Annotated in this window: 58 protein-coding genes, 1 pseudogene and 1 riboswitch (1 of these 60 cut by a window edge); of the genes and pseudogenes, 26 read left to right on the top strand and 33 right to left on the bottom strand. The window is 64.8% G+C overall.

The genetic code is table 11. From position 1 onward, the window contains the following. The 3 genes from thrS to AC5RWA_RS18970 all read right to left on the bottom strand — a co-directional run. Positions 1-1,716: the 5' portion of a threonine--tRNA ligase gene (gene thrS / locus AC5RWA_RS18980; RefSeq protein WP_494058671.1), read on the bottom strand. The gene continues 294 nt to the left of window position 1, outside the view; only the first 1,716 of its 2,010 coding nucleotides appear in the window; its start codon is at positions 1,714-1,716; its stop codon lies off the left edge, out of view. A 116-nt stretch (positions 1,717-1,832) separates the two neighbouring features. After that, entirely contained in the window at positions 1,833-5,321 is a 3,489-nt protein-coding gene (locus tag AC5RWA_RS18975; RefSeq protein ID WP_494058670.1) for a DNA polymerase III subunit alpha, read from the bottom strand. Further along, positions 5,318-5,656, bottom strand: a complete 339-nt coding sequence (locus tag AC5RWA_RS18970; RefSeq protein ID WP_275729983.1) for a DUF6504 family protein — start codon at positions 5,654-5,656, stop codon at positions 5,318-5,320. The genes AC5RWA_RS18975 and AC5RWA_RS18970 overlap by 4 nt, the downstream gene beginning before the upstream one ends. 170 nt (positions 5,657-5,826) lie before the next feature. Here AC5RWA_RS18970 and AC5RWA_RS18965 point away from each other — a divergent pair, with 170 nt between their 5' ends. Next, the gene (locus AC5RWA_RS18965; protein WP_079596242.1) at positions 5,827-6,216 is read left to right on the top strand and encodes a hypothetical protein; all 390 of its coding nucleotides are present in this window, start codon (positions 5,827-5,829) and stop codon (positions 6,214-6,216) included. 26 nt (positions 6,217-6,242) lie between these two features. Here AC5RWA_RS18965 and AC5RWA_RS18960 read toward each other — a convergent pair whose 3' ends face one another. Then, positions 6,243-6,563, bottom strand: coding sequence for a chorismate mutase (locus tag AC5RWA_RS18960; RefSeq protein WP_079596243.1), 321 nt, complete (start codon positions 6,561-6,563; stop codon positions 6,243-6,245). A 19-nt stretch (positions 6,564-6,582) separates the two neighbouring features. Here AC5RWA_RS18960 and AC5RWA_RS18955 point away from each other — a divergent pair, with 19 nt between their 5' ends. Further along, entirely contained in the window at positions 6,583-7,005 is a 423-nt protein-coding gene (locus AC5RWA_RS18955) for a VOC family protein (protein ID WP_494058669.1), read from the top strand. A 43-nt stretch (positions 7,006-7,048) separates the two neighbouring features. Here AC5RWA_RS18955 and AC5RWA_RS18950 read toward each other — a convergent pair whose 3' ends face one another. After that, positions 7,049-7,792, bottom strand: a complete 744-nt coding sequence (locus AC5RWA_RS18950) for an SOS response-associated peptidase (RefSeq protein ID WP_395929743.1) — start codon at positions 7,790-7,792, stop codon at positions 7,049-7,051. A 147-nt stretch (positions 7,793-7,939) separates the two neighbouring features. Here AC5RWA_RS18950 and AC5RWA_RS18945 point away from each other — a divergent pair, with 147 nt between their 5' ends. Further along, positions 7,940-8,197, top strand: a complete 258-nt coding sequence (locus tag AC5RWA_RS18945; protein WP_079596246.1) for a mycoredoxin — start codon at positions 7,940-7,942, stop codon at positions 8,195-8,197. Between the two features lie 36 nt (positions 8,198-8,233). Here the strand turns inward: AC5RWA_RS18945 and AC5RWA_RS18940 are convergent, their stop codons facing one another. The 4 genes from AC5RWA_RS18940 to AC5RWA_RS18925 all read right to left on the bottom strand — a co-directional run bounded on the left by AC5RWA_RS18940 (position 8,234) and on the right by AC5RWA_RS18925 (position 12,340). Further along, a complete protein-coding gene (locus AC5RWA_RS18940; RefSeq protein WP_494058668.1) occupies positions 8,234-8,983 on the bottom strand; it encodes a lipoate--protein ligase family protein in 750 nt (249 codons plus the stop codon). Positions 8,984-9,188: 205 nt separating this feature from the next. Next, on the bottom strand, positions 9,189-10,901 hold the full coding sequence (locus AC5RWA_RS18935) for an ABC1 kinase family protein (RefSeq protein ID WP_494058667.1): 1,713 nt from the start codon (positions 10,899-10,901) through the stop codon (positions 9,189-9,191). Positions 10,902-10,906: 5 nt separating this feature from the next. Then, a complete protein-coding gene (locus tag AC5RWA_RS18930) occupies positions 10,907-11,449 on the bottom strand; it encodes a PadR family transcriptional regulator (RefSeq protein WP_275729996.1) in 543 nt (180 codons plus the stop codon). Between the two features lie 87 nt (positions 11,450-11,536). Next, positions 11,537-12,340, bottom strand: a complete 804-nt coding sequence (locus AC5RWA_RS18925; protein ID WP_494058666.1) for a thioesterase family protein — start codon at positions 12,338-12,340, stop codon at positions 11,537-11,539. A 159-nt stretch (positions 12,341-12,499) separates the two neighbouring features. Here AC5RWA_RS18925 and AC5RWA_RS18920 point away from each other — a divergent pair, with 159 nt between their 5' ends. Next, positions 12,500-13,177, top strand: coding sequence for an endonuclease/exonuclease/phosphatase family protein (locus AC5RWA_RS18920; RefSeq protein ID WP_079596251.1), 678 nt, complete (start codon positions 12,500-12,502; stop codon positions 13,175-13,177). Between the two features lie 10 nt (positions 13,178-13,187). On the opposite strand, the gene AC5RWA_RS18915 is transcribed toward AC5RWA_RS18920, so the two are convergent. Both AC5RWA_RS18915 and AC5RWA_RS18910 read right to left on the bottom strand, forming a co-directional pair. Next, complete coding sequence (locus tag AC5RWA_RS18915; protein WP_275730007.1) at positions 13,188-13,694, bottom strand: NUDIX domain-containing protein; 507 nt, start codon at positions 13,692-13,694, stop codon at positions 13,188-13,190. A 50-nt stretch (positions 13,695-13,744) separates the two neighbouring features. Beyond that, positions 13,745-13,936: a DUF1918 domain-containing protein gene (locus AC5RWA_RS18910; RefSeq protein ID WP_275730002.1), complete on the bottom strand. Its 192-nt coding sequence runs from the start codon at positions 13,934-13,936 to the stop codon at positions 13,745-13,747. A 73-nt stretch (positions 13,937-14,009) separates the two neighbouring features. On the opposite strand from AC5RWA_RS18910, the gene AC5RWA_RS18905 reads away from it, so the two are divergent. Further along, positions 14,010-14,516, top strand: coding sequence for a metallophosphoesterase family protein (locus tag AC5RWA_RS18905; protein ID WP_079596252.1), 507 nt, complete (start codon positions 14,010-14,012; stop codon positions 14,514-14,516). A 90-nt stretch (positions 14,517-14,606) separates the two neighbouring features. After that, positions 14,607-15,500, top strand: a complete 894-nt coding sequence (locus tag AC5RWA_RS18900) for a glucose 1-dehydrogenase (protein ID WP_079596253.1) — start codon at positions 14,607-14,609, stop codon at positions 15,498-15,500. Positions 15,501-15,503: 3 nt separating this feature from the next. Here the strand turns inward: AC5RWA_RS18900 and AC5RWA_RS18895 are convergent, their stop codons facing one another. The 5 genes from AC5RWA_RS18895 to AC5RWA_RS18875 are packed head-to-tail and all read right to left on the bottom strand — an operon-like array spanning position 15,504 to position 18,072. Then, the gene (locus tag AC5RWA_RS18895; protein ID WP_494058665.1) at positions 15,504-15,947 is read right to left on the bottom strand and encodes a DUF1810 domain-containing protein; all 444 of its coding nucleotides are present in this window, start codon (positions 15,945-15,947) and stop codon (positions 15,504-15,506) included. Continuing rightward, positions 15,931-16,500: a DNA alkylation repair protein gene (locus AC5RWA_RS18890; protein WP_494058664.1), complete on the bottom strand. Its 570-nt coding sequence runs from the start codon at positions 16,498-16,500 to the stop codon at positions 15,931-15,933. The genes AC5RWA_RS18895 and AC5RWA_RS18890 overlap by 17 nt, the downstream gene beginning before the upstream one ends. Then, a complete protein-coding gene (locus tag AC5RWA_RS18885; protein WP_079596256.1) occupies positions 16,497-16,853 on the bottom strand; it encodes a TraR/DksA family transcriptional regulator in 357 nt (118 codons plus the stop codon). The genes AC5RWA_RS18890 and AC5RWA_RS18885 overlap by 4 nt, the downstream gene beginning before the upstream one ends. A gap of 35 nt (positions 16,854-16,888) precedes the next feature. After that, positions 16,889-17,530 carry an aggregation-promoting factor C-terminal-like domain-containing protein gene (locus tag AC5RWA_RS18880; protein WP_494058663.1) on the bottom strand — a complete coding sequence of 214 codons (642 nt, stop codon included), beginning with the start codon at positions 17,528-17,530 and terminating at the stop codon, positions 16,889-16,891. Positions 17,531-17,568: 38 nt separating this feature from the next. Continuing rightward, complete coding sequence (locus tag AC5RWA_RS18875; RefSeq protein WP_494058662.1) at positions 17,569-18,072, bottom strand: hypothetical protein; 504 nt, start codon at positions 18,070-18,072, stop codon at positions 17,569-17,571. 150 nt (positions 18,073-18,222) lie between these two features. Between AC5RWA_RS18875 and AC5RWA_RS18870 the strand changes: the two genes are divergently transcribed. Both AC5RWA_RS18870 and AC5RWA_RS18865 read left to right on the top strand, forming a co-directional pair. Then, on the top strand, positions 18,223-19,191 hold the full coding sequence (locus tag AC5RWA_RS18870) for a hypothetical protein (RefSeq protein ID WP_494058661.1): 969 nt from the start codon (positions 18,223-18,225) through the stop codon (positions 19,189-19,191). Between the two features lie 185 nt (positions 19,192-19,376). Beyond that, a riboswitch (cyclic di-AMP (ydaO/yuaA leader) is annotated at positions 19,377-19,546 on the top strand. A 3-nt stretch (positions 19,547-19,549) separates the two neighbouring features. Next, a complete protein-coding gene (locus AC5RWA_RS18865; protein WP_079596258.1) occupies positions 19,550-20,407 on the top strand; it encodes a C40 family peptidase in 858 nt (285 codons plus the stop codon). 88 nt (positions 20,408-20,495) lie between these two features. Here the strand turns inward: AC5RWA_RS18865 and AC5RWA_RS18860 are convergent, their stop codons facing one another. The 6 genes from AC5RWA_RS18860 to AC5RWA_RS18835 form a co-directional block, all read right to left on the bottom strand. Beyond that, complete coding sequence (locus AC5RWA_RS18860; protein ID WP_275726886.1) at positions 20,496-21,971, bottom strand: protein adenylyltransferase SelO; 1,476 nt, start codon at positions 21,969-21,971, stop codon at positions 20,496-20,498. After that, on the bottom strand, positions 21,968-23,425 hold the full coding sequence (locus AC5RWA_RS18855) for an APC family permease (protein WP_494058660.1): 1,458 nt from the start codon (positions 23,423-23,425) through the stop codon (positions 21,968-21,970). The genes AC5RWA_RS18860 and AC5RWA_RS18855 overlap by 4 nt, the downstream gene beginning before the upstream one ends. Further along, the gene (locus AC5RWA_RS18850) at positions 23,422-24,444 is read right to left on the bottom strand and encodes a ribonuclease Z (protein ID WP_494058659.1); all 1,023 of its coding nucleotides are present in this window, start codon (positions 24,442-24,444) and stop codon (positions 23,422-23,424) included. Before AC5RWA_RS18850 ends, AC5RWA_RS18855 begins: the two co-directional genes overlap by 4 nt. A 64-nt stretch (positions 24,445-24,508) precedes the next feature. After that, positions 24,509-24,691, bottom strand: coding sequence for a hypothetical protein (locus AC5RWA_RS18845; RefSeq protein ID WP_275726880.1), 183 nt, complete (start codon positions 24,689-24,691; stop codon positions 24,509-24,511). Between the two features lie 95 nt (positions 24,692-24,786). Beyond that, the gene (locus AC5RWA_RS18840; protein ID WP_079596263.1) at positions 24,787-25,218 is read right to left on the bottom strand and encodes a hypothetical protein; all 432 of its coding nucleotides are present in this window, start codon (positions 25,216-25,218) and stop codon (positions 24,787-24,789) included. A gap of 85 nt (positions 25,219-25,303) precedes the next feature. Continuing rightward, on the bottom strand, positions 25,304-26,281 hold the full coding sequence (locus AC5RWA_RS18835; RefSeq protein WP_494058658.1) for a dienelactone hydrolase family protein: 978 nt from the start codon (positions 26,279-26,281) through the stop codon (positions 25,304-25,306). 166 nt (positions 26,282-26,447) lie between these two features. On the opposite strand from AC5RWA_RS18835, the gene AC5RWA_RS18830 reads away from it, so the two are divergent. The 6 genes and pseudogenes from AC5RWA_RS18830 (at position 26,448) to AC5RWA_RS18805 (ending at position 30,463) form a co-directional block, all read left to right on the top strand. Next, a complete protein-coding gene (locus AC5RWA_RS18830; protein ID WP_494058657.1) occupies positions 26,448-27,650 on the top strand; it encodes a globin domain-containing protein in 1,203 nt (400 codons plus the stop codon). Positions 27,651-27,669: 19 nt separating this feature from the next. Continuing rightward, positions 27,670-28,229, top strand: a pseudogene (locus AC5RWA_RS18825) (SDR family NAD(P)-dependent oxidoreductase). An 82-nt stretch (positions 28,230-28,311) separates the two neighbouring features. Continuing rightward, positions 28,312-28,833, top strand: a complete 522-nt coding sequence (locus AC5RWA_RS18820; protein ID WP_494058656.1) for a DUF2087 domain-containing protein — start codon at positions 28,312-28,314, stop codon at positions 28,831-28,833. 29 nt (positions 28,834-28,862) lie between these two features. Further along, complete coding sequence (locus tag AC5RWA_RS18815; protein WP_079596266.1) at positions 28,863-29,381, top strand: hypothetical protein; 519 nt, start codon at positions 28,863-28,865, stop codon at positions 29,379-29,381. Further along, the gene (locus AC5RWA_RS18810) at positions 29,378-29,572 is read left to right on the top strand and encodes a hypothetical protein (protein ID WP_494058655.1); all 195 of its coding nucleotides are present in this window, start codon (positions 29,378-29,380) and stop codon (positions 29,570-29,572) included. The genes AC5RWA_RS18815 and AC5RWA_RS18810 overlap by 4 nt, the downstream gene beginning before the upstream one ends. A gap of 21 nt (positions 29,573-29,593) precedes the next feature. Then, entirely contained in the window at positions 29,594-30,463 is an 870-nt protein-coding gene (locus AC5RWA_RS18805) for an HNH endonuclease (RefSeq protein ID WP_494058654.1), read from the top strand. Between the two features lie 16 nt (positions 30,464-30,479). Here the strand turns inward: AC5RWA_RS18805 and AC5RWA_RS18800 are convergent, their stop codons facing one another. Beyond that, a complete protein-coding gene (locus AC5RWA_RS18800) occupies positions 30,480-30,752 on the bottom strand; it encodes a hypothetical protein (RefSeq protein WP_079596269.1) in 273 nt (90 codons plus the stop codon). A 286-nt stretch (positions 30,753-31,038) separates the two neighbouring features. Here AC5RWA_RS18800 and AC5RWA_RS18795 point away from each other — a divergent pair, with 286 nt between their 5' ends. The 6 genes from AC5RWA_RS18795 (at position 31,039) to AC5RWA_RS18770 (ending at position 38,868) form a co-directional block, all read left to right on the top strand. Then, entirely contained in the window at positions 31,039-32,904 is a 1,866-nt protein-coding gene (locus tag AC5RWA_RS18795; RefSeq protein WP_494058653.1) for a vWA domain-containing protein, read from the top strand. Positions 32,905-32,980: 76 nt separating this feature from the next. After that, a complete protein-coding gene (locus tag AC5RWA_RS18790) occupies positions 32,981-34,003 on the top strand; it encodes a LacI family DNA-binding transcriptional regulator (RefSeq protein ID WP_494058652.1) in 1,023 nt (340 codons plus the stop codon). A 112-nt stretch (positions 34,004-34,115) separates the two neighbouring features. Then, a complete protein-coding gene (locus tag AC5RWA_RS18785) occupies positions 34,116-35,408 on the top strand; it encodes an ABC transporter substrate-binding protein (protein WP_494058651.1) in 1,293 nt (430 codons plus the stop codon). A gap of 60 nt (positions 35,409-35,468) precedes the next feature. Continuing rightward, a complete protein-coding gene (locus AC5RWA_RS18780) occupies positions 35,469-36,446 on the top strand; it encodes a carbohydrate ABC transporter permease (protein ID WP_494058650.1) in 978 nt (325 codons plus the stop codon). 1 nt (position 36,447) lies between these two features. Beyond that, positions 36,448-37,326: a carbohydrate ABC transporter permease gene (locus AC5RWA_RS18775; RefSeq protein WP_079596273.1), complete on the top strand. Its 879-nt coding sequence runs from the start codon at positions 36,448-36,450 to the stop codon at positions 37,324-37,326. Between the two features lie 6 nt (positions 37,327-37,332). Then, positions 37,333-38,868: a glycoside hydrolase family 32 protein gene (locus AC5RWA_RS18770; RefSeq protein WP_494058649.1), complete on the top strand. Its 1,536-nt coding sequence runs from the start codon at positions 37,333-37,335 to the stop codon at positions 38,866-38,868. 9 nt (positions 38,869-38,877) lie between these two features. Here the strand turns inward: AC5RWA_RS18770 and AC5RWA_RS18765 are convergent, their stop codons facing one another. Next, positions 38,878-40,101, bottom strand: a complete 1,224-nt coding sequence (locus AC5RWA_RS18765; RefSeq protein ID WP_494058648.1) for a hypothetical protein — start codon at positions 40,099-40,101, stop codon at positions 38,878-38,880. A gap of 99 nt (positions 40,102-40,200) precedes the next feature. Here AC5RWA_RS18765 and AC5RWA_RS18760 point away from each other — a divergent pair, with 99 nt between their 5' ends. Genes AC5RWA_RS18760 through AC5RWA_RS18750 form a run of 3 tightly spaced genes read left to right on the top strand, consistent with a single transcriptional unit; the run spans position 40,201 to position 42,232 of the window. After that, complete coding sequence (locus tag AC5RWA_RS18760; RefSeq protein WP_079596276.1) at positions 40,201-40,893, top strand: MSMEG_4193 family putative phosphomutase; 693 nt, start codon at positions 40,201-40,203, stop codon at positions 40,891-40,893. Positions 40,894-40,916: 23 nt separating this feature from the next. Then, positions 40,917-41,465 carry a DUF3090 domain-containing protein gene (locus AC5RWA_RS18755; RefSeq protein WP_494058647.1) on the top strand — a complete coding sequence of 183 codons (549 nt, stop codon included), beginning with the start codon at positions 40,917-40,919 and terminating at the stop codon, positions 41,463-41,465. Continuing rightward, positions 41,465-42,232 carry an SCO1664 family protein gene (locus AC5RWA_RS18750; RefSeq protein WP_494058646.1) on the top strand — a complete coding sequence of 256 codons (768 nt, stop codon included), beginning with the start codon at positions 41,465-41,467 and terminating at the stop codon, positions 42,230-42,232. Before AC5RWA_RS18755 ends, AC5RWA_RS18750 begins: the two co-directional genes overlap by 1 nt. A gap of 110 nt (positions 42,233-42,342) precedes the next feature. Here AC5RWA_RS18750 and AC5RWA_RS18745 read toward each other — a convergent pair whose 3' ends face one another. After that, on the bottom strand, positions 42,343-43,176 hold the full coding sequence (locus AC5RWA_RS18745; RefSeq protein ID WP_494058645.1) for an aldo/keto reductase: 834 nt from the start codon (positions 43,174-43,176) through the stop codon (positions 42,343-42,345). A gap of 418 nt (positions 43,177-43,594) precedes the next feature. Between AC5RWA_RS18745 and AC5RWA_RS18740 the strand changes: the two genes are divergently transcribed. After that, entirely contained in the window at positions 43,595-43,792 is a 198-nt protein-coding gene (locus AC5RWA_RS18740; protein WP_494058644.1) for a zinc transporter permease, read from the top strand. Positions 43,793-44,228: 436 nt separating this feature from the next. Here the strand turns inward: AC5RWA_RS18740 and AC5RWA_RS18735 are convergent, their stop codons facing one another. From AC5RWA_RS18735 to AC5RWA_RS18700, 8 genes are all read right to left on the bottom strand, one after another. Continuing rightward, positions 44,229-45,275: an MsnO8 family LLM class oxidoreductase gene (locus AC5RWA_RS18735; RefSeq protein WP_494058643.1), complete on the bottom strand. Its 1,047-nt coding sequence runs from the start codon at positions 45,273-45,275 to the stop codon at positions 44,229-44,231. Between the two features lie 211 nt (positions 45,276-45,486). After that, a complete protein-coding gene (gene nrdF, locus AC5RWA_RS18730; protein ID WP_050054849.1) occupies positions 45,487-46,461 on the bottom strand; it encodes a class 1b ribonucleoside-diphosphate reductase subunit beta in 975 nt (324 codons plus the stop codon). A 97-nt stretch (positions 46,462-46,558) separates the two neighbouring features. Continuing rightward, positions 46,559-48,679 carry a class 1b ribonucleoside-diphosphate reductase subunit alpha gene (gene nrdE / locus AC5RWA_RS18725; protein ID WP_115525690.1) on the bottom strand — a complete coding sequence of 707 codons (2,121 nt, stop codon included), beginning with the start codon at positions 48,677-48,679 and terminating at the stop codon, positions 46,559-46,561. 20 nt (positions 48,680-48,699) lie between these two features. Beyond that, the gene (gene nrdI, locus AC5RWA_RS18720) at positions 48,700-49,170 is read right to left on the bottom strand and encodes a class Ib ribonucleoside-diphosphate reductase assembly flavoprotein NrdI (protein ID WP_275724938.1); all 471 of its coding nucleotides are present in this window, start codon (positions 49,168-49,170) and stop codon (positions 48,700-48,702) included. Positions 49,171-49,279: 109 nt separating this feature from the next. Continuing rightward, positions 49,280-49,525, bottom strand: coding sequence for a glutaredoxin-like protein NrdH (nrdH, locus tag AC5RWA_RS18715; protein ID WP_066276552.1), 246 nt, complete (start codon positions 49,523-49,525; stop codon positions 49,280-49,282). A gap of 346 nt (positions 49,526-49,871) precedes the next feature. Continuing rightward, the gene (locus AC5RWA_RS18710; RefSeq protein WP_494058642.1) at positions 49,872-51,233 is read right to left on the bottom strand and encodes a class I SAM-dependent methyltransferase; all 1,362 of its coding nucleotides are present in this window, start codon (positions 51,231-51,233) and stop codon (positions 49,872-49,874) included. Beyond that, positions 51,230-51,961 carry a DUF1365 domain-containing protein gene (locus tag AC5RWA_RS18705; RefSeq protein WP_494058641.1) on the bottom strand — a complete coding sequence of 244 codons (732 nt, stop codon included), beginning with the start codon at positions 51,959-51,961 and terminating at the stop codon, positions 51,230-51,232. Before AC5RWA_RS18705 ends, AC5RWA_RS18710 begins: the two co-directional genes overlap by 4 nt. Next, positions 51,958-53,370, bottom strand: coding sequence for an NAD(P)/FAD-dependent oxidoreductase (locus AC5RWA_RS18700; protein WP_494058640.1), 1,413 nt, complete (start codon positions 53,368-53,370; stop codon positions 51,958-51,960). Before AC5RWA_RS18700 ends, AC5RWA_RS18705 begins: the two co-directional genes overlap by 4 nt. A gap of 95 nt (positions 53,371-53,465) precedes the next feature. Here AC5RWA_RS18700 and AC5RWA_RS18695 point away from each other — a divergent pair, with 95 nt between their 5' ends. Together AC5RWA_RS18695 and AC5RWA_RS18690 are read left to right on the top strand one after the other, a co-directional pair. Beyond that, positions 53,466-54,383, top strand: a complete 918-nt coding sequence (locus AC5RWA_RS18695) for a LysR family transcriptional regulator (protein ID WP_079596422.1) — start codon at positions 53,466-53,468, stop codon at positions 54,381-54,383. A 45-nt stretch (positions 54,384-54,428) separates the two neighbouring features. After that, positions 54,429-54,935: a DUF2004 domain-containing protein gene (locus AC5RWA_RS18690; protein WP_079596305.1), complete on the top strand. Its 507-nt coding sequence runs from the start codon at positions 54,429-54,431 to the stop codon at positions 54,933-54,935. Positions 54,936-54,985: the final 50 nt, after the last annotated feature.

The raw sequence follows: 54,985 nt of genomic DNA, 5'->3' as shown, positions 1-54,985 counted from the left end.
GACGGGCGCCAGCCAGGCGGGGAAGGCACCGGCGTAGTGCTCGGTGAGCACGCCCATGAACCGCTCGATGGAGCCGAACAGGGCGCGGTGGATCATGACGGGCCGCTGCCGCGTGCCGTCGGCCGCCTGGAATTCGAGTTCGAAGCGTTCCGGCAGGTTGAAGTCCAGCTGGATGGTGGACATCTGCCAGGTGCGGCCGAGCGCGTCCTTTGCCTGCACGGAGATCTTGGGACCGTAGAAAGCTGCTCCGCCCGGATCGGGGACAAGTTCCAGCCCTGACTCCTGGGCCACCTCGGCGAGGGTCCTGGTGGCTTCCTCCCAGGTGGCGTCGTCGCCGACGTACTTTTCGGGGTCCTTGGTGGAGAGTTCGAGGTAGAAGTCGTTCAGCCCGTAGTCCTTGAGCAGGCCCAGTACGAAGTTCAGCGTCTTGGTGAGCTCGTCCTTCATCTGTTCGCGGGTGCAGTAGATGTGGGCGTCGTCCTGTGTCATGCCGCGCACCCGGGTGAGGCCGTGCACCACGCCGGACTTTTCGTACCGGTAGACGGACCCGAACTCGAACAGTCGCAGCGGAAGCTCGCGGTAGGAGCGCCCGCGGGACCTGAAGATCAGGTTGTGCATGGGGCAGTTCATCGGCTTCAGGTAGTAGTCCTGCGCCGGCTTGCGGATGGTGCCGTCGGCATTGAGTTCCTCGTCGACGCGCATCGCGGGGAACATGCCCTCCTTGTACCAGTCAAGGTGGCCGGAAACCTCGTACAGGTGGCCCTTGGTGATGTGGGGGGTGTAGACGAACTCGTAGCCGGCTTCGACGTGGCGCTGGCGCGAGTAGTCCTCCATCTCCTTGCGGATGATGCCGCCCTTGGGGTGGAACACAGGCAGGCCGGAACCCAGCTCGTCAGGGAACGAGAACAGGTCCAGTTCGGAGCCGAGCTTGCGGTGGTCGCGGCGTTCGGCCTCGGCGATCCGCTCCTGGTAGGCCTTGAGGGCATCCTTGGTGGGCCACGCCGTGCCGTAGATCCGCTGCAGCTGCTGGTTCTTCTGGTGGCCCAGCCAGTATGCGGAGGATGAACGGGTCAGGGCGAAGGCGTTCGAGATGAGCTTGGTGTTGGGCAGGTGGGGGCCGCGGCAGAGGTCGCACCAGACGGTGGTGCCTTCCTTGCGTTCCACATTGTCGTAAATGGTGATGTCGCCTGCGCCGACCTCGACGTTGACGCCTTCGCCGGCTTCGGCGGCCTCGTTCTTCTTGCCCAGCAGCTCGAGCTTGTAGGGCTCGTTCTTCATGGCCTCGCGGGCTTCGTCCTCGTTGACCACGCGGCGGACGAACTTCTGGTTCTGATTGATGATTTTCTGCATCATCTTTTCGAGGGTCTTGAGGTCCTCGGGGGTGAAGGGCTCCGCGACGTCAAAGTCGAAGTAGAAGCCGTCCGTGATGTAAGGCCCGATTCCGAGCTTGGCGTCCGGGCGCAGCTGCTGGACGGCCTGGGCCATGACGTGGGCGGTGGAGTGGCGGAGCACGTTCAGCCCGTCGGGGGAATCGATGGTGACGCCTTCGACGTCGGCGCCCTCCGGAAGTTCCTGGTCCAGGTCCTTCAGCTCGCCGTTAACGCGGGCCACAACAACGTCGCGGCGCTCAAAGAAGAGTTCCGCACCGGTTGTCCCGGTAGTCACCTTGGTCTCTTCGCCATCGACGAGAAGGGTGATCTGCTGGGCATCTGACACGGGTGTCTCCTATTCAAAGTTAAGGCTTCATAGCTTGTGGCGTACGGGGACCACAGCCAGCCATCGTCAATGCTATCGGTTCAACTGAGGGCCGACCAACGCGGCGCACGGCATGCTCAGCCGTTAAATCCCGTGATGGCGAGGCTCCTGCTGATCCCGTCCAGGGGGTGGGGCACATCCTGCCCGGGCGTGGAGGGGTCCGGAAACGGCAGGGTTTCGGTCCTGCTCAGGTCCCAGGCCATGCTGGCGCTCAGGCTGATCCCCCGGGGGCCCGTCCGGCGCGTGGTGCCCCGGATCAACAGCAGCCGGGTGCCAAACAGGAGCATGCCGGCTTTTTCCTGCGCTTCGTGGAAAAACACCGAATCGATGCATCCGGTTCCGTCGTCGATGCTGATGAAGACAACCCTCCTGCCGCCCCTCATGGGAGGCGTCTGGGTTGCAACCCGCACGCCGGCCACCAGCACTTCCGTGCCGTTGCGCAGGCCAAGGAGTTTGTCTGCAGTGATGACGCCCAGCCTGTCCAGCATGGGCCGGTGGCTGTCCATCAGATGCGAGCTGACATCAACCGCCATCAGGTCAAGCTCCGCCCTGACATTGTCCACCAGCGTGGGTGCCGGCAGCCCCGGGCTGACGTTGCGCAGTTCAACATCGCCCAGCGGGAGGGACAGTTGCCCCTCAAGGACTTCAACCCCCTTTTTGCTGATGCTGGTTGCCTGGAGCTTCTGCAGATGGTGCACCAGGTCAGCCCGGTTGGCCGTGCCTCCCGCCTCCCGGTGCAGGGAATCGAAGGCGCCAAGCTGCGCCAGCCGCTTGATGCTCGGCTTACTGATTCTTGACCGTGCCCGAAGGTCTGCCAGGGAGTCGTAGGGCTGGCCTGCGACGATTCTTTTCAACTCCGTTGCTGAGAGCCCGTAAATCCCATTAAGGCTCAGCCGGATCCCCAGCTTGCCGGCATCCTGCCCTGACCTGACCCGTTCCACCCGGTATTCGGCTTTGCTCAGGTTGATGTCCAGGGGAAGGATCGGGATGCCAAGCCTTCGGGCTTCCGCCACCAGCAGCCGCTTGGGGTACATCCCGGGATCGTGCTCCCACAATCCTGCAAGGAATGCCTCGGGATGGTGCGCTTTCAACCATGCTGACTGGTAGGTGGGGACAGCGAAGGCAGCTCCGTGCGCTTTGCAGAACCCAAAGCTGGCAAAGGACTTCAGGGTTTCCCATACTTTGTCGATGACGTCGGGGGAAAAGCCCTTGGCCTTTGCGTGCTTGCGGAAATACTCCTCAACCTGGGATTCGCCATCCTCGCTGCTGAGGGCCCGGCGGAACTCATCGGCCTTCGCAAGCCCGCAGCCGGTCATCACGTCGAATGTCCTGAGGATCTGTTCGTGGAAAACCGTCACCCCGTGGGTTTCCTGAAGAACAGGCTTCAGGAGAGGGTGCGGGTAGACCTCGGGGGCGAATCCGTGCCGGTGTTCCAGGAAGGGCCGAACCATGTCAGATTTCATGGGCCCGGGACGGAACAGCGAAATATCGATGATGAGGTCATTGAACTCCCGCGGCGCCATCTTGCCGATCAGTTCACGCTGGCCCGGGGATTCGATCTGGAAGCAGCCAAGGGTGTGCGTGCTCCTGATCAGCTCGAACGTGGCTTCATCATCCAGGGGCACTGCATTGAGGTCGATGTGGCCGTTGTCCGCGATGTAGTCAGGTCCCGACCCGCCCTGCCCGGGAGAATGGTTCCCGGCAGCCACCACGTCCTCCTTCGAGGGATGGATGCGGATGATCTCCCGGACAGCAAAAGCCATGGCACTTTGCATCCGGACACCCAGGACATCGAGCTTGAGCATGCCCATGGGATCCATGTCGTGCTTATCGAACTGGCTCATGGGCAGCCCGAGACCGCTGGGCTGGACCGGGGTGCGGTCCAGCAGGGTGGCATCACCCAGGATCACGCCGCAGGGATGCATGGAAATGTGGCGGGGCAGCCGGTCAAGGCGTTCAGTCAGGTCAACCAGCAGGTCCAATTGCTGGTTTCCGGCAGCATCGCGCCGCTCAACCCTTCCGGCAAACTCCCGCAGTTCAGGTTTTTCCTGCAGCGCCTCCCGGAATTTTCCGGCCGAGAACCGCCACAACTGCTTGGCAATCTCCCCTACCTCGCCGTCGTCCATGCCCAGCGCCATTCCGGCGTCGCGCACGGCACCCCTGGCGCGGTAGCCGTTCTGCATGCTCATCAGCGTGACCCGTTCGGAACCGAACCTCTCGAAAATCCGCCGGTACACGTTGTGGCGCTCCGCGCTTTCGACGTCGATGTCTATGTCCGGAAGAGTGGCACGGTCCTGGGAAAGGAAGCGTTCAAAGATCAGGTCATGCTGGAGGGGGTTCACCTGGCTGACATCAATCAGGTAATTCACCAGGCTGGAAGCCCCCGATCCCCGGGCAGCAGCACGGACGCCCATCTCCTGGATCATCCGTGACACTTCAGCGACGGTGAGGAAGTAGGAGGAAAAGCCAAGATTCCGGATGATGCCCAGTTCATGCTCCAGCCGGGTAAGCATGGCCCTCTCCCCGGCTCCGCTTATCCCGGGGAACCTCCTGCCGATTCCGGCGTGGCAACGCTGGACCAGTTCATCATGGGGGTCCTGGTTGATCCCGATCACCGAAGCCTCCGGAACCACCGGTTGTTTCCACCCCATGTCCGTAGTGGGATCGATCCGGCACAGATCGGCGAGCGCCTCGGTTTGGGTCATCAGTTGTTTGAGGTCTGCGGCGCCAAATCCTGCTGCGGAAATGATCTCCTTGCCAAGCTGGAGCATCTGGGCCGATGTTTTCAGCCATCCCTGGCCGGTGGGCTGCAGCAGGGGCTCCCTGGCAAGTTCCGGCAGGGACTTCAGGGTGCGGGCAGAGTCAAGCACATCGGCAGTGGGCGCTCCATCCGCGGCGCAGTACCTGACGGCGTTGGTCAGGATCGCCGGGATGTGGTGTTCCTCGGCGAGCCGGAGCATACGCACAGCGTGGGAGGTACTCAGCGGGGAACCTGGGGGACTTAGCTGCGAGACAATCTCGGCAACCACGGTCCCGCCGGGCATGACGTCCAGCCACTGCTTGAACAGTGTCCGGGGCCGGAGGTATCTCCGCCCTCCCATGGCCAGGCCGACGTCCGAATCCGGCCCGAGCAGGACGGTCAATACCGGCTTGAGTGTGTGGTAGTCAAGGGTCCGGGAGGCAAGCTCGGCGCGCGTGACAGCCACCGGTACGGCTCCCCCGGACTTCCCGGAGGTCCGGGCATGGGCATCAGAGACCAGCCGGCATAAGGCACGGTACCCTGCCCCGTTGTTATGGCCGCGTGCAAGCACCACCACCCTGCCCGCCACTTGGGTGCGGTGATCGCCGTCGTCGTCAAAGACTGCAAGGTCCACCCCCACAATGGGATCGATTCCTGCCGCCATGCATGCCTTGAGGTGCTTAATGGTCCCGTACAGGCCGTCGCGGTCAGTGCAGGCGAGCGCTGTGGCACCGTCAGCTGCCGCGCTTTGGGCAAGTTCTTCCGGCCAGGAGACTCCATAGTGGGCACTGAACGCCGTGGAGACGTGAAGATGCGTAAAGCTCATGCTGTTGTGGGTCGGAGGCCGTCATGGATCCGCAGCAGCCGCCAGCGGCCGCTGCCAATGTGCCGGGTGAGGTCGAGGGTGAGCGGTTCGTCCTGCTCCCTGCCGGTGCGTTCGCGGCCGTCAACCGGCAGTACCTGGACACGCCAGATCTCGTGGTCAACCACTCCCTGCCCGCTTCCAAGCGGTGCCCGGCTGACTTCATCCCACCATTGCCGGCGTTCATACCAGCGGACGGGTTCAGCACAGACAGTGTAGGAACGCCCTGACCAGGTAAGGCTTACCGGTTGGCCGTCAGGAGCGCAGGCAACATCAACGGATTCGCTGAACATGCCCATGGGCGCCTCCCGGTGAAACTGAAACTATTCGAATATTTATTCGAATATATCCAGTCTACGCCGGGTTCCCGGCCAACGCATCCACAGGTGGGCAAGGAAGCCTCGCCGGCTTCCTCCGTTTCCTCAGCACAGGGGTGGACGGACCGTACGCCAGGGAGCAGGATTGTGCCATGGACACCAAAGACGCACTCCTCAAGCAGGTCAGCATCAAAGCCCAGGACTCAACCCTGGTGGCCACCTTCGATCTGGACGGCACTATTCCAGGCTCCGGCGCCTACGTGGTGGGGCTTGTTGCGGCCAGCCCGGACTACTCCTCCCAGCGGCGGCTCGGCATTGAATTCATGAACGGCGAACCCATCGCCTTCTACTCGTTCAGCCACGAGCAAAGCACGGAAGAGAACTACGACCTCTCGGGCGTAACCCACTCAGAGAACTCCATCACCGGCCATTTTCCCCTCGCGGCCATCAATGGGCTCGGAAAGTCACACGTCATGACAGGCTTCAGCGAGGCGGACGGCCGGGAATTCCAGTCCGGCGTTCCGGTGGATGAAGCACTGTAAGAAGGCGTGAGCTGACCTGTAAAGGGTCAGCTGTTTTGTTTGTGGACCCGCATCTCGAGCTCGATAAAGCCGGAGATCATGGCGCGGTAGGTCGATTCGACGATGTCCGGATCGATGTCCTTCTTTTCGGCCGCGGACCGGACATGCTCGATGATCCGTTCCACCCGCCCCGGCGCGCGGACTTCAGCGTCGTCGCCCTTCAGGGTTCCGGCGATGCGGATCAGCCGTTCGCGGCGGGCGATGAGGGTGACAATCTGCTCATCCACTTCGTCAACAGCAACCCGGACGGCAGCGAGCTGTTCCTTGTCGGCCAAAGCGTCTCTATCGTTTCCTTGAATTGTTGCCATCGTCTGACAGTATCGAAGCATGCAGCCCCGAGTCGACTTCATCTCATTAGGTGTCCGCAGCGTCCCGGCGTCCCGCGCCTTCTATGTTGAGGGCCTCGGCTGGCCGGTCCACCAGGAGGTCCCGGGCGACGTCGTCTTCATCCAGGTAAACCACGGCCTGGTGCTCTCCCTGTGGGACGCCCGGCAAATGCAGGCCGAGGCGGGCGTCAGCGCCCCGGGTCCGGTGCCGTGCATCACCTTGAGCCACAACCTTGCCAGCACGGAAGAGGTGGACCGGGTCATGGCGGAGGCAGCAGCAGCGGGGGCCGCCATCATCGCCGAGCCGGTGACGCAGCCCTGGGGCGGCTACAGCGGCTACTTCGCCGACCCCGACGGTTTCCGCTGGGAAGTTGCGTACAACCCCACCTGGGCAGTGGACGACGGCGGCGCGGTCACCGTATAGGCCGGCGGCAGCGCCGCATGGCCTGCTGGATAAGCCCGGCCTGCTAGAACAGGGCCTCCACCGGCTGGATCAGTTCCGGCCCGTTGTTGCGCACGTTGCCTACCTCCTTGCCCACGGACTCCACCCGCCAGTCCGCTGCCACGTCCTTGACCCCCGACCGCACCAGGTCCACCAGCCCGGCGGCGTCGTCCACGTCGGGATCGAGCCAGGCCTGCATGGTCGCCTTGTCCATGGGCAGGGGGACCCGGTCATGCAGTGCGGTCAACTTTCCGAAGACCGTCGACTCACTGCCCGGAGGCGGCGTATCAGTCGTCAGGATCGACGTGGACAGCAGCCATTGCCCCGGTTCCCCGGCTGGGACGGACGGGTCCTTCCACCATTCGTAGAGCCCGGCAAAGACCAGGCCCCGGTTCTCTCCGGGATGCACGTAGTAGGGCTGCTTCGATTTCCCGGGGCCCTGCTTCCATTCGTAGTACCCGTCTGCCGGTACGGCGCAGCGCCGGGACTGCACGGCCTTGCGGAAGGCCGGCTTCTCCAGCACCGATTCGCTCCTGGCGTTGATCATCCGTGACCCGATGCCGGGATCCTTCGCCCAGGAAGGGACCAGGCCCCACTTTGCAACATGCAGCTGGCGTACCTGCTTACGGGCCGGGCCGTCGTCGATCAGCCGTTCCAGGACGATCGGGACATCATCGGTGGGCGCCACGTTCCAGGAGGGCGGGATGCTCACCTCGTCCTCCAGCTCGGCGTCGAACTCTGCCAGGAGGTCCCCCACGGCACGTGCCATCACATAGCGTCCACACATGGCTCCAGCATGCCATCGGCGCCACATACTGTCATCCAGGCGGCACCGGGACCTCCGGGCAGGGGGAATACCGGGCGGCGCGCTACCGTTGACAGGAACGAAACCTACATCGACGCAGAGGAGAATTCTGTGGACTTCACTCCCGAATCCGGCACCATCACCATGTTTTCCACCACCTGGTGCGGTTACTGCAACCGGCTCAAGAAGCAGCTGGACGCGCAGGGCATCGGGTACACCGAGATCAACATCGAGGAAGTGGAGGGCACGGCCGAACTCGTGGAGCAGCTGAACGGCGGCAACCGCACCGTTCCCACGGTCCTGTTCCCGGACGGCACAGCCGCCACCAACCCCTCCGCCGCCGAGGTCAAGACGCGCCTGGCAGCATAACCACCGCGGCCGCCCGGCCGTTCGAACCGTTGCGGGTCATGCCCCCAGGCTGCTGAAGGAAGCAGTTTCCAGGGTGGCATGGCCCGCATACGTCTGCAGGACTGCATCCACCACGGCCTCCACATTCACGCCGGGAACCAGGTCGTCCACCGCCCCGGCCGTGGCAGGGTCCCACTCCAGCCCCAAGGCTGCGTAGCTGTCGGTCAGGACTTTCCGTATCGGTGCGGAGTTTTCCACCACGATCACTGAACTGAAAAGCCACCCGCCGGCAACCACCCGCTGGGCCGTGCCCACGAGTTTCACGCGGTGCGCCGGGCGGGCGGGATCAGTGCCGTGAACGCTGAACTCTCCGGGGCAGTATTCACCGGGTATTTCCCCGACAGCCGCCTGTACCCCTGCCCTGCGCAACGCCTGGGCAAACAACTCCCCGAAGTGCCCGAACCGGGTCTTGGAGCCGGCAATGGCATCCGGGTCCGGCTCGATGTGGTCCACCACCAGGGTCCCCTGGTGGTAGGCGGCGGCGCGTCCCCCGGCCCTGCGCACCAGCGGCTCGAAGCCGTTGTCCCTGCATGCCTGCGCGGCTGCTTCGAATCCCGGCAGGCGGGTGTCGCGCTGGCCGAAGGCGACGGTGGGGGCGGGCCGGTAGAGCCGCAGGGTTGGCCCGATCTCCCCGGACTTGGCCCGGGCCAGGAGCTCCAGCCCGAATTCCAGGTCACGGCCTGCTCCCAGCGAGGCTTCCTGCCGCACCACTGTCAGTGTGCGGGGTCCCGGTCCGGCGTCATGCATGTTGCTAGGCTCCCTTGTGGTCTTGCTGTTCCTTGTTGTTGCCGCGGCGTTCGCCGTGATTGACGCCGTCTGGCTCAAACTCGGCCCCGTTCTACCGCAGCCATTTCGGGGAGCTGCCGGCGGACAAGCCCCACCTAGGTTACGCCGTAGCCTTCCAGGTCATTTACATCGCGGCATCGTGTTCGACACGGTTCAGCCCCCCGCATCACAGGCCGCGGCGCCCCACCCACAGGCCGTGGAGCAGCGGGACCACGGACGCTGCCATCAGCAGGTTGCCCACTGCGGAGTCATCCGCCCGTATCAGGGCCCCCGCAATGAGAAGGGCAGCGAAGACCACGGCCGACGCCGAACGGCGGGCCGTGCGGTCCAGCCGGGCAACCTGCCGCTCAAGGCGCGGGTTGGCAACAGCGAGGTTCCCCTCCTCAGCCCGGGTGATGAGGCCGTCCAGCCGCCCGGGCAGCCGAAGGGCGAGTCCCCCGGCGTCAATCGCCTGCCGGGCGGCGTCCTGCACGATGTTGCCGCGCTCGTCACGCAGCAACCGGGCAGCGTACGGTTCCACCGAGTCCCAGAGGTTGTAGCGGGCGTCCAGGGAGCTGCACACCCCCGAGGTCAGCGATACTGCGCGGATGATGAGCAGGAAGTTCTCCGGCAGCTGGAATGGCAGGGAACGGACCACGTCGCCGAATTCCACCGCGAAGTCACGGAACTCGCGTGGATCCACCTCGCGGAGTTCCGCGAAACCCATCCCACCGAACCGGGCGAAGAGATGCGTCATTGCCCGCTCCAGCTCCACGGTGTCGGCCGCCGGTACCAGGACGCCCACGTCACGGATGGCGGCAACGAGTCCTTTGCCGTCACGGGCTGCGGCAGCGATCAGGAGCCTGCGCAGGCCGGTGCGGGCTGAGGCTGTGACCTCGCCCATCATGCCGAAATCGATGAACGTCAGTTTCCACGGGTGTTCCCCGGCGCCGGCAGGTGCGGGGGTGACGAAGATGTTGCCGGGGTGGGGGTCGGCGTGGAAGAAGCCGTTGGTGAACAGCTGGTCGAACATGACCGCGGCGAAGACGGGAGCCACCGCCGCGGGGTCGATGCCGGCCGCACGAAGCGCAGCCACATCGGTGATCTTGATGGCCGTGACATCCTCGAGGGTGAGGACGCGGCGGGTGCACCGCTCCCAGACGGGCAGGGGCACCTGCACTCGGACGTCGCCGGCAAAATCGGCGGCGAAACGCTCGGAGCTGGCAGCCTCGTGAAGGTAGTCGATTTCCTCAAAGCTGGTCTGCGCGAATTCCTCCAGCAGGGCGGGCATGTCGGCACGCTCGGAGACAAACCGGAAGTGGCTGAGCCATCCGGCCACCCTGCGCAGCGCGGCCAGGTCGACGTCGACGATCGCGTCAATCCCCGGACGCTGCACCTTGACCACAACGTCCTTGATCCCGAACTCATCGGCGTCGTCAGGAAGGAGCCGTGCACGGTGCGCCTGGCCCAGGGATGCGGCGGCGAGCGGAGTTACCTCGAACATGGCGAACGCCCGCTCAAGCGGGAATCCCAGCTCGGACTCGGCAAGGGCGCGGATGGCGGGGAAAGGGACCGGCGGAACCTCGTCCTGAAGGCCCTCGAGCTCCTCGGTGATCTCGGGTGGCAAAACGTCAAGCCGGGATGACAGGAACTGGCCCACCTTGATCATCAGGCCGCCCAGGTCCACGGCCAGGACATGGAAACGCCGGGCGAAGCGCTGCATCCTCGGCGAACGCGTCCGTGCGGCAACCCTGGCCAGCCCGATCCTGGGGAGGAACAGTTCGAACCACCAGGTGATTGCCAGGTGCCAGGCAGCGAACCGGAGGATGCGGCGGTAGCGGGCACGGGTGTTTCCCGCGCCCGGTGCCGGAGCGGACCGGCCCCGGGGGATGGACGGCACCCGCGTCAGTCCTGGGCGAGAATCGAGTACATCCGGCGGCGTGCCTCCTCGAGGACCGCCACGGCCTGCCTCACCTGTTCGGGTGATCCCGTGCGGTTCACCTGCGCTGCTGCCTGGGCGAGCTCAACGCCTGCCTTGGGCAGGGACATGAACTCGGCTCCGCCGTGGGGGCCTGCTGCGTCCCATGGAGCCGATGGGTGGTCGCGGGCAACTTCCTCCCGGCCGGCTTCGGTGAGGCTGTAGATCTTGCGGCCGTTGGACTCCTCGGCACTGATGACGCCCTCGTCGGCCAGCAGTTGAAGCGTGGGGTAGACGGAGCCCGCGCTCGGCTTCCAGCTGCCGCCGCTCCGGTCCTCAATTTCGCGGATGATCTGGTAGCCGTGCATGGGGCGCTCTGCCAGCAGGGCCAGAACCGCCGCCCGCACTTCGCCCTTGCCGGCGCGGGTGCCGGCGCGCTTCTCGAATCGGGAACGCAGTTCGTCCACAGCCTGCCACAGGCCGTCGATATTGGTGCCGCCGAATCCATACGCCGGGTACGAGCCACGCATGATGGTCTCCTCTGTGAATCGCGAACGATATACAACGATACTTAACGATACAACCGGGGAGGCCCGGCGGGGCGGCCGTCAGAGGAGTCAGGTCCTGCGGAGCGTCAGGATCTGCTCGGCGCGGCCGAACGGGCCCTGCCGGTCGTGCAGGACCGTTGACGTCAGTCCAATCCCGTCCCGGCCGAAGGACACGGCGTTGTCCAGGCCCAGCCACTCCCCCTCCGGGCGGCGGTACATGTGGATCTGCAGGTCCAGGTTGGGAAAGGCGTAGCTGTCCTTGCCGGGCGGAACCCGGGCGGCGATGCCGTTGGCTGTGTCCACCAGCCCCATCAGCCGGGCCAGGTCGCTGCTGTCGTTCCGGTCCGTCAACGGATGGTCGGTGCGGAGCCAGACTTTGCCGGCCCCCGGCCGGTGCCCTTCGGCCACGCGCATCTCCAGGGACCTGATGTAGCCGCCGGGCCAAACGGCGGAACCGTCATAGGGTTTGCAGTCGTCGGGCCCGGGAATGGCCGTGTCCTCGATGGCTGCCACCGCGGCGGTATCGCTGGTGATCATCCGCCACGCCGTGGCGCGGATGGCTGTCCGGCCGTCGGCAACGAGTTCGGCCTGCAACAGCTCGATGGTCCGCCCGGGCCGGAGGGTGGAGGTTTCGATGTGGAACCCGCCGCCGGGGATCAGCCCCAGGATCTCGTAGCTCAGGCGTGCCATCCGCATGTCCGCCCGCGGCTCGTGCCGTTCCAGGGCGTCAGCCATCAGGCCGGACGCGGGTGCCATGTGCTGCTCGTGGACGTTCCAGGCGCCCTGCGCGTGGATGGTGGAGCGGAAGCGGCCACCGCCCAGGTTCTGGTAGTAGGCATTGCCGTGCGCCAGTTCGGGAAGCTCTTCAGTCAACGGTGACCTTTCGGCGGATCTCAGTGAATTGGCACTAACTCTATCCGCTGGGGCCGGAGGACCGGCCAGCGGGTCGGATTGAAATGTTTGAACGTGGAGGAAGGCAGCGGACTAGACTCAGGAACTGGTCCTGTCAGCATCCCTCGGAAGAGGTGTTCCATGCGCGTCATCAGCTACAACCTCCGCAAGCACAAGGCCAGCGGCGAGCTCCTCGCCCTGGCCCGGAATCATGACATCGATGCGCTGTGCCTCCAGGAGGTGGATTCCAGCGACCTGCCGGAAACCCTGGGTCCCCTGCACCTGGCGGACACCACCAAGGGCAACCGGCTGGGTCTGGCCATCTACTACCGCACCAGCCGCTTCACCGCGTTGGACACCCAGTCCTTCGCGCTGAAGAAGTCGATGCATGACAGGGTGCTGGCACCGGCCCATGAGAGGCTGATCGGAACGCGGGTGATGGACAATGACACGCAGCATGAACTGGTGATCGGATCGTTCCACGCCGCCCCGCTCACCGCGTCCAATTCGCTTCGCCGCAAGCAGATCCATGCCGCCCATGCCGAGCTGCTGAGCATGGGCAAGGGCCTGATGACCCTGATGGTGGGCGACTTCAACTACCCGTTCTTCACCAAGAACCTTGATATCCACATGAAGAATTCGGGTTATGCGCTGTCCCTGAGCAACCGCCGCACCTACACCCGGTACAAGGTGTTCAAGGGCCACTTCGACTTCGCGACGTCCCTGGGCCTGGACATCCAGAGCGTGGAGACACTTCCGCGCGGTAACTCGGACCACCTTCCCATCCTGGTCACCGCCGAATACGGCCCGGACTACTAGGCAGCGCGCTCTACGGGGACGCCAGCCGCTCCCGCAAGGCAGGCCATGCCGCCGCGAAACCGGGGTGCAGTTCCTTCGATTCCACCTCGCCCAGCGGAACCCAGAGCAGTTCAATGCTCTCGGGATCGCTGATCACCGGATCGAAAGGCTCCCGCACCAGCACCACCACGGTGGTGTAGGACCAGTAGCCGAGATCCAGCACCGAGGTGAAGAGCACGTCCACGCCCGCAGGCGGCACCGCCGCTTCCTCAAAGGCTTCGCGGAGGGCGCCGTCAACGGGTTCTTCGTTTTCGTGGAGGGCCCCGCCCGGCAACCCCCAGGTACCGCCGTTATGGCTCCAGACAGCCCGATGCTGGAGCAGAACGCCTTTGGACGGGTCATAGGCAAGCACTCCCGCAGCGCCGAACCGGCCCCAGTAGCGGCCGCGCTCCCCCTCCACCCAGGCGTCACCGGGATCCCGGGGACCGGTCCGGACGGGCGGAGTGGAGGATGCTGCGGAGGCCGGTGAATGATCCATCACGCCAGTCTGCCAGCTCATTCATCCTGGGCCCAGCACACCGCCCGGCCTCAGGTGCCGTGCCCGCGTTCGACGGCGAAATCACCGCCGGGGTACATGATGGTTTCGTGTCCGTCGTCGAAGCGGACCAGGTAGGGCGGCGTTCCGCCCTGGCCACGCACTTCAACGATCACCCCGTGACGGTCCGTGGATCCCACAGTCCTTCCGTGGACGATGATCCGGTCACCCTGCGCTGCCTCCATGGCAATCACCTCCAGCCCCCAGATTACGTCCACGCAGCGGGCCGGAACAGGCCCCGCGTGGCAGGATTTCCCTATGCCGCTCAGCCTCCTCCTGATTGCCGATACCCATGTCCCCAAACGGGCCAGGGACCTTCCCGCCCAGGTATGGTCCGCCGTCGAGCACGCCGACGTGGTGTTCCATGCGGGGGACTGGGTGGAGGCGGCATTGCTGGACCGGTTGGAACAGCGAAGCCGTTCGCTGGTGGGCGTGTACGGGAACAACGACGGCCCGGACCTGCGCAGCCGCCTCCCCGAAACGGCGCACATCACCCTGGAAGGCGTCCGTTTTGCCATGGTGCATGAGACCGGGCAGGCCAAGGGGCGGGAGCTGCGGTGCGAGGCCCTTTTCCCGGATGCCGACGTCCTGGTTTTCGGGCACAGCCACATCCCCTGGGACACAACCTCCCCAAGAGGCCTGCGGCTGCTGAACCCGGGCTCCCCCACGGACCGCCGCCGGCAGCCCGCCTGCACTTTTATGACGGCGACCGTCGACGGCGGCAAGCTCGCGCAAGTGCGCCTCGTGGAAGTCCAGCGGGTGTAATCACGGGTTGGCAGGTGGCCGCTCGATGCCTAGGCTTGAACGGTAAGCATACTTAGCTTTTGGAATCCACCAACCACCAGGAGGACCACCATGACAGACCAGTACACCTTCCGTAACCCGGTCACCGCCTACGAGCAGATCTCCCCGCCGGAACAGCACCAGCCCGAGCCCGGCCTGGATGCGGAGCTGACGCCCAAGGCGGACCTCGGGGAGGACACCTACCGCGGCACCGGACGGCTGGAGGGCCGGAAGGCGATCGTCACGGGGGCGGACTCCGGGATCGGCGCGGCGGCGGCCATCGCCTTCGCGCGGGAAGGGGCCGACGTTGTCCTGTCGTACCTGCCCCAGGAGGAGGAGGACGCTGCCCGGATTGCCGGCATCATCGAAGCCGCGGGCCGCAAGGCCGTCAAGGTTCCCGGGGACCTCAAGGACCCGGTAGTCTGCCGCGAGGTCGTGGACACGGCGGTGGCCGTGCTGGGCGGCGTGGACATCCTGGTCAACAACGCGGGCAAGCAGGTGGCGCAGGAGGAGCTGGCCAATATCACCGACGAGCAGTTCGACCACACGCTCAAGACCAATGTGTATGCGATGTTCTGGCTGACCAAGGCCGCGCTGCCGCATATGCCTGCCGGGTCCACCATCATCAACACCACGTCCGTGCAGGCCTACAACCCGTCGCCGACGCTCGTGGACTATGCCACCACCAAGGCCAGCATCAACAATTTCACCAAGGGCCTGGCGCAGCAGCTGGCGCCCAAGGGCATCCGGGTGAACGCCGTTGCGCCGGGGCCCATCTGGACCCCGCTGCAGGTCAGCAGCGGCCAGCCGAAGGAGGACCTGCCGGAGTTCGGGCAGTCCACTCCCCTGGGCCGCGCCGGGCAGCCGGCGGAACTTGCGCCCGCGTACGTGTTCCTCGCCTCTCCGGAGTCCAGCTTCGTCATTGGTGAAACGCTGAACGTCAACGGCGGCAGCCCCACGCCGTAACGGCTATGCGCCGTCCTGTTCAGCCAGCAGGGCGTCGGTGGCTTCGTCCGGCTGGCCGTCGAAAAACTGGGCCAGGACGGTTTTGAACACCGTTTCGCCGGGCGCGGCGCGGAGGAAAAGCGTCATGGACGACTGCAGTTTGCGGGCGTCGATGCCGCCCAGGATGTCCTCTGCGGCGCGCCCGGCGTGGTTGGTGAGTGCCTGGGCGCATTCGAGCAGGCGCGGTCCCAGCACGTCGTGCTCAAGGTATGCGCGGGCTTCGGCCAGCGAACTGATGGCGTATGTCCGGGACGTTGCGCTGTGCCCCAGGCCCGCAATCTGCGGAAAGATGAACCACATCCAGTGGCCGGATTTTCGGCCCAGCTGCAGCTCTGCCAGCGCCTGATCATAGATTCCGCCGCTGTCCTGCGCCGAGAGGAAGCGTTCCAGGTCAAAGGGCTCGTTCATGGGTGTCTCCTTGTGGTGGGGCTTCCGGTCTGGCTTGCTGGTCAATCAGGGCCGCTGCCTGGCGCAGCCGGGTGTCCGGGTCCTTCCGCCACCGGGCCAGGACGACGTCCGCCCGCTGCCGGTCCCGGTCGGGCAGCCCCGCAAGCAGCGGCACCACCACATCGGCCACCAGCGGATCGGCGAGTTCCCGGGTCTGCGCGGAGCGGAGGAAGCCCTCCATCCGGGTCAGGTCGGAGTGCCGGAGGACACCCACCCTGGACTGGAGCAGCACCACGGCCGCCAGCCGCCGTTCGAAGACGGGCCGGGCACCCGGCTTCGGCTGGCCCCACAGGGCGGAGGCGAGCAGCACCACCCCGTCATGGTCCAGGTCCTTGTACTTCCGGAGTGCATCGCGGACGGTTCCCCGGACTGCGCCCACCGAGGAACCGTAGGAGGCGAGGGCCCCGCCCAGCCTGCTCCCGACGTCGTCCGCCCGGTACCAGGCACCCTCATTCTGCAGCGTGCGGTCAACGAATCCTGCCGCAGCCGTGACAGTGTCCGCGGTGCTGCTCACTGCCGGCCCGCCGCAGCGTGGTTGATGCAATACGGCGTCCAGGGCCGGGCCTCCAGCCGCCCTTCGGCTATGGCTTCACCGCAGACGGCGCAGCTGCCGTAGGTCCCGGCCGCAAGGCGTGCGAGGGCGGCCTCCACCTGGTCCAGGCCTGCGCTGCTCTGCTTCAGCAGCGCCGAAGCCTGCGAGAGTTCGAAGGCGATGGTGGCGCCCTCCGGATCGTGTTCGTCGTCCACGTTCGAGTCCTGGCGGGCCGAGTTGGCCGAGGCGATATCCGCGCGGAGGGAGGGGAGCAGGGCCACCTTCCGTTGCCGCTCCTCCTCGAGCATGATCCGGAACCGTTCGAAATCAGGCATGTGAAAAGCGTAACCGCCCGTGCATCCAGTGCGGGTCAGTACCAGTTTTTAGCCACGGAGTGGTTCCAGGCCCCGCACGGCGAGCCATACCGTTCACGGATGTAGCCAAGGCCCCAGTCGATCTGCGTGCGGTAGCTGGTGAGCCAGTCGCCGCCGGCGCTGGCATACTTGCCCGGCGGCAGCGCCTGCGGGATTCCATAGGCCCCGGAATAGGGGTTGGTGGCGGTGGTCAGCCAGTTGGATTCCTTGGTCCAGAGCTGGGCGAGGCACAGGAACTGGTCCTGGCCCCAGCCATAGGCGCCCAGGCGGCCGGAGGCATAGGTCTTTGCCCCCGCCGGATCGTTGACGGCGCCGCCGGGTATGGAAGGTACGACGACGGCGGGCGGGCCGGGCGGGACAGCAGGCGCCGGCGGAGGTGCTGGAGCGGCGGGAGCCGCCGGGACAGGATTCGCCTGTGCCGGATTAGGACGGGCCGGATTAGGAGGGGCCGGATTGGGAGGGCCGGGATTCAGGAGCCCGGGATTCGCGGCCGGCGGATTCCGGGTTCCGGCACCGGCAACACTGGCGCCGGCTGCCGCCTGCCGGCGGGCCTGTTCCTCGGCGGCTGCCCGCTTTGCCGCCTGGGCTGCCTCATAGGCCGCGAGCGCCGCCTGGCCCTGCCGGTACTCCCCCTCCACTGCCGCCGTCGTCCCCTTGAGGGAGGCAAGCTGTGCGGTCAGTTCCCCGCTGCGCCGCTGCTCCTCCCGATCTGTCGCGCCACGGCATCCTGCGCGGAACGTGCTGCGTCCAGGGCCACGAAGAAACCCATGGCTGTCCCGCCAGTGCGGTAGGACTGGGCGGCCAGCGCGCCGATCTCCCTCCTGTGCTGCAGCAGTTCACCGTTTGCCTGGGCAGCCTGCGCGGCCAAGGCGTCCACCCTGGCGGTGGCGGACTGGAGGGCGGCGTCGGCCACGGCATAGTCCGCAGCCGATGTCACTGCGGCGCTCCCCACCGACTCGGACTGGCTCTGCAGGCCGTTGAGCAGGTCATTGATCCTGGAGATTTCGGCGGCCTTGCCGGTCTCCGTCTGCTGCGCCTTCTGCACATCCTCCCAGGACGGATACCCGCCGGGCGGCATCTCAACGGCTGATGCCGGGAGCAGCGCGGCCGAGGTGGCGAGGGCAACGGCCAGCAGGCCTCCCAGCAAGGGAGATCTCGCATTGGTCACGAACGGGGACATAGTTCCGAAGCCTACCGGCGGCACAACCGCCCCAGCGGTCACAGTAGCCACATCGTTACATTGCTTGTTGTGCTCAGCGGAATCTGGTGGCAGCGGTCGCGCAGCACGGGATTTCCGCCCTCGGCGCAGTGCCGATCCTAGACTTGTTCCATGGGCGGGCACAGCGCATCGGCAGGCACTGGAGCGCACCTTCCACGCCTTCGCCGCCTGCGGCTCCTGGCCGCGGCGGCAGCGCTGGCGGCGGTACAGGCAACGTCGGCATGCACACCCTTCGCAGCACCGCGGGCTACCGGGCCGGCACCGACTGTCGCAGCAGGGCAAGGACACATAGCTGTCGAGCTAAACCAGTCACGGGACCAATATGGCACGCCTGAGGTCCAGCTGCAGCTCACCAATACGTCAGACGCTGCTGTGACGGTGAGCCAGGCCGAAGTCGTCTCTCCCTTTTTCAAAGGAGCGATCGGCTGGATGCCCGCCGGGGGTGGCATCGAACTGCCGCCCGGCCAGCCGAAAAGCCTGCCGGCGGCGCTTCCTGCTGCAACGTGCGAGGGGCACCCCTCCCCCGACGAAGAAACGGCGAAGGCCACCGTCCTCGTGACCTCACCCGGACAGTCCCGGCGCCGGCAACTGACCTTCAACGCCTCAGATCCATTCGGGGTCCTCCGGCGCAACAATGGCGAACTCTGCCTCGCCGCCGCAGTAGCCGCCGTGGCGGACATCCGCCTGGGCACACAGCTGGAGGTGGCACCGGACGCGCGCACCGCCGTCGTCCATCTTGTGGTGGCCCCGCACCCGGCACCAGGTGGGAAAAACCCGGACCAGGCGGCCCGGTCCCTGACGATACGGAGCATTGGCGGCACTCCCCTGCTGGCCGAAGCGCCCCGGAATCCCTGGCCGGAAAACCTCACCCTCACGGCGGGTGACGGCCCCCGTCAGCTCCCCTTGCATATCCGCCCCGCCCGCTGTGACCCGCATGCCATTGCGGAGGACAAGGTGGGCACTGTACTGCCCCTCCATGTCACCGTCGACGCCAAGCAGGGACCTATCCGCGTTCCCGCAGGAGCGGTGTTACGTGCGCAACTTTATGACTTTGTTACGCGCTCGTGCGCGCAGGGTTAGCAGCGGACTATCAGGCGAGGTCAGCCCGGCATCTTAGCCGACAGTCAAAACGATTGCTTAATCTGAGAGGAGGACCTCGTATGTTATCCAAATGTGACAATCAGCGGCTGGGCGGGTTATGGTCTTTCACGTGTCCCTCCCAAGCGGGACATTCCCCTCAGCATGCCGAGCCCTGCCGCTGATACGGGATTCAATCGCTTTCCTGTTGGCAGGGACGGGGGAACCAAGTTTCCGCGGCTTTTTCAAAGCCTTGGGGTTAAGTCGATAGCGCCTCGTTCCGTTCGGGGTTGCTTTCGGCCGGGTATCTCCAACCCGAACCCGACAGCTCACCCCGCAGGCATGGGAGAGGCGATCAACCGTGTCAAAAAATTCCATCACCGCCCGTCACCGCGCGACTCCGGCCCGCTCGATCGTGCTTCAGGGTTTGGCTGTTTCCGCCAAGTCCCAGGCCCGGACGCTCGGCCGCCCGGCCCTCGCAGTTGCCGCTGCATCCGGCATCGCGTTCGGCGTCGGAGCTCCGGCCCATGCAGGCGTGACCGGCCCGGACAGCACCGAAGCCACTAACGTCCAGGCCTACTCGGCGCCCGCCGCCGCAGTTGCCGCCCCCGCAGCAGCAGCCTCCAACGTCCACACCGTTGTTTCCGGTGACACCCTGGGCGCCATCTCGGCCGCCAACGGCGTCAGCCTCAACGATGTCCTCGCGGCCAACGGGCTGGACATCTCCACCATCATCTACCCGGGCGACCAGATCACCATCCCGGGCGCCGGATACGCAGCACCCGCCGCCGCTCCGGTCCAGGCCGCATCCGCTCCCGCGAACACCGGCATGAACATCTCCTACGCCTCCACCGCCCCCGCTCCGGCACCGGCCCCGGCACCGGCACCGGCTGCTCCCGTTGCCACCGGAACGGGCACCGGCGCAGCCATCCTGGCCAACGCCTACGGCCAGCTCGGCGTCCAGCAGGATTGCACCGCCATGGTGGAGAAGGCTCTCCGCGCCGTTGGCAAGTCCGTGGGCGACCTGGCCCCGGGCCAGTTCTACCAGTACGGCTCCGTGGTGGGCACCCCCGCCCCGGGTGACCTGGTGATCACCGCCGGCCACGTGGGCGTCTTCGCCGGTAACGGCCAGGTTGTCAGCGGCGGCGTTGACGGCTTCAAGACCGAGGTCCACTCCATTAGCTGGCTCAGTGGAGCTTCCTTCGTCCGCGTAGCGTAATTTCGCTCGCATACCGAAGCAGCGCAGACAAGGGCGGCAGCCGGGATATCCCGGCTGCCGCCCTTGTCTCGTTCCCGGCCCTTCCGGGTTACGTACCGCAGAAGGTCATGTAGGTGCCGAAGTCTTCCGGCGGGCCTTCCGTGTAGCGTTCAAGGCCCGGGCGTTCATCGTAGGGAGCATTGACGGCCTGCAGCAGCCGGTGCAGCGGATCAAGGTCCCCCTCGGTGGCGGCCGCGAGCGCTTCCTCCACGAGGTGGTTGCGCGGGATGTACACCGGGTTCACCGAATCCATCAGGTCAGCGTCGGGATCCAGTGCCAGCCACTGCCCGGCCCAGGCGTCGAACGCGGCGAGGTCCAGGACCATGCCGCGGGCCGGCCGGACGTTCCCGCGCGCTGCCTGGCCGAGGTTCCGGAAGAACTGGGTGTAATCGACGGGGCCGTCCTTGAGCAGCGCAACAACCCCGTCCACCAGCTCCGATGCTGCGGCGTCCCCAGGGCTTCCGGCCGGGGCTTCCGGGAGGCCCAGCTTGGTTTTCATGCCGCTGAACCAGGCATCGCTGTACTGCTTCCGGAATTCGCCCAGGGCTTCCACGGCGGGGGCAACGGCCTGTTCCTGGTCCTCATTGAAAAGCGGCAGCATCGCTTCGGCGAGGCGGGCGAGGTTCCATTCGGCCACGACGGGCTGGTTGGCGTACGCATAGCGTCCGCCGACGTCGATGGAGCTGTAGACCGCGGCGGGATTAAAGGCGTCCATAAAGGCGCAGGGTCCGTAGTCGATGGTTTCACCGGAGATGGTCATGTTGTCCGTATTCATCACACCATGGACAAACCCCACCAGCATCCACTGCGCCACCAGCGAGGCCTGGGCGGACACTACGCCCTTAAAGAGGGCCAGGTACGGGTTTTCTGCTTCGGCAGCGGCCGGGTAGTGCCTGGCGATGGCGTGGTCCGCCAGCCGGCGCAGGAGCTCGATGTTGTCCGTTGCCCGCGCGTACTGGAAACTTCCCACGCGCAGGTGGCTGCTGGCCACACGGGCCAGGACCGCGCCGGGCAGCATGTCATCCCGGCGCACCTGCCGTCCGGTGCCCACCACGGCGAGCGAGCGGGTGGTGGGGATGCCCAGCGCATGCATCGCCTCGCTCACCAGGTACTCGCGCAGCATGGGACCGACGACGGCACGGCCATCGCCTGCCCGCGCAAAGGGTGTGCGGCCCGAGCCTTTGAGATGGATGTCCCGCAGGCGGCCGTTCGCGTCCACGATCTCGCCGAGGAGCAGGGCCCGGCCGTCGCCGAGCAACGGCGAGTAGCCACCGAACTGGTGTCCGGCGTAGGCCTGGGCCACGGGGGTTGCCCCTTCCGGCAGGTGGTTGCCGAGCAGGAGCCGGACGCCCTCGGGCATGCGCAGGTAGTCCGGGTCGAGTCCCAGCTCATGTGCGAGCGCTTCATTGAAGACCAGGAGCTGCGGGTCGGGGGCTTCCTCCGCCTGCCAGGGAACCGCCAATTCCGCCAGTTCCCGGGCGAAGCGGCCGTCGAAAGTAACTGTTGATTCTGCAGAGGCAGTCATGGGTTAACCCTATCCCTGTCGTTGGAATCCCTGTCGTTTGTCCGCCGGTTGACCAGCCAGGTAACCAGCCACAGGACAACCCCGATCACCATCAGTCCGCCGGCAATCTGGTACTGGATCACGTTGCGGCCCACCCACGGGCCGGCAAGGAACGCGCAGAGCAGTGCCGCCACGAGGGGCAGTTGGCCGGGCGAGGTGAAGAACACCTTCCGGTCGGGGTCCCGCTTCCGCCGCAGCACCAGGCAGGCCACGTTCACCACGGTAAAGACGCACAGCAGCAGGAACGCCGTGGTGCCGGACAGGTTGGCCACAATGTTGCTCTCGGGATCGCTGGTCACATAGAGGATCAGGCCCAGCGCGAGGATGGTGGAGAAGGCGATGCCGGCCCAGGGGGTGCGGCGAACGGGCAGCACCTTCCCCAAGGCCCGCGGCAGGACGTGTTGCCGGGCCATGCCGTAGATGAGGCGGCTGGCCATCAGCATGTTGATCAGGGCTGTGTTGGCGACGGCGAAGACGGCCAGGAACGGGAAGACCCGGTCGATCGGGAAGTCGGGGGAGCCTTTGTGGACCACTTCCAGGAGCGCGGCTCCCTCAGCTTCCCGGATGCCTTCAAGCTCGGTGGGGGTCAGGACGCTGACCACGGAGACCGCCACCAGCATGTAGAGGAGCACGGCGATACCGAGCCCGGTCAGCATGGTCCGGGGGAAGATCTTCTCCGGGTTCCGGGTTTCTTCCACCATGTTCACCGAGTCCTCGAAGCCCACCATGGCAAAGAAGGCGATGGAGGTGGCGGCGGTGACGGCCAGGAACAGTCCCTTGTCCTGGTAGTCGTTGAACACGAAGATTTCGCCCGGATTGCCTGTCCCCTGGGCCATAACGTAGAAGCCGACGCCGATCACGATGCACAGCGCGATCATCTCCACCAGGGTCAGCACCACGTTGAATTTGACGCTCTCCCCCACGCCGCGCAGATTGATGACCGCCAGCAGGAGCATAAACGCGAGGGCCACCGCAGTGATCACGCCCTGCCCCGGATCACCCATCACCCCGTTGATCTCCAGCCCGCCGAAAAAGTTTTGGGCCAGGACGTTCGCCGATGTCGACGCGCTGGTAATGCCGGAGCAGACCACGGCGAAGGCCACGAGGAAGGTGACGAAGTGGATCCCGAATGCTTTGTGCGTATAGAGCGCGGCCCCCGCTGCCTGCGGATACTGGGTGACCAGTTCAAGGTAGGAAAAGGCTGTCAGCGTGGCCACCACGAACGCCAGCAGGAAGGGCAGCCAGACGATGCCGCCCACTGTCCCTGCCATGGTTCCGGTCACGGCATAGACGCCGGCTCCGAGGATGTCCCCGACGATGAACAGCAGGAGGAGTTTGGGGCCGAGTACCCGTTTGAGGGCGGGTTCCTTGTCTTCGGGAGTTACGTCAAACACTTCTTCGGAAGTTGCGCTCATTGTCGGCCTCCACGCCGGGTCGGGTGGCCAGCTTCCGGACTGCTGCCACGTATTTCACTGTGATCCTCCTTGTGCGCTTTGGCAATGCTCCCGCGCCCCACGGCCGGCCCCGCCGGGACGCCGCCCTCCTGCCAGCGCTCGCGCCGGGGAAAGGCAAGCCGTTGCAGGTCGTGGGCGGCAATGACACGGGTGCTGCCCGCCCGCGCAGCGGCCTGCCCGGCAAGCATGGTGAGGTCGTCGCCGTACCTGGACGAGAAATGCGTGAGGACCAGGGTGCCGGCAGCGGCGCCTGCCGCCAACTCTCCTGCCTGCCCGGCGGTGAGGTGGCGGTACTGGTGCGCCAGCCCGGCGTCGTCGTCGCTGAAGGTGGACTCGGCGACCAGGAGGTCCACGCCGTCGGCCAGCTCTTCGGCGCCCGTGCAGGGCGCGGTGTCCATGACGAACGCGAAGCGCTGCCCGGGCCGGGGCACGCTGACGTCTTCCAGTCCGACGCCGGCGAGGGAGCCTTCGCGCTGCAGGCGCCCCACGTCAGGGCCTTCAATGCCCGCTGCCGCGAGCAGGTGGGGCAACAGGGTGCGGCCGTCAGGTTCCGTGAGCCGGTAGCCGTAGGTTTCGATGCGGTGCTTCAATGGCCGGACGTACAGCCCTTCAGCAATAGCCCCGGACGCGCCGTGGGGCTGGAGCCTCAGGTCGATCCCGGGCGAACTGATGGAAACGAGGGCCCGGACCACATCCTCCCCGGACGCGGGATAGTGGAGGTGTACGGGATGCGTGACCCCGTCCAAAGCCATGCGGGACAGCACGCCGGGCAGGCCGAAACAGTGGTCGCCGTGGACGTGGGTGAGGCAGATCCTGGTGATCTGGGTTGCCGATACACCGGCATGGATCATCTGGCGCTGGGTGCCCTCGCCGGGGTCGAAGAGCAGGCCTTCGCCGTCCCAGCGCAGCAGGTATCCGTTATGGTTCCTGGTGCGGGTAGGGACCTGCGATGCAGTTCCAAGGACAATGAGTTCACGCATGGTTGAAGGGGAAACCAAAAAGCAGGCTCCGGAGGAACCTGCCTTGTGGTGTGTCATCTGGGGGTCAGTGCCGCCTGAGCATTCCCATAATCTTGCCGGCGATGCCACTTTGCCTGCCGCCCACCGCACCGGTTGTGTGCGGGGTGCGTCCTGGTGCGCCGATGCCGCGCCGGCGCACTGTTCCGCCGGTCTCGGCCCTGCCTGCGAATCGTCCAGCGGCGTTCTTGATCATGCTTCCCAAGTTCATGTGAAACTCCTTCAGTCTTGATCTTGCCAACCGATATTCATCAGTCTGCTTAGTATTTTAGCCCACTTTGGGCCGAAGGCCAGATGCTGTTGGCTTTAGCGTTCCAGATCGTCGGGATCGAATTCGCTCAGCGGGGAACCGCCGAAGTTTTCCGTGTCGTCGCTGCCCTCGGCTTCCGCGCCGCCCGGGTTTTCGCCAAAGTCAACGTCTGCAACGGCTTGGCCGAGGGTCGGCGTGCCAGGGGGCACCTGCTCGTCGCCGGCCTCATACCGGGCTTCGGCCGTCTCGTCCCGCAGTGTCTGATCGCTGAGAAAGTCCTCTTCTTCGCCGGATACGGCCTCGTCCTGGAGCAGGGGATCTTCCTGCCAGCGGTCCGGATTGTTTTCGGCGGCACCGGGGTAGTTGTCCGGTTCGCCGGAGACGGGGTCGAGTTCGAAGGATGCGGCGGCGCCGGGAGTCTCGTCGAGAAGCACGTCGTTTTCCTCGACAACTTCCAGCTCGTCGTCAGGGAGGTTCTGTTCAGTCATGATGATGCCTTCCTCGTGATCGGCTTACCCAACAATAGTAAGCATACTGATGAACGGCAGGGGTGGAAACCAGCCGTCCGCGGGACTAAAGGTGCTGCCCGAACCAGGCCAGCGTGTCGTTCCACGCGGCCGTTGCTTGCGCTTCGTTGTAGCGCTCGCCGGTGTCGTTGTGGAAGGCATGGTCGACGCCGGGACAGACGGTGAGCTGATGGGTTACCGACGTTGCGGCCAAAACGTCGCCGAGTGCCGGCATGGCCCCGGTGATGCGCTGGTCCAGCTCCGCGTAGACGCCGAAGACGGCCGCCTTGATGGCGGGAACCTTGTTGAGGTCCGGGGCCGGTCCGTAAAACGCGGCAGTGGCTTTGAGGCCGCTCAGTTCTGTGGCCGCCTGCCAGGTAATGCCGCCGCCGAAGCAGTAGCCGTTCATGCCGATGCGGGCATGGTCAACGAAGTCCTGTGCCGCCAGGTAGTCGAAGGCCGCGGCAAAGTCGCCCACATGGCGCGGTGTACCGGCCCTGGTCAGCGCACCCGGCACGGCGTCCGGGTCCATGTCCGCCGTTCCTCCTTCCCTGCTGAGCAGGTCAAGCGCCAGGGCGCTGTAACCTGCCTTGGCAAAACGGCGGGCCACGTCCTGGATGTGGGGCGTCAGCCCGCGGTTTTCGTGGCAGATCATTACGGCAGGACCAGCCGCGGCGCCGTCCTGCCGGGCGAGGTAGCCGCTGATGTCCGTGCCGCCGGAGGGGAAGGTGACGGTCGACGTCGTTATCCCCTGCGTGCCCTCCGGAACGGACAGGGGGCTCTTGGCTCCCGGGACGGCGCCCGACGTCGACGTGCCGTTGCCCGCCGTCGAGGATGACGGGCTGGGCGTGGGCATGGGGTCCGTACTGCGCGGGACCTCCTCGGGCGTGCAGCCCACGAGAAGCATGGCGGCGGAAGCGGCGGTCATACTCCCGGTGATGAATGCCACCCGGCGGGTGAAGGTCCGGTGGGTCATGTCGCCGGCCCGGTAGTCGTCGAAGAATTCCTCGATTAGGTACTTTTCGAATTTGCCCAGCTGGACCATGGCCGCCTCCTGGAGTAGATCACCATCGTTGCCTAACTCCAGGCCGAGGACAAGGGGTTTTCGGCTGCCTGGACCGGTCGGTTGCCTCTTCTCCCGGGGTGCCAATGCTGTTAGATTTGCACCCCTGAAGGCTGGCCGCTGCCAGGACATTCCGGAAGGACCGATGATGCTCTCTGACACGTCACGTCCCGTCATCGAGGCGACCCTGCCCGTGGTCGGAGAGCATATCGGGGAGATCGCCAAACGCTTCTACAAGCACATGTTCGAAGCGCGGCCGGACCTGCTGGACGGTCTCTTCAACCGGGGCAACCAGGCGGACGGCCGCCAGCAGCAGGCGCTGGCCGGATCAATCGCTGCGTTCGCCAGGTATTTAGTGGAGAAACCGGACCAGCTGCCTGACCACCTGCTGTCACGCGTTGCCCATAAACACGTCTCGCTCGGCCTGAGCCCGGACCAGTACCAGACCGTCCATGACCACCTGATGTGGGCAATCGTCGATGTGCTGGGCGACGCCGTTACCCCGCCGGTTGCCGAGGCCTGGGACGAGGTCTACTGGCTGATGGCGAACATGCTGATCAACAAGGAACGTGGCCTCTACAACGCGGTGCACCTTTCACCGGGCACCATCTGGCGGACGTGGCGGGTGGCCGAGCGCATCCAGGAGACCGAGGATGTGGTCACCTTCGTGGTGGAAAGGACCGACGAACGCGAGGTCAAGCCCTCCCTGCCCGGACAGTACGTGACCATCAAAATGCTCATGAACGACGGCGTGCATCAGCCGCGCCAATACAGCCTCACCCGCGCGGACGACGGGAAACACCGGCATTTCGCGGTCAAAAGGGTGCACGGGCTGGGCACTCCCGACGGCGAGGTGTCCAACCTGCTGCACAACGACGTCACGGTGGGCGACGAAGTGGTGCTGTCAGCGCCTTTCGGCGACGTGGTGCTGGGGTACACGGACAGGCCGGTGGTTCTGGCGAGCGCAGGGATCGGCATCACTCCGATGGCCGGAATGCTGTCCCACCTGGTGAAGGCCGGCTCGCAGCGCCAGGTGATGTTCCTGCATGCAGATGACAGTCCGGCCTCGTTTCCGCTCCGCCGGCAGGTCATCGAAGACCTCAGCCTGCTGGCTGACGGATCCCTGTACACCTGGTTCCTGAATCCGAATGAAGGTCCAGGCGGCACCTCATTCCAGGGGTTCATGGATATCAACGCGGTGGAGTTTCCGATCGACGCCGAGTACTACCTCTGCGGCCCGCTGCCGTTCCTCCAAGCCGTCCGGAGCGACCTGATCGCTACGGGAATTCCGGCGAAAGACATCCAGTACGAAGTCTTCGGGCCGGATCTCTGGCTCGCCGACTTCCAGTAGCCCATAGAGAGAGGACAGCATGGCACAGTTCACGGGCAAAGTTGCGCTGGTCACCGGAGGCGGCTCCGGCATCGGCGAGGCAATCTGTAAGGAACTCGCCGCCAAGGGTGCCAGCGTGGTGGTAACCGACATCAATCTGGAGGCGGCGGAGCGCGTTGTCCAGGAAATCGTTGGCGACGGCGGGACCGCCTCGGCCGTCCGCCAGGACACGGCGAACAAGGAGGACGCCGAGAAGGTTGTCCGCCACGCCGTTGACACCTACGGGGCCCTCCATTTAGCCGTCAACAATGCGGGCATCGGCGGCAAGCAGGCACCCGCCGGCGAAACCGACCTGGACGAGTGGGACAAGGTCATCGGCATCAACCTCAACGGTGTGCTGTACGGCATGCGGTACCAGATACCGCAGATGCTCGCTGCCGGCGCGGACAAGTGCGCCATCGTGAATATGGCCTCCATTCACGGAAGTGTCGCAGCCCTGGGGAACGGCGCTTACACCTCGTTGCCTTCCTCCTGTCCGAGGACGCATCGTTCATGACCGGTGGCTACTACCTCGTTGATGGGGGATACACAGCCGTCTGACGGAGAGGCGCCGTCCATCCGGGCCGCCGCTTTTCGTTCACTCGCAATACGGTCGGGACGGATGTGGAGTAAGGACAACGGAGTGGCTGGAAGCAAGAGGATGAGCGGACCGCACTGGCGGCGTGTGATGGCAGCTCTCGCCAACGATGACGCACGAGCCGCGTACGCGCACATAGTGCTCGGCGCCGAGGTCCCTGGTGATGCCAACGATCAACGGCGAAAGCGGGCCGTCGCTGCCCTGCTTGATTCCGGTCTTGTGGAACGGAATGCTTCCGGTCATTTGGAGGCATCCGGATCGATGTTCCGTGACCTTCTGGGGCAGCAACCGCGACGGCAGGCGCAGACAGGTTTGGACCGGTTCATGCGCCTGGGCAGGATTGAGAGGTATCCCGCTAATAAGGCAGAGCGGCGGGAGCTCCTGGCCTGGATAGTCAGTCAGGCCATCAAGCCGGGTGAAACCCTGACGGAGAGACAGGTCAATGAACGGCTCCTCAGCTATACCGACGACGTAGTGCTGCTGCGCCACTACCTGGTGGACTTCGGGCTGCTGTCACGTACGCCGTCAGGCTCCTCGTACTCGTTGCCGGAAGAAGAACACGCTTAGGGTTTCATCCCGCCACTTATGCTGGTCGGGTGACTCCCGCCCCCTCCCCCAGCCCGCTCGACGTCGTAGTCCATTCAGGGCCGGCTGACTGGTGGGTAATACTTGCCGGTCTGGGACCCCTGGCCGTTCTCATTGCGGCCCTTCTGGCTTTTTACATCAACTGGCGCACCCTCAAGCAGCGCACGGCTGCAGACAAGACGGCACTGGATCAAAAGCGGGAAGCGGACGTGCAGGCGCTGAGGCAGAAGACCGAAGCTGACAGCCGCGCCGAATGGTGGCGGCGGACCCAGTGGGCGCTGGACCGCGCATTGGACGACGATGAAGGGACCAAAGCCCTGGGGCTCGCAACGCTGGAAGTTCTGGCGCGGAGCGAACTGGCGCGCGAGGAGGAACTCGAGTTGTTCGATATCGCCTGGAAGAACGTCTCCGGCGATGAGAACGGGGAGGACTACGACTCCGCCCAGGATGTCCCGTCCGTGGACTCCGATGGAGACATGGGCGACAATGAAATGACTGGTAAGCACAAGACTGAGGAGGTTGGACAATGAGCGCTGCATCATCTGAACACCGGTATGTCCATACTCCCCGGAGCACCACCGCCAAACCGGCGAAGAAGAAGGGCACGCCTGCCGAGCACCGTGTCCAGGTTGCAGCGGCCAGGCTACGGGTGACGCTCGATGAGCGTCTCGGACGTGAAACGCCCGCCAAAACCAAGGCACTGGCCAAGGAACCCATCTAGTCCGGCTGCCCGGCTAAAGCAGTGGCAGCAGTAATTCTGGGATGGAATACGGACGGGCGGAACCCGTGGAACTACCGGGACGCCGTCGAGCAGGTCAGGGAAGCCGGCCGGTTTTTTGTCCGCTGGGGTATTAATCGACGCCGGAACATTGGGCCCGGAACGGAAGTTTGGCTTTTCCTCCACGGCAGCAGTGACGCAGGCAGCGGCCTGATCGGCCACGGTGCTGTGCTCACCGGGATCTGCCAAGCGGGGCATCGCCAGGATGCGCAGGCAGACGGGCAGTATGTCGGTGTCGTCTTCGACGCCTTGCTGCCCCTTGGCGAGCAGATAAGGCCGGACGTGTTGGCCACAGCAGTGCCCGGCGTCCGGTGGGGCAACGCGATCCGCCAACCGACGACGGTCCCGTTGTCGGCGGAGCCTGGGCTTCGCCTGCTGTGGCGGGAGCTGGGACCTGCCGCCGCCACCATCAACGAACTGGTTCCAGGAACCTACCCGGTGGAGGCGGTCAGCAGTATTGAAGTGAACCGCTATGAACGCGACCCGGACGCGCGGCGAATATGCCTGGCGTTCCATGGCACGTCATGCGCTGCCTGTGGTTTCTCCTTCGAGGCGCGTTACGGTGAACTCGGAGAAGGATTCATCCACGTCCACCACACTGTGCCGGCATCCCTGCTGGGCAACGGATACCAACTGGACCCCGTCGCGGACCTTGTGCCCCTGTGCGCCAACTGCCACGACATGGCGCACCGGGACGCCGGCACAGCACGCAGTGTCACGGAACTTCGAAACATCATTGCTAGCGCAGGCCACCTTCGCGGCGAGATGGTGGCTGAGCAAACACTGGAGGCGCAGGAGAACGCCCTGCGGATCCTTAATGCGGGCCTGGACTGACGGTGCGGGCAGGCAGTTACTGCCCTGCCGGCGTTGTCCCGAACATCAGTGTGCGTCGGCGGACGTCGTAGTACACGGTCGCTGAGCGTTTCAGGAGGCCTTGGAGTACCTCGGCGTCCTCTGCGTCAAGGGTAAGGACCTCCTCCCACGCCCCTTGGTCAAGGACCAGCTGGAGGGTCCAGGTGCCCGGCTTTCCGGCGTCCCCGGCCACCCAGCTGAACTGGTAGTGGTTAACCTGTCGGACCTGGATGCTGTCATCGGTGATTGGTTGTTTTGGTGTGGGGCTCATGGTCCCCTCCTGGATTGGCGGCGGGTAGGCCCTCTGCATAAGCCAATTACCAATGTAGACCTGGCACCCTTCGTGATCCAGAGCATGTACGCCAGGATCTGGAACCCACAAAATTCCATCAACGACCTGAATCTTTGCGCCCGGCGGGGTTATCCTCAGAATGCGTATCCAGTTGCGGGGGCATCCGGGCGGGGGGCTAGGCGCACCCGCGGTGTGACTGCCGCGGGCCAGTTTCATAATTTGCATTCACACCGGGGTGACCCGGCGGATTTCAAAGGAAACGAGCATGGGCCGTCGACGCGCAGCAACTGACCCGATCTATCCGCGATGGATCTGGATCGCAGCGGCGGCCACAGTGGCCCTTCTCATCGTTGGCGGCGCATTCGTGCTGCGCACCATGCTCTTTCCCGATCCAGGGGACGGGGGCACGTCCGGGGGGAATGGCAACACGCCTTCAGCAACCGAGCCCTTGACGCAGGACAATCCTGCCGCCGTTGCCGGGGCCTCGCCCTGCATCTCCCTGAACATCCTCACTTCGCTCGAGAACGCCGAGATGGTCCGCGCCCTGGCGGCCGCGTACACCGCGAAACCCCGCAGCGTGGACGGTAAATGCGTGACGCCGGCAGTCACCCAGGAAAAATCGGGAGTCGCTGCCGGCAAGGTGGGGTCGCAGTTCCCAGGCGTTCCGGCCGGCGACAGGCCCTCCATGTGGGTGCCGGATTCCTCCGCGTGGTTACGGATCGCAGGGGAAGATGCCACCGGAAGCCCTGCCGGCCAGGAAGGAACCAGCATCGCCCGGAGTGCGATCATTGTCGCCATGCCGGAGACGATGGTGCGCGCCCTCGGCTGGGACAGCACACCGCCGTCGTGGTCTGACGTCTTCAAAATGTCCGAAGAGCAGGACGTCTGGGAGCGCCTCGGCCATGGCGACTGGGGGAAATTCAAGTTCGGCAAGGCCAGTCCGCTCGTCTCAACGTCGGGCTTGATGGCCCTTGCTGCTTCCTACGGTGCCGCCGGAGGCAGCCTTGGGGGCTTGGACGACATGGACCTGGATGCACCGTCCCTGGTGGAGAAGGTGCGTGCCGTGGAATTGGGCACCAGCCACTACATGGCCACTCCCGAGCACTTCCTGTGGCACGCCAGGGAAGCTGACGACGCCGGGAACGTCGCGGAGTTCCTCTCCGCGGTGATCGTGGATGAAAAGGCGGTCTGGGACTATAACCGGGGAGTGGTCAGCGAGGACGGTACAAAAAAGCAGTCCGGACCCGTGCCCAGGGAGCCCCTCCGGGCCATCTACCCCAATGACGGCGTGCACGTGGCTGACAACCCGGCAGTAATCCTTGACGGCGAATGGGTACAGAGCCAGCAGCGTCTGGCCGCGCTGGACTTCCTCGCGTTCGCGGTGACGGAGCAGGGCCAGGACGTCGTCAAGGCGTCCGGCTACCGCAGCATCCAGGGAAAGCTGAACGCCACCGTGGCGGCAACCGGCCGGTACGCTGAGACGCTCCAACCGCTGCCACTCCCCAAGGCGGAGGCGCTTGTTGCCATGCAGGACAGCTTCCACGAGGTCCGCAAGCGGGCCAGGGCCTTGTTCCTGCTGGATGTTTCCGAGTCCATGGTGCAGGAGACCGGAGTGACCAAGTTGCAGCGGGCCAAGGATGCCGTTGTCAAGGCACTGGACCATTTCGTGGGTGAGGACGAGATTGGGCTGGCCGCGTTCTCCCATGTGGATGACGGCCCCCTGCAGCCGGGCATCGTCAGCCCGGTAGCCCCGCTGAAGACCAATAAAGAAGACATCATCGCCAAGCTCGACGGGCTCCAGGCCGTGGACGCTACGCCGCTTTTTGAAGCGGTTGGCCGCTTCGCCGGCGATCAGGCCAAGGACTACAAAGACAGCTCCATCAACACCATTGTGCTTTTGAGCGACGGCAAGAATGATTCCACCCACCCCGGAGACCTTCCCGGGCTCACCGAACAGCTCAGCCATCAGAACCACGCGACACCGGTGCTCGTCTTTACACTCGCATACGGGCCCGACGCCGACGTCCCCACTTTGCTTGAAATCGCCAGGGCGAGCGGGGCGCACTACTACGACGCCACCGACCCGAACAGGCTCGAGGAGGTACTCGGCGAACTGGTGACCAGCTTCTAGGCCTTGACGGTTGCAAAACGTTTTGCATATAGTGATGCAAGCAACATACAAAACGTTTTGCAAAGGAACGAAGTCAATGGCGACAAAGGTCAACATCCGGGACGTGGCGAAAGCTGCCGGCGTCTCCGTAACCACCGTGTCGCATGCCCTGAGCGAAGCGCACAGCTCCCGGGTGAACGCCCGGACTGTGGAACACATCAAAGCCGTAGCCGGTGACCTCGGCTACGCACCGAACCGCCTGGCAAGCGGACTGCGCAACCAGCGTTCACAGATCCTCGGCCTTGTCAGTGACGAGATCACCACCACGCCCTTTGCCGGTGCCATGATCCAGGGCGCCCAGGACGCCGCCTCGGAGCACGGGTACTTGCTGATGGTGGTCAACTCCGGCTTGGACAATGAGCTGGAGCGCCAGGAAATCCGGGCCCTGCAGCAGCACCAGGTGGACGGCATCGTCTACGCCCGCATGTTCAACCAGCAGGTGTCCGTCCCGGGCGAACTGGGTGCAGCCCCAACTGTTGTCCTCGACGCCACCCCGGACAACCCCGCACTGTCCTCTGTGGTGCCGGACGAGTTCGGCGCCGGCGAGTCCGCGGCCGAACTTCTGGTTACGGCCGGTCATCGCCGGATTGCCATGGTCAACAACGAGGACGATATTCCGGCCGCCCACGGGCGGCTCGCAGGGTTCCGCGCAGCGCTTGTCCGCCATGGACTGGAACTACCCGCGGACTGCCTGGTGGCCGGACATCCAAGCACTGCGGGAGGCCGGGAAGCGGCGCTTCAGCTGTTGTCCCGGGCGGAACCACCCACCGCGCTGTTCTGCTTCAATGACCAGATGGCCATGGGCGCCTACCAGGCGGCAGGCCACCTTGGCCTGAAGGTTCCGGCTGACGTTTCAATTGTGGGCGTTGACAACCTTGAGCTCATCGCCGACGGCCTCTGGCCGGGCCTGTCCACCATGGCCCTCCCCCACTATGAGATGGGCCGGTGGGCTGTCCTGAAACTCCTGGAGGAGCTTGAGGACGCCGGGGCGCCGCGGAGGCAGGAAAAGATTTCCTGCCCCGTCATTGAGCGGGAGTCCGTCGCTCCGCCCCGGAACTGACACCCAGGCGCAAGAAAACCCCCGTTAAAAACGGGAACGCAGCCGTTGCAGCGGCCGCGTTCCCTGCAGGACCTACATCAATCCCCCGCTGTCCAAGCAGAAAGACCGACCCATGAACAAGAAGTTCACCAAGATCCTGGCGACCAGCATAGCCGCAGCCGCCCTCACAGCCACCCTCGCCGGCTGCGGCAAGGGCAGTGCATCGTCTTCTACTGAAGGTTCCGGTGAGATCGCCCTCTGGACCCACAACGCCGGCAACCCGGAGGAACTGGCCGCAGTCCAGAAGATCGTCGACTCCTACAACGGCAGCCAGGACAACGTGAAGATCAAGATCCAGGCCTTCCCCCAGGACTCCTACAACGACTCCGTGGTCTCCGCAGCAGCGGCCGGCAACCTGCCCTGCATCGTGGACATTGACGGCCCCAACGTGCCTAACTGGGCCTGGGCCGGGTACCTGAAGCCCCTCGAACTGGATGCGGACCTTTCCAAGCACCTCCCCAGCACCGTGGCTGAATGGGATGGAAAGCCCTACGCCGTTGGCTACTACGATGTCGCCCTGGCCATGATGGCCCGCGCCTCTGACCTGAAGGCCGCCGGCGTACGCCCTGCCACCATGGAGAAGCCGTGGACCAAGGAAGAGTTCCAGGATGCCCTCAGCAAGCTCAAGGCTCTGGGCACGTGGGAGCACCCGCTGGACCTGGGCACCGCCGGCACTGGCGAATGGCTTCCGTACGGCTACTCCCCCCTCCTGCAGTCGTTCGGCGGCGACCTGGTGAACAGGGACGGCTTCCAAAGTGCAGAGGGCGCACTGAACGGCGACAAGGCGGTGGAGTGGGCCGAGTGGTTCCGCGGCCTCGCGGACCAGGGCTTCATGGCCAAGAAGAGCGGCAAGGACTCCACCCAGGACTTCCTGAACAACAAGTCAGCGATCGTCTACACGGGCTCGTGGGCCGGAGACAAGGCCAGGGCGGCCCTTGGCGACGACCTCGTCGTCATGCCGCCGGTGGACCTCGGCGAGGGCCCGAAGATCGGCGGCGCCTCCTGGCAGTGGGGCGTCACCAGCGGCTGCAGCAACGCCGAGGCAGCCATGGACTACCTCTCCTACTCCCTGAAGCCGGAAAACATTGCCGCAGTGGCCAAGGCCACCGGCGCGATTCCTGCCAGCGAAGAGGCGGCGGCCCAGATTCCGGCCTTCGCCCAGGGCGGCGCCAACCGGATCTTCATGGACTTCTCCCGCGAATACGCGGTCATGCGGCCCGAGACACCCGCCTACCCCTTCATCGCCACCGAATACGGGAAGGCCGTGCAGGACATCCTGAACGGGGCGGACGCGAAGTCCACCCTTGATAACGCCGTGAAGGCGATCGACGCCAACATCAAGTCCAACGGCGGCTACAAGAACTAGCCGGAGCCCCGGATGGCTGCTCCCCGCAGCCATCCGGCAGCCCGACCCACGGAGACCCTCATGGCAACTGCTTCCCTTCCCACACGCCCAAGTCCAGCCACCCCTGAAACTGCCCTGCCGCCGTCGAACGCGAAAGGCAAGGCCCCCAAGTCCCACAGCCGCCCTGGCTTCCGCCGCGAACAGCTCAGCGGCTGGGGCATGATCGCTCCGGCCGCGGTGCTGCTGCTCGCCTTCATCTTCATCCCTGCGATTCTTGGCTTCGGCCTGGCCTTCACCAACGCGCGGCTCATCTCGCCGCGTCCGGTCGAATTTGTGGGCGTGGAGAACTTCGCCCGGCTCTTCTCGGACCCCACGTTCTACCGTGCCCTGCTCAACGTCGCCTACTTCACCGTCGTCATCGTTCCGGTGCAGTCCGGCCTGGCCCTGGTGATGGCGCTGCTGATCAACAAGAAATTCCGCGGCGTGAACTTCTTCCGCACCGTGTACTTCCTGCCCGTGGTCACCTCCATGGTGGTGGTCTCGCTGCTGTGGCTGTTCATGTACCGCAAGGAGGGCCTGATCAACGAGATCCTCGCCGCCGTCAGCTTCGGCCTGATCGACGGCCCGGACTGGCTCGGCGACCCCAACACCGCAATGCCGGCCATCATCATCCTGTCCATCTGGCAGGCGGCCGGATTCCACATGATCATCTGGCTCGCCGGGCTCCAGGGCATCTCCGGTGAACTGTACGAGGCCTCGCAGCTGGACGGCACCAGCCGGTGGCAGCAGTTCCGCTACGTCACCTGGCCCGGCCTCTTCCACACGCGCAGCCTGGTCCTTGTCACCATCACCATCCAGGCCCTTGGGCTCTTCGACCAGATCAGCGTCATGACCCAGGGCGGTCCCATGGACTCGACCACCACCATCATTTACGAGGCTGTCCAGTCCGGCTACCGGCAGCAGGAAACTTCCTACGCCTCCGCCATCTCGCTGGTGTTCTTCGTCCTCGTGCTGATCGTCTCCGCGGTGCAGCGCTACCTCACGCGGGAGAAAGACTGACATGAAAAACCAACTGCTCCTGAAAAACGCCGGCACCATGCTGGTGCGGATCCTCTTCGCCGTCGTCGCCGCGTTCCCCATCGTCTTTATGCTCGTGTCCTCCCTGAAGCCGGACCAGCAGATCTTCGGCGACATGTCCTCCCTGGCCGCATTCCTGCCGGTGGGCAACATCTCCTTCGACAACTACACCGCCGTCTTCGACCGCGTCCCGGCCGCCCGCTTCCTGCTGAACTCGGTGGGCGTCTCCGCCGTCACCGTGATCCTCGGGATCTTCGTCAACAGCCTGTGCGCCTTCGCCCTGTCCCGCATGCAGGTCCGCGGCAAGAAGATCGTGTTCACCGCCATCCTCGCCACGCTGATCGTGCCTTTCCAAACCCTCGCCCTGCCGCTGGTGTGGTGGGTCAACCAGCTCCCCTACTTCGAGCTGAACGGCTTCAGCCTCGAATTCTCCAAGGGCTGGCTGGACACATACCAGGTCCAGATCATCCCCTTCATCGCCAACGCCTTCTCGATCTACCTGTTCCACCAGTACTTCGAGTCCATTCCCAAGGAACTGGACGAGGCCGCGCGGATCGACGGCGCCGGCTGGTTCAAGATCTACCGCCAGGTGGTCATGCCGCTGTCCGGCCCAGCCACCGCCACCGTGGCGATCCTGACCTTCCTGCCGGCCTGGAACTCCTACCTCTGGCCGCTCATGGTGGTCCAGTCCGAGGAACTGCGCCCGGTGATGATCGGCATCCAGTACTTCTTCCAGCTGAACGTCTCCTGGGGCGAGGTCATGGCGTACGCATCCCTCATCACCGTTCCCGTGGTGGTGCTGTTCATCGCCTTCCAGCGTTCCTTCGTCAACAGCATCGCCTCCAGCGGCGTGAAGGGCTAGGCCACAATGAATCCATTGACGACGACGGCGGCTCCCGCGTCCGCCGCCGCCCCGACAGTTCCGTCGAGGGACCGGTTCCGCCCCGCATGGCACTACACCGCCGAACGCAACTGGCTCAACGATCCCAACGGGCTGGTCTACCTCAACGGGACCTACCACCTCTTCTACCAGCACAACCCCTTCGGCACGGACTGGGGCAACATGTCCTGGGGCCACGCCACCTCCCGGGATCTGCTGCACTGGGAGGAGCAGCCGGTGGCCATTCCCTGCGACGCGCAGGAGGCCATCTTCTCCGGCTCAGTGGTATTCGACCGGAACAACAGCAGCGGATTCGGCACTGCCCGGAACCCGCCGCTCGTGGCCGTCTATACCAGCGCCTACGGTGGTGACTCGCGGTTGGCCGGCCGGCAGGCCCAGTCCCTGGCCTACAGCGTGGACGAGGGCAGGACCTGGACCAAGCACCAGGGCAACCCGGTCCTGGACCGCGCCTCGGCCGATTTCCGGGACCCCAAGGTTTTCTGGTACGACGGCGCCGCCGGAGGTTACTGGGTCATGGCCGCCGTCGAGGCGGTGGAGCGGCAGGTGGTGCTCTACAAGTCCGCGGACCTGAAGGCCTGGGAGTACCTGAGCACGTTCGGGCCTGCGAACGCCACCGGCGGAGTGTGGGAGTGCCCCGACCTGTTCGAGCTGCCCGTGGACGGGAACCCGGAGGACAGGAAGTGGGTCCTCATCGTGAACATCAACCCGGGAGGAATTGCCGGCGGCTCAGCCGGGCAGTACTTCCTGGGCGGGTTCGACGGCGTGACGTTCAGGTCCGAATCGACCGTCACCGAGGGCCTCCAGAAGGACGGCAGCCGGATGCGCGAGTACGGCTGGCTGGATTGGGGACGTGACTACTACGCCGCCGTCTCCTTCAGCAATGTGCCCGACGGCCGGCGCATCATGATCGGATGGATGAACAACTGGGACTACGCGGGCTCCACCCCCACCGGCGGCTGGCGGAGTGCAATGTCGTTGCCGCGGGAAGTTACGCTGACCCGGGTGGACGGCAAGGTGGTGCTCCGGCAGGAGGCTGTCGATCCCTTCGAGGGATCGGAGTCTGGAACCTTCCACCTGGGACCGCAGCGGTTGGTGCCGGGGACGCTGGAACTTCCGGTCACCGGGACAGTGGCGCGCATCGATGTTGAGTTCGAGCCGGGCACCGCGACGCGGGTGGCACTGATGCTCCGCGCGGGCGGCGCCCAGGCCACGCTGCTCACCTACGATGTGGCGGAAGGAATGCTGCGCCTGGACCGGAGCGCGTCGGGGCACGTGGATTTCCACGGAACCTTCGCCTCCGTTGAGACGGTGGCCGTCCCGTTGCAGGACGGCCGCCTCCGCCTTCGCGCCTACCTTGACCGTTGCTCAGTGGAGGTCTTCGCCCGGGACGGGCTGGCCACCATCACGGACCTCGTGTTCCCTGCTGAGGCGGGCGCGGCTTTGGCGATCATCGCCGAAGGTGAGGGCGCGCAACTCCTGGCGCTCGACGTCGTCGGCGGCTGAACCCGGCTGTCAGCCCGCTTCCGCTTCATCGTCCGGAGCCGCTCCCAGACCAAGCTCTGCCAGTAGCGATGGATGGTCGAAAGTGTCTGCGACGCAGCCGATAAGCACCGGGGGCACCCGGAAATGGGTGTCAATGGTCAGCAGCCCGAGCTCTGAAAGTTCCTCCAACCGGGCCATGGCCACCCTGGTCAATTCGGTGACGGCAGCCTTCTCGGCTTCCTGCGCACGATCTGGGGCTGCCTTCATGCGTTCCACTGACGGTGGTTCCGCCGTGGCTGCCGCCAGCAGGATGGACACCTGCACTGCGGAGAGTGGATGCTCCCAGGGCTCCTCGGGATCAAGCCGCAGCACGGCGTGCTCCAGGAAGCATGACGTGAACATGGTGAAGTCGTCCAGCTGCTCCGCGACGCTGCCGTCCAGGAAGTGCGCGGGATCCTCGAAGGGCACCACTTTCGTCGGCTTGACCGTTATTAGCTCGGCGGTCTGAAGCGTGGCCCAGATTTCGGCAAGCAGGGGCACGTCGTACATGCTGCGCACGGTGGGGACGTCGTCGGGCTCGTCTGCCCGCCTGGTGCCGCCCCTGGCCGACACGCCGACGCAGGCGGCGGCTTCCTCGATGTCCTTCAGGCGAAGAGCGCCCGTTCCGGTCACAGGCTTCCCGTCGCCGATCCATCGAAGCAGGGCTGTTGCTTTCTGGATCAGAGGCAGTGCGGTGAAGGCTGCCAGTGCCTGCTCCTGGGGAATGTCCGGAACCTCGATGGACTCATGGCCGTCGTCGCGGTCGGCGAGGCTGTCGAAGAAGTCCAGGGCTTCGGCCAACTGCTCCGCCGGCCCGGTCCACCGGCCGGTTTCAGACAGGAACTCGAGGTAACTGCGGACAGAATCAACGATCAGGGCAGCCTGTTCCGGGTCAGCGGTTTCGGGGTCCTGCACACGGCCGGCGGTGGTGACTTCCTCCGCGACGGCGTTGGCCAGGGCAGCCGGGTCGAAGCTTGTCACGTCGGGCGCAGCAGTGGTCTCCAGATAGCGGCTGATGGTGGGTTCCATCAGCTTCAGGTATTGCAGGGCAGCGGCGCCCGCTCCGGGGGTGCCGTCGTCGAACCATTGGACATAGGCCGGCGCCAATGCGTCCAGCGCGCGGGCGGCACGGAAGGAACTGAGGGAGACCGGCCCCGGGCGGCGTTGTCCCGCCGAACCCTTGCCGGAGCGACGGTTTTTACTGTTCTTGCCCAAGGAGTACCTAACTGCCGGAGAATGCTTTGCGGGAACGACGCTACTGAGTTCTGCGGTGCTCTGCCACTTTCAGCGAAGAACGCTGGTTAGGCTGTATGGATGGCGACAGTTATTCTCGTGCGGCATGGCCGCACCACAGCCAACGCCGCTGGACTGCTGGCGGGCAGGGCGGCCGGCGTCAGTTTGGACCCGTTCGGGCGCGAGCAGGCGGCCTTGACCGGGGACAGACTCGCAGCCGTGCCCTTAGCCGGGGTGGTATCGAGCCCCCTCGAGCGTTGCCGGCAAACCGCCCAGCTCATCCTCGATCGCCAGGCTGGTAGTCCTTCTGCGCCCACCGATCCCGATCTCACCGAGTGCGATTATGGCCAGTGGCAGGGCCGCATGCTCACCGATCTCGCCACCGAAGACCTGTGGGCGGCCGTGCAGTCGCAGCCGTCCGCCGTCGTGTTTCCCGGCGGTGAATCCATGGCGGCGATGCAGGCCCGGTCGGTAGCAGCAATCCGACGGCACGATGCAGCCTTCGAGTCCGAGTACGGGCCAGGAGCCGTGTGGGTGGCAGTGAGTCACGGTGACATCATCAAATCAATCCTTGCCGACGCGTTGGGTATGCACCTCGACCTGTTCCAGCGCATCAACGTGGGCCCGGCCTCCGTATCGATCGTGCACTATGGTGCTGTTCGGCCGAGCGTCTATGCAACAAACACCGACGCAGGGGATCTGTCATGGCTGTCGAAAGGCGTCAACTCCGGCGATGCGCCGGTGGGTGGCGGTGCCGGACAGACGGCGCAGTAACCTTATGTGCCTAAAATACTGACATGCCCACACTTGTTCACGAGTTTGCCTGGCCTGACCGGGTTGTCATCGGTACCGTCGGCGTTCCAGGGTCACGCACGTTTTACCTGCAGGTACGCACGGGCAAGCAAATTGTGAGCATTGCGCTGGAGAAGCAGCAGTCGGCCCAGCTTGCAGAGAAGATTGACGAAATCCTCGATCAGCTCCTCACCCTCGAGGGCAACCCTTTCAGCGTTCCCACCGGTACTCCCATCGAACTCGTCGACAATGACCAGCTCGAGGCGGTCGAGGAGCAGTTCCGAACCGGTGCCATGACCCTGGGTTGGGACCCGACGACGGCGCAGGTGGTCATAGAGGCATACCCGATCATCGATGTAGATGAGGATGACGAACCGCTTGATGCGAACGGCGGCGAAGTGCCCGAAATGTTGCTGGTGCGGATGCCGGTTGGCGCCGCCCGCGCATTCGCCAAGCGGACCCGTGAGGTGGTGGGCGCCGGGCGTCCCGCATGCCCGCTCTGCGGTTATCCCGTGGACGCCGACGGGCACGTCTGCACGCTGCCCGAGGTCTGATGCCCGCGCCCGACCTGCTGACTGCCGAGCTGACGCTCACGGGGCGGATCAGGACGGCGTCGAATGCCACCTTTGTGGGCACCATCGGCGACACCACGGTTGTTTATAAGCCGATAGCCGGGGAGAAACCGCTGTGGGATTTTCCCGACGGCTTCCTTGCCCACCGGGAGGTCGCCGCCTACCTGGTCTCGGAGGTCCTCGGCTGGAACGTCGTGCCACGCACCTGGCTCCGCGATGGTCCTTTGGGCGAGGGAATGGTGCAGCTGTGGCAGGACGCCGACCCCGACCAGAACGCGGTGGATCTCGTTGCTGCCGGCGACGTACCGGAGACCGGGTGGAAGCATGTCCTCAAGGGCCAGGATGAGACGGGACGGATGGTCGCCCTCGTCCACGAGGACACACCGGAGCTCAGGCGCATGGCGGTATTCGACGTGGTTGTCAACAACGCTGACCGCAAAGGCGATCACATCCTTGCCATGCCAGACCGACACCGGCACGGCGTGGACCATGGACTCACCTTTCACCGTGACCACAAGCTGCGCACGGTGCTGTGGGGGTGGCTGGGAGAGAGCCTGACCGACCAGGAATGCGACGGCGTCGATCGCGTCATCGAAGGACTGCACGGTGAGCTGGGCCGAAACCTCGCGAAGTTGCTCAACGCCGAAGAAATTGCCTCACTCGGCGCGCGCTGCACCCGGTTACGGTTGACGGGGCGGTTTCCGGCTCCGAGCGGTGACATGCCCGCGGTGCCTTGGCCGCTGTTTTAAGGACACCAGGGCTGCAGGCTTCGCAGCCTTGTTCCACGTGGGTGGCCCGAACAATTACCTGGTGTGGATTGACGGGCCTCGTGCCCGGAATAGCATTCCCGAAGGCGGCGCTAGATCACCTCAAGCACGCGTTTGCGAGTGGGCGGGGGATAAACACGATCCAAGTCGGCCAGGTCGCGGGGCATGAGCCGAACGTCGAGTGCGTTTCGGCATTCCTGAACATGGTGCGGGCTTGAGGCTTTTGGAATCGCCAGGACGAGCGGCTGCCTGAGCACCCAGGCGAGGGCGATCTGAGCGGGGCTGACATTGTGTTCGCTTGCGATGCGGACCAGCACGGGATCGTCCAGCATTCGGCCCTGCTCCAGGGGCGAGTACGCCATCACCGGGATGCCCCGCCCGATGCACCGGGGCAACAGATCGAACTCGATGCCCCGGCGGGTCAGGTTGTACACCACCTGGTCGGTCGCGACCTTCTGGCCGCCGGGCTGTCGCATAAGGTCTTCCAGATCCGCGACGTCGAGGTTGCTGACGCCCCAGTGCTGGATCTTTCCGGCGCGCTGCAGGTCTTCGAAGGCTTCGAGCGTTTCCGCCAAGGGAACCGCGCCCTGCCAATGCAGTAGATATAGGTCGATGCTGTCCGTTCCGAGGCGACGCAGACTGCCCTCGCAAGCGGCGATGGTTCCGCGCAGGGTGGCGTGATGCGGCAGGACCTTGGTGGCCAGGAACGCTTCGTTGCGGCGTGCTGCCAGCGCCCTGCCAACAAGTTCCTCGGCGGCGCCATTCCCATACATCTCGGCGGTATCTACCACGGACATCCCAAGGTCCAGGGCCATCTGGATCGCCGCCGTCTCGCGCGCGGCGTTGCCGGGGTGCTCTCCCATTCCCCACGTTCCGATTCCGAGCGCCGGGACAGCTTCACCGGACGGAAGAAGTATCTCACGCATCGTAGCTCCCATCAGAAATGCCCGGTCCCGTCCTGGGATGCACCGCGTCCCTGTTGCCGGCCGATGGTCGGGCGCTGCTGCTGGCTGCACGGTTGGTGATCCTGCCCGGCAGCAACATGTTTGAATCTACTCCCCCGGACCAGGACAGGATAGGTGCCGAGGTCCGGGCCGGCGGCGCACAGCAACCCGATAGCGGTCACCTTCGCCTACACCAGTGGCCAACCATGTGATTACGGGGACCCTCGGAACCGAAGCCGGAGTCCGGCTTGGCCCCTCCGCCTGACCCGCTTTCCCTGCTGCCACTCTTCCGGTCGGCGCGTTTCCCGGCGTAGAGTTTCTGGCCTAGGAAAGCGGTGCAATCGACGAAAGGTCGTGCCGCATACGTCAGGAGCAGCGACGAACGAACGGGGAAAGGGCAATGTCAATCACTCCCGAACACGCTTCACCGATCGACCCCGATGATTCCAGGGCTGAGCACAAGTCCGCAGATCACGAACATTCCCACCAGCACGGCCCCGGGTGCGGACACGAAACTATGGAGCACGACGGCCACGTGGACTATTTGCACGATGGGCACCGGCACGCCGCTCACGATGACCACTACGACGAGCACTGAGCCCGCCCCTATGAAGCACCAAGAGAGGGCTCTAATTCTATGAACAGAAGAGACCTGGAAGAAGCAGTGCGAGTAGCGGAAGACACGGAACGCCAGGCGGCGGAAGAGTATCGGCGTGAGATTGGCGAAAGTGGAGCAGAAGGAGGTAACGACCCTGGTCTTTCGCCAAAAGGCGCGGTTTGGGTCATCGCCTACGACGAGCTTGCTGCTGCCCGTGATGCTCTCGAAGCAGCCAGCCGGCCACCCGAAAGTCTTTGAACGTTAGAAGCAGGTAACCATTTGACCGGCCACCAGACAGCGACGCCGGCGACGACCCTTTGCACGGCGGCGCCGAGCAGTAGCTCCTCCACCGCCACCCCATTTACAGGACCGGGCTAGGCCGGATTGGCTGCTCCCCCGGTGGGAGGGCGCTAGGTGGCGTCAAGTCAGGTGGGCGTCAATGCGATGCCGCGAAACCACAGCGGTCGTCCATGCTGCGGCGCTCGTCTTGGGGGAAGAGCCCGGCCAGGATCCGATCGGATTCCGCCTGTGCCGCGACGTCGAAGGCTCCGCCTGTGACGAGCAACTCGTTAGCTCCGGAGGTGGCGAGAAGGCGCTGGACTTGAGTCCGCACCTCGTAGGCCGTGCCGTAAAGCGACGTGGACAGGCTGCTTTCGACAGCTTCCTTTTCCCTGAGACTCAGCCCGGCCCACTCGGTCGGACCCACGGGCGCCAAGGCAGCGAATTCGCCGGTGGTCCTGGAGCGGGCCAGCGCGACGGCTTCGGGCAGAAGCAGTTCCCTTGCCGCCTGGCGGGTGGCGGCCACCGCTACGTTGGCGGAAACCAGGATAAACGGCCGCTCGAACCAACGTGATGGACGGAACTGTGAGCGATACCTTTCCAGCGCCGGGAGTGTGCCGTTCTGATCCGTCCGGAACACGGCCGGCCCGCCCAGCACCACAGCCAGGCCGGCACGGGCTGCACTATCGATTCCCGAACCGGTGGCCAGCACGAATACCGGTGTAGCCGAATCATTCCGCGGCCGGGCAGTGATGGGCGCGGCTCCGGACAGGTAAGCAAGCAGTTGGGCCAGCTGGTCTTCAAACTGCTCCGCGTCCTGTTTCCCGGCGCGAAGCGCATTCCGGATCGCCGGGGAGAAACCGACAGACCGGCCAACGCCCAAGTCGATCCGCCCGGGATGCAGAGCCTCCAGCGTGGCCGCCTGTTCTGCCACCACCAGTGGTTGGTGGTTGGGAAGCATGATGCCTCCTGAACCGACCCGGATGGAGTGCGTCCGGGCAGCCACAGCGGCCATCAGCACGGCCGGAACGGAACCGGCGATGCCTGGCACCGCGTGGTGCTCTGCGACCCAGAAGCGGCGGTAACCCCAGTCCTCGGCCCGCTGAGCCCGTTCCAGCACCCGATTAAGGGCGTCCGAAGCAGGAAACCCGTCCCGCGCGTTGGCACGGTCGAGAATGGAAATCCGGGGAAGGGGAAGGGCCATACTGCTTGAACCCCTCCGGGCGCGGAAGAATTCCGTTCCGGAAGGCGGGTACGGCATCCGTGGTCCGACGCTGTCCAACGTGATGTGCGGACTGCCGAGGGCCACTCCCCTCCCGGGAGGCTGACAAAGCGGGCCCTGCGCGATTTACCGTGCAGGGCCCGCTTAGTGGCAGTTACTTGGAAGAAGACGTCCAACTAGACGACAGGGGGAATTAGAAGTCCCAGTCCTCGTCCTCGGTGTTGACTGCCTTGCCGATGACGTAGGACGAACCCGAGCCCGAGAAGAAGTCGTGATTCTCGTCAGCGTTCGGGGAAAGCGCCGACAGGATCGCCGGGTTCACGTCAGTAACGGAGGACGGGAACATTGCCTCGTAGCCGAGGTTCATCAGCGCCTTGTTGGCGTTGTAATGCAGGAACTTCTTGACGTCCTCGGCCAGGCCGACGCCGTCGTAAAGATCGTGCGTGTACTGGACTTCGTTTTCGTACAGCTCGAAGAGCAGTTCGAACGTGTAGTCCTTGATTTCCTGCTTGCGTTCCTCGGAGAGCCCTTCCAGGCCCTTCTGGAACTTGTAGCCGATGTAGTAGCCGTGTACAGCCTCATCGCGGATGATCAGGCGGATCAGGTCAGCAGTGTTCGTCAGCTTGGCGCGTGAGGACCAGTACATCGGCAGGTAGAAGCCGGAGTAGAACAGGAAGCTTTCCAGCAGGGTGGAAGCGACCTTGCGCTTCAGGGGGTCGTCGCCCTGGTAGTAGTCCATGACAATCTGCGCCTTCTTCTGAAGGTTTGAGTTCTCAGTGGACCAGCGGAACGCCTCGTCGATCTCCTTGGTGGAGGCCAGCGTGGAGAAGATGGAGGAGTAGCTCTTTGCGTGCACCGACTCCATAAACGCGATGTTCGTGTACACGGCCTCTTCGTGCGGGGTCAGCGCATCCGGGATGAGCGAAACTGCGCCGACGGTGCCCTGGATGGTGTCCAGCAGGGTCAGGCCGGTGAATACGCGCATGGTGAGCTGCTGCTCAGCGGGCGTCAGGGTGTTCCATGACTGGACGTCGTTGGACAGCGGCACCTTCTCCGGCAGCCAGAAGTTGTTGACGAGCCGGTTCCAGACCTCCACGTCCTTGTCGTCCTGGATGCGGTTCCAGTTAATGGCCTCGACGTGGCTCAGCAGCTTGACCTTCTCGGTCATGTCATCCCCTAAACGTTGGGTGGGTTTCTCTAAGTTAAAGCGTACGACGGCGGGCGGGCGCCCGCCGTCGTACTTCACAAGTTAGTTGAAGGTGCAACTACAGCATGCAGCTGACGCAGCCCTCCACCTCAGTCCCTTCCAGGGCGAGCTGGCGGAGACGGATGTAGTAGATCGTCTTGATGCCCTTCTTCCAGGCGTAGATCTGGGCCTTGTTGATGTCGCGCGTGGTGGCGGTGTCCTTGAAGAACAGCGTCAGGGACAGGCCCTGGTCCACGTGCTGGGTGGCAGCGGCGTAGGTGTCGATGACCTTCTCGTAGCCGATCTCGTACGCGTCCTGGTAGTACTCCAGGTTGTCGTTGGTGAGGTACGGCGCCGGGTAGTAGACGCGGCCGATCTTGCCTTCCTTGCGGATTTCAATCTTGGACGCCACCGGGTGGATCGAGGAGGTGGAGTTGTTGATGTAGGAGATGGAACCGGTGGGCGGAACAGCCTGCAGGTTCTGATTGTAGATGCCGTGCTCCATGACGGAAGCCTTCAGCGCGCGCCAGTCCTCCTGCGTGGGGATGTGCACGTTCTTGAACAGCTCGCGGACCTTCTCGGTCTGCGGCACCCACTCCTGCTCCGTGTACTTGTCGAAGAACTCACCCGAGGCGTACTTGGACTTCTCGAAGCCACCGAAGGTCTGGCCCGTCTCGATGGACAGCAGGTTGGAGGCCCGGATGGCGTGGTACACCACCGAGTAGAAGTAGATGTTGGTGAAGTCCAGGCCCTCTTCGGAGCCGTAGTGGACCCGCTCGCGGGCAAGGTAGCCGTGCAGGTTCATCTGGCCCAGGCCGATGGCGTGGCTCTGGTCGTTGCCCTTGGCGATGGACGGCACCGAGGTGATGTTGGACATGTCGGACACTGCCGAGAGGGAACGGATAGCCGTCTCGATGGTCAGGCCGAAGTCCGGCGAATCCATGGTCTTCGCAATGTTCAGCGAGCCCAGGTTGCAGGAGATGTCCTTGCCGGTCTCGTCGTAGGACAGGTCATCGTTGTACGTGGTGGGCTGGGAGACCTGGAGGATCTCCGAGCACAGGTTGGACATGATGATCTTGCCGTCGATCGGGTTGGCCCGGTTCACCGTGTCCTCGAACATGATGTACGGGTAGCCGGATTCGAACTGGATCTCGGCGAGGGTCTGGAAGAACTCGCGCGCCTTGATCTTGGTCTTCTTGATCCGGGAATCGTCCACCATCTCGTAGTACTTCTCGGTGACGGAGACGTCCGAGAAGGGCATGCCGTAGACGCGTTCAACGTCGTACGGCGAGAACAGGTACATGTCCTCGTCCTTCTTGGCCAGCTCGAACGTGATGTCCGGGATGACAACACCCAGCGAGAGGGTCTTGATGCGGATCTTCTCGTCAGCGTTCTCGCGCTTGGTGTCCAGGAAGCGGTAGATGTCCGGGTGGTGCGCGTGCAGGTACACCGCGCCGGCACCCTGGCGGGCACCGAGCTGGTTGGCGTAGGAGAAGCTGTCTTCGAGGAGCTTCATCACGGGGATGACGCCGGAGGACTGGTTCTCGATCTGCTTGATGGGCGCGCCCACCTCACGGATGTTGGTCAGGGCGAAAGCCACGCCGCCGCCGCGCTTGGACAGCTGCAGCGCGGAGTTGATGGAACGGCCGATCGACTCCATGTTGTCTTCGATGCGCAGCAGGAAGCAGGAGACCAGCTCGCCGCGCTGCTTCTTGCCCGCGTTCAGGAACGTGGGTGTGGCCGGCTGGAAACGGCCCTCGATGATCTCGTCCACCATCTGCAGGGCGAGCTGCTCGTTGCCGCGCGCCAAATGCAGGGCAACCATGCAGACGCGGTCCTCGTAGCGCTCCAGGAAACGCTTGCCGTCGAAGGTCTTCAGCGTGTAGGAGGTGTAGAACTTGAACGCGCCCAGGAAGGTCTCGAAGCGGAACTTCTTTTTGTACGCACGGTTGAACAGGTCACGGATGAAGTTCATCGTGTACTGGTCCAGCGTTTCGCGCTCGTAGTAGTCGTTCTTGACCAGGTACTCGAGCTTCTCTTCCAGGTCATGGAAGAACACGGTGTTGTTGTTAACGTGCTGCAGGAAGTACTGGTGCGCAGCCTCGCGGTCAGCCTCAAACTGGATCTCGCCGTTGGGGCCGTACAGGTTCAACATTGCGTTCAGCTCGTGATAGCCCAGGCCCTTGTAGGCGGCCGGCATCTCAGGCTTTTGGGCCCTGGTTACTTCCGTGTCTGCGACAGTCGTGTCCAAAACGTGTCCAATCCATTGTTTACACGGGACACGTCGTCTGGCGTGCCCATTAATTCGAAGCGGTAGAGGTGCGGCACTCCGCACTTGGCGGCAATGATGTCCCCCGCCAGGCAGTAGTTGTCCCCGAAGTTTGTGTTGCCGGCGCCGATGACCCCGCGGAGCAGTTGCCTGTTCTGCGGGTTGTTCAGAAACCGGATGACCTGCTTGGGAACGGAGCCCTCTCCCCCGGTGCCGCCGTAGGTGGGCACCACCAGCACAAAAGGCCGGGTGGCGAGGAGGGGTGCATCCCTGGAGTACAACGGAATCCGGGCAGAATCGCGGCCAAGCTTCGACACGAAGCGGCTGGTATTCTCGGATGCCGAGGAAAAGTAGATGAGCTGGCTGCCGGTGGTGACCTGTCCTGCGGCATCCTGCTGCGGTGCCGGCGGGGACACCTCCACGCGCTGAGCCGCGTGAATTTGTCGAGCCGTGTGGTTCTGCTGTGCTGTTGGTGCTGCCATGGGAGTCACCTCAGCTGGTTGCTGGTTGCCGGCAGGAAAAACGTGCCCCTTAGGCCACGGAGGAAACGGCGGAAAGCGCCAGTTCTTCGATCTTGTCCGGACGGAAGCCTGACCAGTGGTCCTGGTCCGTGACCACAACGGGCGCCTGCATGTAGCCCAGCGACTTCAGGCGCTCGAGGGCCTCGGCGTCCTGGGAGATGTCAACGCTCTGGTAGGTGATGCCCTTCTTGTCGAGCGCGCGATAGGTGGCGTTGCACTGAACACAAGCAGGCTTCGTGTAAACCGTTACGGTCATGGTTCCTGTCCCCTTTTCTGGAAAACTTGCTCGTCCGGTGTTCCCGCCCAAGCTGTATCTAGATACTACATCTAGTGCAGACGCCTCTTAGGAACCCCAAGATGATGTATTACAAGTATGTCATTTAATGCACCTTTAATCCACAGGCAGGGGCCGCCAAAATGTCCGGAATCCCGGCGATTTCGCGGACGGAATCCACATGCTGTGGAGTACTTAGCCACATTTAACGCCCAGCGTGTCGTGGAAAAGACGGCGTGTCGGTCCTGGTGGTGACCTGCGTAAACACACCACAAAGGGGCCCCGAAGTGACCTTCGGAACCCCTCCTGGTGACCAAACGCACGGAAGTTAGAGCTGCGCCTCCCGGCGGTCCAGCACGATCTGCTGCACGTCCAGGTAACCGGACTGGAATCCTGCCCTGGAGTAGCAGAGATAGAACAGCCACATCCGCTGGAAGACGGCGTCGAAGCCCAGTTCGCCCACGTCGCGGGAAGCCTCCAGGAACCGTTCCTCCCACAGCCGGAGGGTGGCGGCATAGTGGTCCCCCATGCCCATCCGCTCCCGCACCCTTAGCGTGGTGTGCTGCTGCGTCACGCCTTCGATGGCGCGGACGGACGGCAGGAATCCGCCCGGGAAGATGTATTTGTGCACCCAGGTGTAGGCGTTGCGCGTGGCGAGCATCCGGCCGTGCGGCATGGTGATCGCCTGGATGGCCACCCTGCCGCCCGGCGCGAGGACGCGGTCGATGGTCTGGAAGTAGATGGGCCAGTATTCGTAGCCCACCGCCTCGATCATTTCCACCGAGACGACGGCGTCGAACTCCCCTTCCACGGCCCGGTAGTCCTGCAGCGCAACCGTGACCCGGTCCGAGTAACCGGCGGCCGCAATCCGGTCCTGGGCCAGCGCCTGTTGCTCGCTGGACAGGGTGACGCTGTAAACGGTGGCCCCGCGGGCCGCTGCCCGCAGGGCCAGCTCACCCCATCCGGTGCCGATTTCCAGCAGCCGCGTTCCGGCGCCCACCCCCGCTTTGTCCAGCAGCCTGTCAATCTTGGCCGCCTGTGCTCCCGCCAGCGCGTCCCATCCCACCGAGGACAGCGGACCCGCCTGGAGCGGGAACAGCGCTGATGAATAGCTCATCGTTTCATCCAGGAAGCTGGAGAACAGATCGTTGGAGAGGTCGTAGTGCCGCGAGATGTTGCTCCGGGTGTTCTGCTCCGCGTTGCGCTCCTGCCGGGGCGTGCGCGGCAGGTAGAGGGACCGCAGCGTCTGCAGCGGCGCCGGAATCAGGGTGCCAACGGAAGCGGCGAACACCTCCAGGACACCCGCCAGGTCATCGGCTTCCCAGTCCCCTGCCATAAAGGACTCGCCCAGGCCGATCAGGCCGTGGGCGCCGATCCGGGCTTCGAACGCCTCCGGACGGCGCATGGTCATCACCGGCGCGTCCTCCCCGCCGATGCCCAGGACGGATCCATCCGGATATGCGACGCGCAGGGGCAGGCGCTTAACGGCGCCTTTGAAGAGGAGTCCGGCGGCCTTTCCGGCCACGGCCGCTTTGGCGCCCGACGGCGGCTGGGCCACACCGGGCCACACCTCGCCGTCGATGGTGGCGGGCGACGCCGGCACACCTGCAGCGGTCCACGCTGCGGGAGTGTGCCGCACGGGTTTGTCCCCGAGCGCAGCTGCAGTCCCGTTATCGTCTATCAGTGTCATTGAACTGCCTCCTGTGAGGGGTGAAGTGGTCGGGCGACGACGGGCAGCCGGCGTGCCCAGAGTTTGATGCCCTGCACCCGGATGAGTGCGGATACGAGAAGCGGCGCGGCCGGTACGGCGACCGCCGCGGCGAGAATGTTGCGAACGGTGGCCGCGTGCCGGCGGCCGTCCATGGTGGCGACGAATGGCCGGTGGCCTTCCCGCTCAAGCACAATCGACACAGCCAGGCGGTCATCCGGAGCGGGCAGCTTCATGCGGTACTGGCCGTCCACGTCATTGAAGGGTGAGACGTAGAAAGCCTTGGGGACGGAGGCCCGGCCCGCAGGATCAGTCCGCAGCAGGTAGCAGTGGCGTTCGCCGTAGGTGTTGTGGACTTCCGCCACCACGCATTCCAGCTCGCCGCTGGACCGGTAGCACCAGAACAGGGTCAGCGGGTTGAAGACGTGGCCGAACACCCTGGCGCTGGCCAGCATGTGGATGGCGCCGCCGTCGGGCTCTATCCCCTGCGTCCGCAGGTACCGCTCCACGTTCGAGCGGATGGTGGCGTCCGGATTCCCCAGGTGGTCTCCCGCGCGGAACACGGCCAGCGGCCGGAGCAGGAACGGCAACCGGGGAAGCCGGTCAACGTCAACCAGCCAACTGTAGCTGCGGTAGGTGAAAGCATTCTTCAGCGGGCTGTGCCGCACGTGGGAAATGGAGGTGCGGTAGATGGCTGAGCCGGTGGTCATGCAGGTTCGCCCGCTGCAGCAAGTTTCCGCCCGCCGTCATCCGACGCTGCAGGCCCGGCGGCCGTAACGGAAGCGGGCAGCACGGGAACCCAGTGCCGGCCCAGCTTTTCGGCGGCCCGGACGCCGGAGAGCGCACCGTCCTCGTGGAAGCCCCAGCCCAGGTATGCGCCGGCATAGGCAATGCGGCTGTCACTGAGCGCCGCAATCGCCTGCTGGGCCTGCAGTGATTCCGGGGTGTATTGCGGGTGCTCGTAGACCATGCGTTCCAGGACGGCGTCGCCGGCAATCAGTTCCGACTCCCCCAGGCTCACCAGGTAGGGGCGGCCGTCACCGGGTTCAAGCCGCTGCAGGCGGGTGAGGTCGTAAGTGACCAGGACCTTGTCCGGCCTGGCCCCGCAGGACGGGAGCCGGTAGTTCCAGGACGCCCTCGCGTTGTCGGCGGAGGGCAACACAGCAGGATCCTGGTGGAACACGGTGTGGTTGACGGAGTAGGGCATCCCGCCCAATGCCTCTTTTTCGTCAGGCGTGGCGTCGGCCAGGAAGCCGAGTGCCTGGGCCGGGTGCGTGGCAACCACGACGGCGTCGAAGTCTTCCAGCCCACGGTCCGTTGCGAGTTCCACGCCGTCGGGCAGGCGCCGGATGGCGGTGACAGGGGTGTTGAGCCGGACGTCAGTCAGGGTGGCGGCCAGTTTTTCCACGTACCGGCCGGAACCGCCGGTGACGGTACGCCATTGCGGAGAGCCCTTGACGCCAAGCATTCCGTGGTGGCGGAGGAACGTGAAGAGATACCGTGCCGGGTAGGCCAGCGCCGTAGTGGGGTCGCAGGACCATACCGCGCTGACCACCGGGGTCATGAAGTGGGAGATGAAGTACGGGCTGAAGTTTTCGCGGGCCAGGAACTCGCCGAGGGTCTGTTCGGGAATGTCGGCTTCGCCTCTGACGGCGGCGGCAGGAGCGGTGTTCAGCAGCATGCGTGCCTTGCGGTAAAAGCGCGTGATCTCCAGCAGCATCAGCAGGTACCGGCCCCGCAGCAGGCTGGACGGGCGGGCGAAGATTCCGCGGGCATCGTCGCGGGCGCCGGCATATTCCAGCCCGCAGCCGTCGCAGCGGATGGACATGCTCATCTCCGAGTCCTGGGTTTCGACGCCCAGCTCGGCGAACAGCCGCAGCAGTGTGGGGTAGGTCCGCTCGTTGTGCACGATGAACCCGGTGTCCACGCCAAGGATCGTGCCGTCAGGTTGTGGCATGTCGTGGGTGTGGGCATGGCCGCCCAGCCGCGAATCCGCTTCGAAGAGCGTGACGTCGTCCTGCCTGTTAAGGACGTAGGCGGCGGTCAGTCCGGCCACGCCGCTGCCGATGACGGCCACGCGCCGCCTTCCGCCTCCACCTGCTGCTGGATCTGGTGACAATTCATGCTCCTCTGCTGAACATTTGCCAATGGTTGGATATACAGAGGGCAATTCGAAGCCGGGGATGGCGCGGATGGGTGCAGTACTGTGGGCTGGTGGTAAATCCGGTACACCTGAAGACCCTGATGGAGGTCACGCGGCTGGGCTCCTTCGCGGCCGCCGCGTCAACGTTGGGCTATACGGCCTCTGCCGTCTCCCAACAGATGTCCGCCCTGGAACGCGACACCGGCGTCGTCCTGTTCCAGCGCTCGGCGCGGAGCGTGGTCCCCACGGAGGCCGCCGTCGTGATGACCCGGCACGCGGCCAAGGTGCTGACGGACATCGAGGCGCTGATGGCTGCCGCCGCCAAAACCCAGGACAGCGCCAGCCAGGAACTCCGGCTCGGCATCTTCCCCAGCCTGGCGACGTACGTCCTGCCGCGGATCCTGAAGAAACCCGCGTGGAAGAACCTGGGCATCGACCTCAAGGTGTCCGTGGCCGAGCCGGGCCAGACCATCCAGGGGCTGCGCGCCGGCGGTGAACTGGACCTCGCCGTGGTCTTCCAGGTGGGCCAGACCGGTGTGGCCTGGCCCGCCACCATCAACAGGCAATGGATCGGCGACGACGACTTCCGGGTGGTGCTGCCCGCCGGCTGGGGCTTCCGTCCGGACGCGAAGGTGGCGGCAGACCATCTCTCCGAGATGCCCTGGATCATGCACCACCCCGGCACAAGCGACGCCATGGTCATTGAACGGCTCTTCGCGGGCTGCAACCTGCATCCGCGCGTAGTGGCGCACAGCGACGACTTCCACGCCAGCCTGGAGATGGCAGCCGCAGGACTGGGGGCGGCGCTGGTTCCCGAACTGGCACTGCGGAACAAGCCGGCGGGTGTGGTGGTGCTGGACGTCCCCGAAATCCGGCTGGCCCGGAACGTTTTCGCGCTGCTGATCAATGACCGGAAAACCGCGCGGGTGCAGCTGTTTGTCGACCTGCTGGCAGAGACGCTCGCCGGAATGCGCACCTCAGTGAATTAGGCCTGAACGCTGGAATGCACCGCTGTTCGGGTCTATGTTGAGAATATGAACAAGGTAGCGAGCCAGCACTTTGGCGAGATTGAGCTCAATCACGGCAGGGATCACCTGATCGCCGCCAAACATGAGCTGCGCGGCCATCCACTGGAACTCGACCTGAACATCACCGCCCACGACCACTTTGACGAAGCCGCACTGCGCAAGGTGGACTACCGCCTGCGGTTCCTGCCCGAACTGGTGGACGAGGTCCGGGACATGATCGCCGAGGAGCTGGACCAGGAAGGCACCAGCCCGCAGGAATACCTGCAGTTCCATTGCAACGCCCTCAAGGATGAGCACCTGCACAAGGTCTTCGGCGTGGAGAACCGCAGCCAGCTCACCAAGGATGTGTTCCTCAAGGCACTGAAGCTGGGACACGTGGGGATCTACCCGGGCCAGCCGGAACGTTACTTCGTGATGGATTTTACGCTCGGCCAGCACTTCACCGATGAAGTCCTGGTGGCCTCCGCGGACGAAGACGGCGTGGTGGACGACGAGATTGTCTGGGAATCCTGAATTTGCAAACGGTGGTTGAGCCTGTCGAAACCTGACGGGGTTTCGACAGG

It is taken from the genome of Arthrobacter sp. 210 2 (assembly GCF_059093025.1).
This window is presented reverse-complemented; position numbering and strand designations above follow the sequence as displayed.

Bases quoted from the DNA above. Each gene is read 5' to 3' on its own strand.
- AC5RWA_RS18745 (WP_494058645.1), bottom strand. From the start codon at position 43,176: ATGCGTGAGATACTTCTTCCGTCCGGTGAAGCTGTCCCGGCGCTCGGA.
- AC5RWA_RS18840 (WP_079596263.1), bottom strand. From the start codon at position 25,218: ATGACTGAACAGAACCTCCCTGACGACGAGCTGGAAGTTGTCGAGGAA.
- AC5RWA_RS18970 (WP_275729983.1), bottom strand. From the start codon at position 5,656: ATGGGCATGTTCAGCGAATCCGTTGATGTTGCCTGCGCTCCTGACGGC.
- AC5RWA_RS18950 (WP_395929743.1), bottom strand. From the start codon at position 7,792: ATGGCACGTGCCGTGGGGGACCTCCTGGCAGAGTTCGACGCCGAGCTG.
- AC5RWA_RS18790 (WP_494058652.1), top strand. From the start codon at position 32,981: ATGGCGACAAAGGTCAACATCCGGGACGTGGCGAAAGCTGCCGGCGTC.
- AC5RWA_RS18930 (WP_275729996.1), bottom strand. From the start codon at position 11,449: ATGCGTGGCTCGTACCCGGCGTATGGATTCGGCGGCACCAATATCGAC.
- AC5RWA_RS18690 (WP_079596305.1), top strand. From the start codon at position 54,429: ATGAACAAGGTAGCGAGCCAGCACTTTGGCGAGATTGAGCTCAATCAC.
- AC5RWA_RS18940 (WP_494058668.1), bottom strand. From the start codon at position 8,983: ATGCATGACGCCGGACCGGGACCCCGCACACTGACAGTGGTGCGGCAG.
- nrdH (WP_066276552.1), bottom strand. From the start codon at position 49,525: ATGACCGTAACGGTTTACACGAAGCCTGCTTGTGTTCAGTGCAACGCC.
- AC5RWA_RS18975 (WP_494058670.1), bottom strand. From the start codon at position 5,321: ATGAGCTTTACGCATCTTCACGTCTCCACGGCGTTCAGTGCCCACTAT.
- AC5RWA_RS18895 (WP_494058665.1), bottom strand. From the start codon at position 15,947: ATGAACGAGCCCTTTGACCTGGAACGCTTCCTCTCGGCGCAGGACAGC.
- AC5RWA_RS18760 (WP_079596276.1), top strand. From the start codon at position 40,201: ATGGCGACAGTTATTCTCGTGCGGCATGGCCGCACCACAGCCAACGCC.
- AC5RWA_RS18835 (WP_494058658.1), bottom strand. From the start codon at position 26,281: ATGGTCCAGCTGGGCAAATTCGAAAAGTACCTAATCGAGGAATTCTTC.
- AC5RWA_RS18755 (WP_494058647.1), top strand. From the start codon at position 40,917: ATGCCCACACTTGTTCACGAGTTTGCCTGGCCTGACCGGGTTGTCATC.
- AC5RWA_RS18910 (WP_275730002.1), bottom strand. From the start codon at position 13,936: ATGGAGGCAGCGCAGGGTGACCGGATCATCGTCCACGGAAGGACTGTG.
- AC5RWA_RS18775 (WP_079596273.1), top strand. From the start codon at position 36,448: ATGAAAAACCAACTGCTCCTGAAAAACGCCGGCACCATGCTGGTGCGG.
- AC5RWA_RS18960 (WP_079596243.1), bottom strand. From the start codon at position 6,563: ATGGCAACAATTCAAGGAAACGATAGAGACGCTTTGGCCGACAAGGAA.
- AC5RWA_RS18885 (WP_079596256.1), bottom strand. From the start codon at position 16,853: ATGCCTGATTTCGAACGGTTCCGGATCATGCTCGAGGAGGAGCGGCAA.
- AC5RWA_RS18965 (WP_079596242.1), top strand. From the start codon at position 5,827: ATGGACACCAAAGACGCACTCCTCAAGCAGGTCAGCATCAAAGCCCAG.
- nrdF (WP_050054849.1), bottom strand. From the start codon at position 46,461: ATGACCGAGAAGGTCAAGCTGCTGAGCCACGTCGAGGCCATTAACTGG.
- AC5RWA_RS18830 (WP_494058657.1), top strand. From the start codon at position 26,448: ATGCTCTCTGACACGTCACGTCCCGTCATCGAGGCGACCCTGCCCGTG.
- AC5RWA_RS18860 (WP_275726886.1), bottom strand. From the start codon at position 21,971: ATGACTGCCTCTGCAGAATCAACAGTTACTTTCGACGGCCGCTTCGCC.
- AC5RWA_RS18770 (WP_494058649.1), top strand. From the start codon at position 37,333: ATGAATCCATTGACGACGACGGCGGCTCCCGCGTCCGCCGCCGCCCCG.
- AC5RWA_RS18795 (WP_494058653.1), top strand. From the start codon at position 31,039: ATGGGCCGTCGACGCGCAGCAACTGACCCGATCTATCCGCGATGGATC.
- AC5RWA_RS18780 (WP_494058650.1), top strand. From the start codon at position 35,469: ATGGCAACTGCTTCCCTTCCCACACGCCCAAGTCCAGCCACCCCTGAA.
- AC5RWA_RS18850 (WP_494058659.1), bottom strand. From the start codon at position 24,444: ATGCGTGAACTCATTGTCCTTGGAACTGCATCGCAGGTCCCTACCCGC.
- AC5RWA_RS18920 (WP_079596251.1), top strand. From the start codon at position 12,500: ATGCGCGTCATCAGCTACAACCTCCGCAAGCACAAGGCCAGCGGCGAG.
- AC5RWA_RS18735 (WP_494058643.1), bottom strand. From the start codon at position 45,275: ATGGCCCTTCCCCTTCCCCGGATTTCCATTCTCGACCGTGCCAACGCG.
- AC5RWA_RS18785 (WP_494058651.1), top strand. From the start codon at position 34,116: ATGAACAAGAAGTTCACCAAGATCCTGGCGACCAGCATAGCCGCAGCC.
- AC5RWA_RS18710 (WP_494058642.1), bottom strand. From the start codon at position 51,233: ATGACACTGATAGACGATAACGGGACTGCAGCTGCGCTCGGGGACAAA.
- AC5RWA_RS18800 (WP_079596269.1), bottom strand. From the start codon at position 30,752: ATGAGCCCCACACCAAAACAACCAATCACCGATGACAGCATCCAGGTC.
- AC5RWA_RS18750 (WP_494058646.1), top strand. From the start codon at position 41,465: ATGCCCGCGCCCGACCTGCTGACTGCCGAGCTGACGCTCACGGGGCGG.
- AC5RWA_RS18870 (WP_494058661.1), top strand. From the start codon at position 18,223: ATGGGCGGGCACAGCGCATCGGCAGGCACTGGAGCGCACCTTCCACGC.
- AC5RWA_RS18955 (WP_494058669.1), top strand. From the start codon at position 6,583: ATGCAGCCCCGAGTCGACTTCATCTCATTAGGTGTCCGCAGCGTCCCG.
- AC5RWA_RS18875 (WP_494058662.1), bottom strand. From the start codon at position 18,072: ATGTCCCCGTTCGTGACCAATGCGAGATCTCCCTTGCTGGGAGGCCTG.
- AC5RWA_RS18740 (WP_494058644.1), top strand. From the start codon at position 43,595: ATGTCAATCACTCCCGAACACGCTTCACCGATCGACCCCGATGATTCC.
- AC5RWA_RS18905 (WP_079596252.1), top strand. From the start codon at position 14,010: ATGCCGCTCAGCCTCCTCCTGATTGCCGATACCCATGTCCCCAAACGG.
- AC5RWA_RS18900 (WP_079596253.1), top strand. From the start codon at position 14,607: ATGACAGACCAGTACACCTTCCGTAACCCGGTCACCGCCTACGAGCAG.
- AC5RWA_RS18810 (WP_494058655.1), top strand. From the start codon at position 29,378: ATGAGCGCTGCATCATCTGAACACCGGTATGTCCATACTCCCCGGAGC.
- AC5RWA_RS18705 (WP_494058641.1), bottom strand. From the start codon at position 51,961: ATGACCACCGGCTCAGCCATCTACCGCACCTCCATTTCCCACGTGCGG.
- AC5RWA_RS18855 (WP_494058660.1), bottom strand. From the start codon at position 23,425: ATGAGCGCAACTTCCGAAGAAGTGTTTGACGTAACTCCCGAAGACAAG.
- nrdE (WP_115525690.1), bottom strand. From the start codon at position 48,679: ATGCCGGCCGCCTACAAGGGCCTGGGCTATCACGAGCTGAACGCAATG.
- AC5RWA_RS18845 (WP_275726880.1), bottom strand. From the start codon at position 24,691: ATGAACTTGGGAAGCATGATCAAGAACGCCGCTGGACGATTCGCAGGC.
- AC5RWA_RS18915 (WP_275730007.1), bottom strand. From the start codon at position 13,694: ATGGATCATTCACCGGCCTCCGCAGCATCCTCCACTCCGCCCGTCCGG.